The sequence below is a fragment of the Emticicia sp. MM genome, from assembly GCF_001649495.1.
Genome location: NZ_LXHX01000077.1, coordinates 1 through 43345 on the forward strand (window position 1 = coordinate 1; position 43345 = coordinate 43345).

Annotated in this window: 36 protein-coding genes; 18 read left to right on the top strand and 18 right to left on the bottom strand. The window is 36.9% G+C overall.

Annotated features, from left to right (window positions below; all coding sequences use genetic code 11):
- Positions 1 to 1494, top strand: a 1494-nt coding sequence (gene purH / locus A6M55_RS09325) for a bifunctional phosphoribosylaminoimidazolecarboxamide formyltransferase/IMP cyclohydrolase (RefSeq protein WP_064197365.1), incomplete at its 5' end; no start/stop codon positions are given.
- A gap of 82 nt (positions 1495 to 1576) precedes the next feature.
- Here purH and A6M55_RS09330 read toward each other — a convergent pair.
- The 3 genes from A6M55_RS09330 to deoC form a co-directional block, all read right to left on the bottom strand.
- A complete protein-coding gene (locus A6M55_RS09330) occupies positions 1577 to 2722 on the bottom strand; it encodes a Gfo/Idh/MocA family protein (RefSeq protein ID WP_015028173.1) in 1146 nt (381 codons plus the stop codon).
- Between the two features lie 105 nt (positions 2723 to 2827).
- Positions 2828 to 3538, bottom strand: a complete 711-nt coding sequence (locus A6M55_RS09335; RefSeq protein WP_015028174.1) for a GntR family transcriptional regulator — start codon at positions 3536 to 3538, stop codon at positions 2828 to 2830.
- Positions 3539 to 3981: 443 nt separating this feature from the next.
- Positions 3982 to 4734 (bottom strand): deoxyribose-phosphate aldolase, encoded by a 753-nt coding sequence (gene deoC, locus A6M55_RS09340; protein WP_064197366.1) that lies wholly within the window; start codon positions 4732 to 4734, stop codon positions 3982 to 3984.
- A gap of 284 nt (positions 4735 to 5018) precedes the next feature.
- On the opposite strand from deoC, the gene A6M55_RS09345 reads away from it, so the two are divergent.
- The 4 genes from A6M55_RS09345 (at position 5019) to A6M55_RS09360 (ending at position 10460) form a co-directional block, all read left to right on the top strand.
- The gene (locus A6M55_RS09345) at positions 5019 to 6674 is read left to right on the top strand and encodes an amino acid permease (RefSeq protein ID WP_064197367.1); all 1656 of its coding nucleotides are present in this window, start codon (positions 5019 to 5021) and stop codon (positions 6672 to 6674) included.
- A 41-nt stretch (positions 6675 to 6715) separates the two neighbouring features.
- Positions 6716 to 8161 (top strand): APC family permease, encoded by a 1446-nt coding sequence (locus tag A6M55_RS09350; RefSeq protein ID WP_015028178.1) that lies wholly within the window; start codon positions 6716 to 6718, stop codon positions 8159 to 8161.
- A 56-nt stretch (positions 8162 to 8217) separates the two neighbouring features.
- Positions 8218 to 8808 carry a 3'-5' exonuclease gene (locus A6M55_RS09355; protein WP_064197368.1) on the top strand — a complete coding sequence of 197 codons (591 nt, stop codon included), beginning with the start codon at positions 8218 to 8220 and terminating at the stop codon, positions 8806 to 8808.
- 275 nt (positions 8809 to 9083) lie between these two features.
- Positions 9084 to 10460, top strand: a complete 1377-nt coding sequence (locus A6M55_RS09360; RefSeq protein WP_064197369.1) for an MATE family efflux transporter — start codon at positions 9084 to 9086, stop codon at positions 10458 to 10460.
- 48 nt (positions 10461 to 10508) lie between these two features.
- Here A6M55_RS09360 and A6M55_RS09365 read toward each other — a convergent pair whose 3' ends face one another.
- Positions 10509 to 10940, bottom strand: coding sequence for a CHRD domain-containing protein (locus tag A6M55_RS09365; RefSeq protein ID WP_015028181.1), 432 nt, complete (start codon positions 10938 to 10940; stop codon positions 10509 to 10511).
- A gap of 176 nt (positions 10941 to 11116) precedes the next feature.
- Between A6M55_RS09365 and A6M55_RS09370 the strand changes: the two genes are divergently transcribed.
- Together A6M55_RS09370 and A6M55_RS09375 are read left to right on the top strand one after the other, a co-directional pair.
- Complete coding sequence (locus A6M55_RS09370) at positions 11117 to 12931, top strand: ABC transporter ATP-binding protein (RefSeq protein ID WP_015028182.1); 1815 nt, start codon at positions 11117 to 11119, stop codon at positions 12929 to 12931.
- Between the two features lie 147 nt (positions 12932 to 13078).
- On the top strand, positions 13079 to 13546 hold the full coding sequence (locus A6M55_RS09375; protein ID WP_015028183.1) for a regulatory protein RecX: 468 nt from the start codon (positions 13079 to 13081) through the stop codon (positions 13544 to 13546).
- A 44-nt stretch (positions 13547 to 13590) separates the two neighbouring features.
- Here the strand turns inward: A6M55_RS09375 and A6M55_RS09380 are convergent, their stop codons facing one another.
- A complete protein-coding gene (locus A6M55_RS09380; protein ID WP_015028184.1) occupies positions 13591 to 13998 on the bottom strand; it encodes a lipocalin family protein in 408 nt (135 codons plus the stop codon).
- Positions 13999 to 14290: 292 nt separating this feature from the next.
- On the opposite strand from A6M55_RS09380, the gene A6M55_RS09385 reads away from it, so the two are divergent.
- The 5 genes from A6M55_RS09385 to A6M55_RS09405 all read left to right on the top strand — a co-directional run bounded on the left by A6M55_RS09385 (position 14291) and on the right by A6M55_RS09405 (position 19311).
- Entirely contained in the window at positions 14291 to 15394 is a 1104-nt protein-coding gene (locus A6M55_RS09385) for an efflux RND transporter periplasmic adaptor subunit (RefSeq protein ID WP_041693419.1), read from the top strand.
- Between the two features lie 76 nt (positions 15395 to 15470).
- Entirely contained in the window at positions 15471 to 16721 is a 1251-nt protein-coding gene (locus A6M55_RS09390) for an ABC transporter permease (RefSeq protein WP_015028186.1), read from the top strand.
- A 34-nt stretch (positions 16722 to 16755) separates the two neighbouring features.
- Positions 16756 to 17478 (top strand): ABC transporter ATP-binding protein, encoded by a 723-nt coding sequence (locus A6M55_RS09395; RefSeq protein WP_015028187.1) that lies wholly within the window; start codon positions 16756 to 16758, stop codon positions 17476 to 17478.
- Positions 17475 to 18533, top strand: a complete 1059-nt coding sequence (locus A6M55_RS09400; protein ID WP_015028188.1) for a sensor histidine kinase — start codon at positions 17475 to 17477, stop codon at positions 18531 to 18533. Before A6M55_RS09395 ends, A6M55_RS09400 begins: the two co-directional genes overlap by 4 nt.
- Position 18534: 1 nt before the next feature.
- Positions 18535 to 19311 carry a LytTR family DNA-binding domain-containing protein gene (locus tag A6M55_RS09405; RefSeq protein WP_064197370.1) on the top strand — a complete coding sequence of 259 codons (777 nt, stop codon included), beginning with the start codon at positions 18535 to 18537 and terminating at the stop codon, positions 19309 to 19311.
- A gap of 19 nt (positions 19312 to 19330) precedes the next feature.
- Here A6M55_RS09405 and A6M55_RS09410 read toward each other — a convergent pair whose 3' ends face one another.
- Together A6M55_RS09410 and asnS are read right to left on the bottom strand one after the other, a co-directional pair.
- Entirely contained in the window at positions 19331 to 20416 is a 1086-nt protein-coding gene (locus A6M55_RS09410; protein WP_015028190.1) for a complex I subunit 1 family protein, read from the bottom strand.
- A gap of 103 nt (positions 20417 to 20519) precedes the next feature.
- Positions 20520 to 21947 (bottom strand): asparagine--tRNA ligase, encoded by a 1428-nt coding sequence (gene asnS / locus A6M55_RS09415; protein ID WP_015028191.1) that lies wholly within the window; start codon positions 21945 to 21947, stop codon positions 20520 to 20522.
- A 160-nt stretch (positions 21948 to 22107) separates the two neighbouring features.
- Between asnS and A6M55_RS09420 the strand changes: the two genes are divergently transcribed.
- Entirely contained in the window at positions 22108 to 22716 is a 609-nt protein-coding gene (locus tag A6M55_RS09420) for a hypothetical protein (RefSeq protein ID WP_064197371.1), read from the top strand.
- Between the two features lie 59 nt (positions 22717 to 22775).
- Here the strand turns inward: A6M55_RS09420 and A6M55_RS09425 are convergent, their stop codons facing one another.
- Positions 22776 to 23975, bottom strand: coding sequence for an acetyl-CoA C-acetyltransferase (locus tag A6M55_RS09425; RefSeq protein ID WP_064197372.1), 1200 nt, complete (start codon positions 23973 to 23975; stop codon positions 22776 to 22778).
- 198 nt (positions 23976 to 24173) lie between these two features.
- Between A6M55_RS09425 and A6M55_RS09430 the strand changes: the two genes are divergently transcribed.
- Entirely contained in the window at positions 24174 to 25361 is a 1188-nt protein-coding gene (locus A6M55_RS09430) for an MFS transporter (protein ID WP_064197373.1), read from the top strand.
- A 40-nt stretch (positions 25362 to 25401) separates the two neighbouring features.
- Here the strand turns inward: A6M55_RS09430 and A6M55_RS09435 are convergent, their stop codons facing one another.
- The 3 genes from A6M55_RS09435 to A6M55_RS09445 all read right to left on the bottom strand — a co-directional run bounded on the left by A6M55_RS09435 (position 25402) and on the right by A6M55_RS09445 (position 26886).
- The gene (locus tag A6M55_RS09435; RefSeq protein WP_015028195.1) at positions 25402 to 25815 is read right to left on the bottom strand and encodes an arsenate reductase ArsC; all 414 of its coding nucleotides are present in this window, start codon (positions 25813 to 25815) and stop codon (positions 25402 to 25404) included.
- Positions 25816 to 25966: 151 nt separating this feature from the next.
- A complete protein-coding gene (locus A6M55_RS09440) occupies positions 25967 to 26443 on the bottom strand; it encodes a DUF6428 family protein (protein WP_064197374.1) in 477 nt (158 codons plus the stop codon).
- Positions 26444 to 26553: 110 nt separating this feature from the next.
- Positions 26554 to 26886 carry a helix-turn-helix transcriptional regulator gene (locus tag A6M55_RS09445; RefSeq protein ID WP_015028197.1) on the bottom strand — a complete coding sequence of 111 codons (333 nt, stop codon included), beginning with the start codon at positions 26884 to 26886 and terminating at the stop codon, positions 26554 to 26556.
- 164 nt (positions 26887 to 27050) lie between these two features.
- Between A6M55_RS09445 and mnmD the strand changes: the two genes are divergently transcribed.
- A complete protein-coding gene (gene mnmD, locus A6M55_RS09450) occupies positions 27051 to 27701 on the top strand; it encodes a tRNA (5-methylaminomethyl-2-thiouridine)(34)-methyltransferase MnmD (RefSeq protein ID WP_064197375.1) in 651 nt (216 codons plus the stop codon).
- Positions 27702 to 27757: 56 nt separating this feature from the next.
- On the opposite strand, the gene A6M55_RS09455 is transcribed toward mnmD, so the two are convergent.
- The 3 genes from A6M55_RS09455 to A6M55_RS09465 all read right to left on the bottom strand — a co-directional run bounded on the left by A6M55_RS09455 (position 27758) and on the right by A6M55_RS09465 (position 32185).
- Entirely contained in the window at positions 27758 to 28588 is an 831-nt protein-coding gene (locus A6M55_RS09455) for a M48 family metallopeptidase (protein WP_082892972.1), read from the bottom strand.
- A 198-nt stretch (positions 28589 to 28786) separates the two neighbouring features.
- Positions 28787 to 30163: a DEAD/DEAH box helicase gene (locus A6M55_RS09460; RefSeq protein WP_015028200.1), complete on the bottom strand. Its 1377-nt coding sequence runs from the start codon at positions 30161 to 30163 to the stop codon at positions 28787 to 28789.
- Positions 30164 to 30205: 42 nt separating this feature from the next.
- The gene (locus tag A6M55_RS09465; protein WP_064197376.1) at positions 30206 to 32185 is read right to left on the bottom strand and encodes a hypothetical protein; all 1980 of its coding nucleotides are present in this window, start codon (positions 32183 to 32185) and stop codon (positions 30206 to 30208) included.
- A gap of 134 nt (positions 32186 to 32319) precedes the next feature.
- Between A6M55_RS09465 and A6M55_RS09470 the strand changes: the two genes are divergently transcribed.
- A complete protein-coding gene (locus tag A6M55_RS09470; protein ID WP_064197377.1) occupies positions 32320 to 33924 on the top strand; it encodes an amidohydrolase family protein in 1605 nt (534 codons plus the stop codon).
- Between the two features lie 36 nt (positions 33925 to 33960).
- Here A6M55_RS09470 and A6M55_RS09475 read toward each other — a convergent pair whose 3' ends face one another.
- From A6M55_RS09475 to A6M55_RS09490, 4 genes are all read right to left on the bottom strand, one after another.
- The gene (locus A6M55_RS09475; protein WP_015028203.1) at positions 33961 to 34521 is read right to left on the bottom strand and encodes a YqgE/AlgH family protein; all 561 of its coding nucleotides are present in this window, start codon (positions 34519 to 34521) and stop codon (positions 33961 to 33963) included.
- 416 nt (positions 34522 to 34937) lie between these two features.
- On the bottom strand, positions 34938 to 35996 hold the full coding sequence (locus A6M55_RS09480; protein ID WP_064197378.1) for a hypothetical protein: 1059 nt from the start codon (positions 35994 to 35996) through the stop codon (positions 34938 to 34940).
- Positions 35997 to 36336: 340 nt separating this feature from the next.
- Positions 36337 to 37515 (bottom strand): MFS transporter, encoded by a 1179-nt coding sequence (locus tag A6M55_RS09485; protein WP_064197379.1) that lies wholly within the window; start codon positions 37513 to 37515, stop codon positions 36337 to 36339.
- An 87-nt stretch (positions 37516 to 37602) separates the two neighbouring features.
- Complete coding sequence (locus A6M55_RS09490) at positions 37603 to 38274, bottom strand: HAD family phosphatase (protein WP_015028206.1); 672 nt, start codon at positions 38272 to 38274, stop codon at positions 37603 to 37605.
- A 153-nt stretch (positions 38275 to 38427) separates the two neighbouring features.
- On the opposite strand from A6M55_RS09490, the gene A6M55_RS09495 reads away from it, so the two are divergent.
- Both A6M55_RS09495 and uvrA read left to right on the top strand, forming a co-directional pair.
- Positions 38428 to 40776, top strand: coding sequence for a T9SS type A sorting domain-containing protein (locus A6M55_RS09495; RefSeq protein ID WP_064197380.1), 2349 nt, complete (start codon positions 38428 to 38430; stop codon positions 40774 to 40776).
- Positions 40777 to 40835: 59 nt separating this feature from the next.
- Positions 40836 to 43345: excinuclease ABC subunit UvrA (gene uvrA, locus A6M55_RS09500; protein WP_064197381.1), on the top strand; the 2510-nt coding region annotated here is incomplete at its 3' end.

Sequence of the window (43345 nt, forward strand, 5' to 3'; positions counted from 1 at the left end):
ATTTCGGTTTATTACAAAGACGGTTTAGATAAAATCGTACAGTTGCTTCACGAACATGACGTCCAAATCTTTTCGACTGGTGGAACCCAAAGCTTTATCGAAAATATGGGCATTCCTGTAACAGCTGTAGAAGACCTTACCAGTTACCCTTCTATTTTTGGAGGGCGTGTAAAGACCCTTCACCCAAAGGTTTTCGGAGGAATTCTTTACCGTCGTGACAACGAGGGCGATGTTCAAACTGCGGCTCAATTCGAAATTCCTTCGATTGACTTGGTAATTGTTGATTTATATCCATTTACAGAGACTGTTGCTTCGGGTGCGAGCGAAGAAGATATTATTGAGAAAATTGATATTGGCGGAATCTCATTGATTCGTGGGGCTGCAAAAAACTTCAACGATGTATTGATTGTTTCTTCGCGTGACCAGTACGATGATGTTTTCGAAATTTTAAAAGCAAAAGGTTGTGCAACTGACCTCGAAGATCGTCGTCGTTATGCCAAAGAAGGCTTCCAGATGAGTTCTAGCTACGATACAGCTATACACAATTATTTTGCTGATGATGTATATGCTTCAACACAAAGCTTTAATCTTTTACCTAAAAAGGTATTACGTTATGGCGAGAATCCTCATCAAGCAGCTACTTTCTATGGCGATTTAGACGCCATGTTTGAGCAAATTCATGGCAAAGAATTATCATATAATAATTTGATGGATGTTGAGGCTTGTGTACGCCTAATTGATGAGTTTAACGAAACATCTTTTGTTATCGTGAAGCACAACAACGCTTGTGGCGTAGCTTCGGCTGCTACAGCTAAAGATGCTTATGTAAACGCATTGGCTTGCGACCCAGTTTCAGCTTTTGGGGGTGTAATTATTTCAAATGCTAATATTGATTTAGCTACTGCCGAAGAACTACATAAATTATTCTTTGAGATTCTGATTGCTCCAAGCTTTGATGCAGATGCTTTAGAAATCTTGAAAAAGAAAAAAGACCGTCGATTACTTATCAGAAAACCAGTTGAAGTTAGTAAGAAGCAATTCCGTACTTTACTCAACGGCGTTTTAGAACAAGATAAAGATAATTCAATTGAAACTGCCGAAAACTTCACCGTTGCTACTGAAAAAGCTCCAACACAAGAAGATATTAAGGCTTTAGAATTTGCCTTAAAGATTTGTAAACACTTAAAATCAAACAATGTGGTGCTGGCAAAAGATGGACAAATGTTGGCTTGTGGTGTTGGTCAAACTTCACGTGTGGATGCCCTTAAACAAGCAATCGACAAAGCTGCTGCTTTTGGTTTCGACCTAAACGGAGCGGCAATGGCTTCTGAGGCGTTCTTCCCGTTTGCTGATTGTGTTGAGATTGCTCACAAAGCAGGTATCACAACAGTGGTTCAACCAGGTGGTTCGATTCGTGATAAAGATTCGATTGATTATTGCAATGCTAATGGCCTTTCAATGGTAATGACTGGTGTAAGACATTTCTTGCATTAAGATTTATATGATAATTATTAGTAAAAAGCGAACCATTCTTTCGAATGGTTCGCTTTTTTATATCAGTTTTTTTCTGAATCTATCAGATATTCACCCAAGCTTCTTTACGGTGACTTTCGATAATTCTTTCGCAAATAATCAACTCACGTAAACCATCAGCAAATGTTGGATACGTTGGATTTTCAGGTTGTTTTCCTGCTGCTACAGCGGCATAAACTTCTTTAAATAATTGCTTAGATGTATCTGGGAAACCTTCGTTATGACCACCAGGGAAGCTAATCAAGCTTTGAGCTTCACGATAGAACAACGATGGATCTTTCATCAATTGTTGGTTTGCACCATCACGTTTGCCAATCCACATTTCGTTTGGTTTTTCAGAGCACCATTCGAAATTAGAAACCGAACCAGAAATCTCAATATTCAAACGATTTTTACGTCCAGCCGAAACTTGGCTTACAGTTACGCTACCTTTAGCTCCGTTATCAAATCTTAAAAGTACACTTGCGTGGTCTTCTGTATTGATTGGCACTTCTTGGTAATCAGATGGTTCAAGCATTTTACCAGAATAGGTTTCAATTGCTTTGAGTGGCTTCAAACGAGTTTTGTGTACAGTATTAAAATCGGCCATTACAGCAGTGATTTTTAAACCTGTAATATACTCAGTAACATCTAAAAGGTGTGAACCAATATCAGCAATGGCTCTTGAATCGCCTGATTTATCTGGTTCTAAACGCCAGTTGTAATCAGTTTGATAGAAAAGCCAATCTTGTAAATAGCTACCCATAATTGAGTAGATTTCGCCTAAATCACCTTTCTCACGCATAGTTCTCATCTGACGAACCAACGGATAATATCTTAAATTAAAGTGAACTGCATTCACTAAACCAGTTTCAGCAGCTAACTTTACTAATTCTTCAGCTTCTTCAATTTTAGTGGCTAAAGGTTTTTCGCATACTACGTGTTTGCCAGCCAACAAAAGAGCCTTCGATTGTGAGTAGTGCAAGAAATTTGGCGTACATACGTGTACACATTCAATTTCCGAATCTTTCAATAAATCTTCGAAAATATACGCACGCTCGATACCCAAAGAAGCTGCTTTGTCTTTCGCTAAATCAATGTTTGCTTCACATAGCCCTAAGACTTCAACATTTGGTAAACGACGGAGGGCTTCAATATGAGCTGGCCCGATAAAACCTGTGCCTACAACGGCAACTTTGATTTTTTTCATGGTAAAACAAACACCCCCGCTCCTAAAAGGGGATAATTTTTTGTGAATAGATAAGATTAACAACCCCCTTTAGAGCAATCCGATGAGTTCGGCGGGGGGCTTATATCAGTTAAAACTACTTATGGCAAATTTTTCAGTATTACAATAGATTGAACTATACAAGAAAAAACCTTCAACTGAAGTTTTATACTTGCGTAACAGATGCAAAACTGGCGATTTTTGTTTAATTTTCAATAAACTAGCTGTTTCTTTATCGGCCGCAATCGCTCTTACTTCTTGGCTCATGCTTTGCACATCTACATGGTATCTGATAAGCAAAGTTCGGAAAAGAGAGCCTTCTAACAAAGGTTCTTCAATGAAATTTGGCAAATTTTTATTTGGAATATAAGTTTGCTCAAACATCACTGGTGAATCTTCAACCAAACGCAAACGTTTAAAAAAAATAAAATCATCTTTAGCCTCACCTTCGAGCAATGGCATAAAAATCATATCATCTAGTGGCTTAAGTACAGGGCCTTCTAAAACCAAAGTTTTTCCGTGCCTATCGCTTGCAACCACTACCTCTGTCCAACCTTTTAATGAAAGCAATCCAAGTGATTTTCTACTGGCCGAAACAATGCTTCCTTTGCCATGCTGACGGGTGATATATCCTTCACGCACGAGTTCGTTTAGGGCTTGTCGCACGGTCATGCGGGTAGCACTAAACTCGCTACAAAGGTCATTTTCAGAAGGCAATAACCCACCTTCCTCATAAATACCCGAAGTGATTTTTTCTTTTAAATTAGCTTGAATTTGTCGATAAAGTGGTGTTTTCATAAATAATGACCAATAAAGGCAGTATCAGAATTTAGAACTTTAATAGCTTGTAATATTCAAAAACTCATAAAAGACACCAAACTTTCATTGAATTTATTTTGAGAGTTCTTTATTAATATTACAAAAAATGAAAAAAGGCATTTAGGAACCCCAAATGCCTTTCCAAGACGAAAATACTTTAACCTATGATGAATAAACCCGATAATCGGGGTACTCAAATTCTTTAAGATTTCTAACGAAATCAATATATATTTTTATACAACTTGTATAGACAACATCAAAATTGTTTACAAAAGAAATTAAAAAACGCTATCTAGGCAAGCATTTTAAATGTTTTTTTTACAATTAACCTTTACGAAACATAAAATAGTCAAAAAAGTATTATTTTATTTCAAAAAATGTTAATTCTTGACACAATTCAAAGGGTCTAATTACTCCTTTCTTTAATAACCAATTGTTGAGTCTTTAACATTCTCTGAAACTAATCCCAAACGCTTTTTTGCATCTTCGATGATGGTTGCCGTAGCAGTTGCTCCAAGGCGAGTGACCCCTATATCCATTACTTTCAAAAGCCCATCAAGGGTTCGAACCCCTCCTGCCGCTTTAATTTGTACATTCTCTGAAGAATATTTACGCATCAACAATAAATCATGTTCGGTGGCTCCTTTATAGTTATAGTCGCCATTGGCTTGTTTGACATAGCCGTATCCAGTAGAGGTTTTTACGAACTCCACCCCTACAATGCTACATATTTTACATAGTTTTATTTTTAGTTTATCCTTTGGTAGAAAATCATTCTCGAAAATCACTTTTAATATTGCTCCATGTTTATGGCTTTCCTTTAAAATAGCATTGATTTCTTTCTTTACATATCGCCAATCTTCCGATAAAACTTTCCCAACATTTACAACCATGTCTATTTCAGTAGCTCCATCTTTACAAGCTTGACGTGTTTCGGACACTTTCTGTTGGATAGTACTGCTTCCATGCGGAAAACCTACTACTGTACACACTTTCACATCAGAATCTTTCAGAAGCTCGCTAGCTTGCTTCACAAAATATGGTTTAATACACACTGTGGCCACATCATAATGCTTGGCTAACTCACAACCTGCAATCAAATCAGCATCTGTCATGGTTGGATGAAGCAAGGAATGGTCAATCATTTTGGCAATTTGGTGGAGAGAATACTTCATGTTTCTAAGATAAGTTTATATAAATAAAAACAAAAGTAAAAAACTCAACTTGTCTATACAAGTTGAGTCGAAATATTTTTTATAATATCCAAAATTTACATTTATAGGAGGCTTTTCTAAAAACACACTTAATAAATAATTAGATGCGAAAACAACAGTATTAAGGTTTTTTTAATAGTTTTGGAAAGTATTCATCAAAAACTAAGTAGTCCACAGGCGATAATTAATTACTAAGATTGATTATTTTGCTTTCAACTGCAAACCTAAACTTACTAAAATCATATATGAATAATTCTCTTTTTAGAAGAAAAGACGTAAGTCAAGCCATCAAAGAAACCGAAGAACGTGAAAGCGAGCACTCTCTTGCCAAAATATTGGGGGTAAGAGATTTAACACTTCTCGGAATTGCCGCTATCATTGGAGCAGGAATTTTTAGTACAATCGGATTAGCCAGTTTCAACGGTGGTCCTGCTGTATCCTTATTATTTGTTTTTGTCGCAATTGCCTGTGTTTTCACCGCACTCAGCTATGCTCAATTTGCTTCGATGGTTCCTGTGAGTGGAAGTGCTTATACTTACGCATACGTTTCATTCGGAGAAGTTTTAGCATGGATAATTGGTTGGGCCTTGATTCTCGAATACGCCGTATCAAATATGGTAGTAGCAATTTCATGGTCAAGCTATTTTACTTCTATGCTTGAAGGTTTTGGCATCCATTTCCCTACTTGGTTAGCCGTAGATTACACCACAGCTAAAGAAGCATTCGAGGCCGTACAAGCGGGAGGTAGCGATATTAACCAAGGAACAAAAACCTTAGCCACTGCTTTTCAGGAAGCACCAAGCTTGGGATTCTTGAAAATTATCTTTAATCTTCCTGCGGGTTTAATTACTGTTCTAATTACTTCTCTTTGTTATATTGGCATCAAAGAATCACGCAATGCCAGCAATTTTTTGGTTGGTTTAAAATTACTCGTTATACTTTTGGTGATTGTGGCAGGTGTTTTTTATGTGAAACCCGCAAATTGGTCGCCGTTTGCCCCTAATGGTGTTCAAGGCGTTTTGAGTGGTGTGGCAGCCGTATTCTTTGCATTTATTGGTTTTGACTCCATTTCAACAACGGCCGAAGAAGCTAAGAATCCCCAAAGAGATTTACCACGTGCCATGATTCTGTGCTTAATTATTTGTACCATTCTCTACGTATTGATTTCATTAGTACTTACTGGAATGGTTAATTATACCGAATTAAACGTAGCTGACCCTTTGGCTTATGTTTTCTCAAAAGTTGGTTTCGATGCAGTAGCTGGTATTATCTCTGTAAGTGCCGTAGTGGCAATTACGAGTGCATTATTAGCCTATCAGATTGGTCAGCCACGTATTTGGATGACGATGAGTCGTGATGGACTTCTAGGAAAGAAATTTGGCGAAATTCACCCGAAATTTAAAACACCAAGTTTTGCCACAATTATCACTGGAATATTGGTGGCCGTTCCTTCTTTGTTTTTCAAAATGAGCTTCTTCGTTGATTTAACGAGCGTAGGTACATTTTTCGCCTTTATTTTGGTTTGTGCGGGGGTTTTATACCTTGATGTCAAAGGATTAAGTAAAGATGCTAAATTCAAGATTCCGTACATCAACGCCAAATATTTGTGCGGCATTTTGATGCTCGGAGCCTTGTATTTTACTTATTCACAAGGCAATGTCATACAGCATTTTGAAGAAAAGCCATTATTGATGGTATTTTGGTTGGTTTGGGGTGGCTTATCAGTGATGAGTTTTAAATATAATTTTTCTTTACTTCCGATTTTTGGTATCCTAACCAACCTTTACCTAATGACCGAACTTGGCTGGTCTAACTGGCGAATGTTTATCATTTGGATGGTTATTGGTTTAATAATTTACTTTGCCTACGGCTATAATAACAGTAAATTAGCAAAGAAATAAATACAAAATTTTCCATTAACAAACCCTAACCTTCTACAATTTTGGCAAATTTCAAAAAAGAAATCAAGCTATACGATGCCGTTATGCTGGTATCGGGCTCAATGATTGGCTCTGGTATTTTTATCGTTAGTGCCGATGTGGCACGTCAGGTTGGTTCTACTGGCTGGCTATTGGCTTCATGGCTATTGGCGGGTGTATTGACCATGCTCGGAGCATTGTGCTACGGCGAACTAACCGCCATGTTTCCTCAAGCAGGTGGACAGTACGTTTTTCTACAAAAAGCATACGGAAAACTTACAGGATTTCTCTATGGCTGGTCGTTTTTCGCAGTAATTCAAACAGGTACTATTGCAGCAGTTGCAGTTGCCTTTGCGAAGTACTCAGGAGTATTATTTCCAGAAATTATAAGTGACAAACACGAGTTTTTTGCCTTGGGAGATACCTCCTTTAAACTTACTTCGCAACGCCTCTTAGCTATTGTGAGTATCATCATTCTGACCTACGCCAATACCAGAGGTGTAAAAGAAGGCAAAATCATTCAAAATATATTTAGTACAACAAAGCTTGGAGCCATTGCGATGTTAATCATCTTAGGCTCTATTCTCGGAGCGAATAGTGATGTAATTGCTCAAAACTTTTCAAACCTTTTTGAGGCTACAAATACTGTCAAAATTGATGGGCAATGGGTAACTACCGCTATCGGAGGTTTTGGAATTATATTGGCTTTAGGTGTGACGCAAGTAGGAACATTATTTTCGAGCGATGCTTGGAATGGACTTACTTTTGCGGGAGATGAAGTAGTAAATCCACAAAAAACGATTCCAAGAGGATTGATGATTGGAACTATCTTAGTAACAGCTCTATACTTACTTATGAATATCACGTACCTGTGCATTTTGCCCATGAAAGGCAATCCTGAAGGAGCTGATGTAATGAGTCGAGGAATTCAGTTTGCCTCAGAAGATAGAGTTGCAGCAGCAGCAGCACAAGTAATTGGTGGACAAGGTTTTTCGGTAGTTGTGGCAATACTAATTATGATTTCAACTTTCGGCTGTAATAATGGGCTGATTCTTTCGGGAGCACGTGTATATTATACAATGGCGAAAGATGGTTTATTCTTCAAGAATTTTGGACAATTAAGCGAAGCAGGTGTGCCTAAAAATGCACTTTGGTGGCAATGTTTCTGGGCCAGCTTCCTTTGTTTAACTGGAAAATATGGCGATTTGCTCGATTATCTCATGGGTGTAGTTATTCTTTTCTATGCCTTTACTATTTACGGAATCTTTATTTTACGTAAAAAACTACCTGATGTCGAACGTCCAATTAAAGCACCTGGCTACCCAATTTTACCAATGCTTTATGTAATCGTGGCTTCAATCATCGTATTGATATTAGTGAAAGAAAAACCACAATTTACTTATCCGGGTCTTGGAATTGTGGCAATCGGAATTCCAGTATATTTCTGGTTCAATAGTAAGAAAGAATAAATGCTTAGCCCATAGCTTTTAGGATTTAATTCTAAAGGCTATGGGCTTATATTATTATGCGAAAAATCATTTTTTTTGATACTGAAACCACTGGCCTACCCAAGTATTACAACGCTCCAATTTCACAGCTCTACAACTGGCCTCGACTCGTTCAATTGGCATTTATAGAATACTACGAAGATGGCTCTTTAGCTGCCAAACATAATTATATCATTCGCCCCGAAGGTTTTACAATTCCACAAAGTGCTACGTTAATTCATCGAATTTCTCATGAAAAAGCACGTTCAGAAGGGCATCCGCTCAAAGAAGTTTTAAACATTTTTCAGCAAGCAAGCAACGAAGCCGCCATATTGATTGCTCATAATTTCGATTTCGATAAATCAATTATTGGGGCCGAATTTCTCCGTAATTCAATGGATTTACAAAGCTTTTTAAATAAACGAAGCTTTTGCACGATGAAAGACCGAAATATTATAAATTTCTGTCAAATTAGAGGAACAAATGGCCTCAAATGGCCGAAATTAGAAGATTTATATTGGAAGATTTTTCAAGAAAAAATGCCCGAAGCACACGATGCTTTCTTTGATACCCAAGCCACTGCACGTTGTTTTTGGGAATTATTGATTCGAGGCATTATTAAGGCGTGAAAAGCTTTCTTCAAAAAAATTTTGGCAAAAACAAAACATTCTTCTAACTTTGTAACACAAAATTATAAAAGCCGATGATTCTGCTCGATATTGTTTGCTAATGGCAAACTATCTTCCTTACATTCTTATTTCCTTTTGAAGCTTATTTTTATAAGCCCTATTTTATCATTTTTACAGATTAATGTTCGCTATTCTGCATTTGCTTGAATACTACAAATATTATTGTTTCTAAAATAAGTTTTGCTGCGAACTATTGATTCTTTATACTCTTTTTTATGCGTAAGATATTCGACCTATTTATTCAGGCTCTTCGAGGAGAGGAGCAAAACTATACAGACGTAAGCATTAATCGGGCAATATTTTTATTATCCGTTCCCATGATTTTTGAAATGGTTGGGGAATCACTCTTTGCGGTTGTTGATGCGTTTTTCGTGGCCCGCTATGTTGGAACTGAAGGTGTGGCAACAGTAGGACTCACCGAATCAGTGCTAACTTTAATATACTCAGTTGCCATTGGTTTAAGTTCCGCCGCTACGGCCATTGTAGCTCGAAGAGTGGGCGAAGGCAATAAAACTGAAGCAGGTTTGGCAGTTGCACAAGTAATTCTGATTTCGCTCTTATTGGGCTTAAGTGTTGGAATAACAGGCTTTATTTTTGCCGAAGATATTCTCCGACTAATGGGCGGCAATGAACACCTGATTGAAAAAGGCAGTAGTTTTACTCGAATTATTTTTGCAAGTAGTCCTTCAATTGTTTTACTCTATACACTTAGTGGTGCTCTACGTGGTGCAGGCGATGCCTCTACGGCCATGCGTTCGATTTTGTTGGCTAATTTTATCAATATTTTCATGGATTTCCTCTTGATTCCAATCATGGGATTAGGCGTAGAAGGAGCTGCCATTGCCACTAGTGTAGGCCGCACGATAGGCGTTTTATACCAGCTTTATGCTTTATTTGGTGGAAATGGAAACATTCAAATTTTGAAAAAACAGTTTATCCCCGATAAGGAGGTAATTAAAAACTTATTAAGCATTGCAGCGGGAGGAACTGGGCAATTCTTAATTCAATCAGCCAGTTGGATTTTCTTAACACGTATTCTTTCTTCATTTGGTAGTGAAGTTGTAGCGGGTTATACGATTGCTATTAGAATTATTATCTTCACGATTTTACCTTCATGGGGAATGTCAAATGCTGCGGCCACATTAGTTGGACAAAATCTGGGGGCAGGAAAGCCCGAACGAGCAGAACAGTCAGTTTGGCGAACGGCTTTTTATAACATGATTTTCTTGCTTACGGTAGGAATTATATTTGCATTTTTTGCCGAAAGTTTTGTTGGTATTTTCACCACCGAGGCCCATGTTATCGAAATCGGTGTTTTGTGTTTACAAATTATCTGTTTGGGATATATTTTCTTTGGTTATGGAATGGTCATTGGCCAATCATTAAATGGTGCGGGCGATACCCTCTCTCCTACCATTATGAATTTTGTTTGTTTTTGGCTAATCGAAATTCCATTGGCTTATTTCTTAGCAAAAACGCTCAATTGGGGACCAAATGGTGTATTTTGGTCAATCGCCATTAGCGAATCTATTTTAGCCATTGTAGCAATTTTTGTATTTCGCAGAGGTCGTTGGAAACGAATGAAAGTATAATAAAACAAAGGAGCTGCAAGACTTGCAGCTCCTTTGTTTTATTTCCATTTATTGTTTCATCAATTGACCACGTATTTCGCCAGATGCCGACTTTGCAGAATGTATATTTACATAATAATTACCAGCCATTAGGTCAGCTTCTTGGTCAGCAGTAAGAGCAACAGTTGCAGATTTAAAAGGCGAAGTAAATGTTGATCCGAAGTTAAAAACTACACCACCAGTTGTACCTTTTGCTCCTTTATGAATGTGCCATGCTGTTGGGCTTATACCCGAGTATGTAATTGTATAGGTTAGTATCTTAGTATCTTTATTATAAACACCATCTAACATACCAGAAGCTGTTGTTGAAACAGCCGGCACTTCTTCAGCCCCCGAAAGCATTGCCATAAACGCAACATCAGATGATACAACCTCATCTTTCTTGCACGAAGCAAGCATAATTCCTACCAATAGGATGGTAACTATTAAATTTTTTTTCATTGAATTATTAAAAGTTTATGTTTTAATAATTTACGTATTTTTTCGGTCATTGGTTGTATTTCTATTTTAACTTATTCCTTCTCTAATTAATAATTGGGAAGGTCTTGTAATTTAGTTTATAAAAATTAAGCGAAAATTCTCTTACTTTGCACCCAAACATTTCTTGAATTACTGAATTGAAAAATTACTTTCGACTACTCTCTTACGCCAAACCACTTGGAGGTTTTATTATACCATTTGTCATTACTTCTATTTTGGCAAGTCTTTTCGGTGTTTTAAACTTTACTTTGTTAATTCCGCTATTGAATGTCTTATTCGACCAAGAGATTATGCAAGTTGCCGAAAAACCAGCTTCTATATTTGCATTAAAAGACCAATTTAATTACCATTTTTCACAAGTTTTAACACAATACGGAAAGTTTGGGGCCTTGCAATTTGTTTGCGGCGTAATTGGTATTTCGGTTTTATTAGCCAATATCTTTAAATATTCAAGTATTCGATTATTGGAAGGGTTCAAAGCGAATATGGTATCTAATCTCCGACAAGCCGTGTTCGATAATTCAATTCATTTGCACCTCGGCTTTTTTAGTAACGAACGCAAAGGAAACCTTATTTCTCGAATCGTGACTGATGTACAAGAGGTTGAAAACTCCATCGCTAATACCTTCTCTGCAGCTACCAAAGAGTTATTTTTGTTTATCTTTTATATTGCTTCGTTATTTTATATTTCTTGGAATCTGACGCTTTTTGCTTTATTAGTAATTCCTATTTCGGGTATTTTTATTTCTACACTTGTGAAAAGAATGCGTCGTGATGCAGGTGAAGGTCAACAAAGACTCAGTAATCTAATCAGCCTTATGGACGAAGCCTTTGGGGGTATGAGAGTGGTGAAAGGTTTTGTGGCCGAAAAGTTTATCATCAATAAATTTAAAACCGAAAACGAAGGCTATAAAAATGCCATTTTTGGTTTGGCCGCTCGAAGAGAAATGTCTTCGCCATTTTCTGAAATCATGGGAGTTTTTGTAGTCATTGGCATTCTGCTTTATGGTGGCTCTTTAATTCTTGATGGAAAATCAGCCCTGACTGCCTCTGAATTTATTAGTTATATCGTAATATTCTCACAAGTAATGCGACCAGCCAAAGACATTTCAAATGCCTTTAGTTCTGCACAAAGGGGCTTAGCATCGGGTGAAAGAATCCTCGAACTAATTGATAATCAACCAGCTATACAAGATAAAACAAATCCTAAAACAATCTCAGCTTTTAATAATGCTATTGAAGCCAAACAAGTAAGTTTTGCCTATGAAAGTGGGCAAGATGTTTTACGAAATATCAATTTTATCATCAACAAAGGTCAGACCATTGCCTTAGTAGGTTCATCGGGCGGAGGAAAATCAACCATTGCCGATTTAATTCCAAGGTTCTATGACCCAAAATCTGGAGCAATTACCATTGATGGTGTAGATATTCGCGATGTTTCTCAACATTCACTTCGTAAAATCATGGGTATTGTTACGCAGGAAGCGGTTCTCTTCAATGATACCATTTTTAATAATATTGCTTTTGGTGAAAGCATTGGCTTAGAAGAAGTACAAGCTGCCGCCAAAATTGCTAATGCTCACGATTTCATTATGCAACAGCCTAACGGCTATGAAACCGTAATTGGCGATAGAGGTACAAAGCTTTCGGGAGGACAACGCCAACGTCTTTCTATTGCCCGAGCGATTTTACAAAATCCACCCATTTTGATTCTCGATGAAGCCACTTCCGCACTCGATACCGAATCGGAAAAATTAGTACAAGAAGCTCTTACTAATTTGATGAAAAACCGAACGACCCTCGTCATTGCCCATAGACTAAGTACGATTCAAAATGCCGACCAAATTTTGGTTGTGCATCAAGGTCAAATCATTGAGCGAGGCACGCACGACGAACTTTTAAAATTAGAAGATGGCTTCTACAAAAAGCTAAGTTCAATGCAATCGTTGTAATTGCAGAACTGCTTATTGGTGTATTGATTACTGGTAAACTGGTTATAAGTAAATTAACAATTAGAACACCTCCTACCAATACACTAATAACAAATTTTCCAATAACTAATAAACCAATACACCAATAACAAATAACCAGTAACAAAATTGATTACTCGCCGCGACATACTCGTAAAAGCTGCTAATTTCTGTGCGTACCAAGAGCGTACGCATGATGAAGTGCGTGAGCGTTTGCAAAAATGGGAAGTTTGGGGCGATGAAGCAGAAGAGATTATTGCCTATTTGATTGAGGAAAATTTCTTAAACGAAGAGCGTTTTGCAAAGATTTTTGCAGGAAGTAAATTTCGGGTAAAACAATGGGGAAGACTTAAAATTAAGTATGAACTAAAAGCACGAAAACTTTCAGAGTACTGTATCAAAGTAGGTATGGCCGAAATAGACGACGATGATTATGTCAATACCCTACAAGAAATTTTAGAAAAGAAAAAACACGAACTCCGCACCGAAAAACACCCCTTAATTCTGAAACAAAAGCTAGCCAGATATGCCATTGGTAAAGGATTTGAATCAGATTTAGTTTGGGAGATTATTGGAAAAATAACCTCAAAAAAATAGCCCATTACCTCAGCAATGGGCTATTTTTCTATATCATTTTTTACTTATTGCTTAGCAAAAACAAAACGAGTTGTTGTAGTTATGCCCGCTTTTGTTTCAGACGTTGACCAAGTCATTTGTGACTTGCCGCTAAAGCTTAAGTCAACTATTGTTTGGCTTCCATCAGTATCTGTGATAGTCAACTTCTCATCTTTTACTTCATATTTTGATGTCGCTGCTATTCCAACATAATCTTCTACTTCAGATTTACAAGCATCTGGAATTGAGCCTGTTAATTCACCATTACTCTTAAAAGTAAAAGAAATATCTTTAATACAAGGCAAAAACGTAGCCAATAACGGTAATTGGTCAATTTCTGCTTTTGTGCCTTCTTTCGCATAAAGATTTGAAATTTTCCAAGTGCCTACAATCTGTGCCGATGGAGAATCATCAGTTGATTTTGAACAATTCATTACCGTCAGAGATAATGATGAGACTATAAAGAGAACTAATAATTTTCTAAGATGAGACGAAATTTTCATATTCTTTGGATAGTAATTGTGAAACAGCGAATTTACTATGAAATGTTTCATTATAACGAATCTACTTTTATAAAATTGAGCACTTATTTAGTAAATGGCAAAATTTAGTCCTGCCTCGGTGTTTTTTTCTTCCGTTTCATTCAATATTTCTTGACGCTCTTATAAATAAAACACAACTTTGAGTAACGATTTGTTTATCAATCTTTTTGTTCAAATTACGAATATGAAACAAAGCTTTTTGGCGATTGTAGTAATGACAAGTTTGGTCATTGTTTCTTGTAAGAAATCGGCTACTACCAATACTAACCCACAGTATAAAGCACTGACGGAAGCTGTCTATGCTTCTGGGAATATTTTTCCAAAAAACGAATACAAACTCACAGCCAATGCTGATGGTTTTTTGCTCAAGCAAATAGCCTTTGAGGGAGATATCGTATCGAAAAACCAAATGCTATTTCAGTTGGAAAGTGCTACACAAGATGCACGTTTAGAGGCCGCCAATAATATTTTTCGTCAATCAGAAGCTAATTTTAGTGATAACTCCCCCATTCTTGATGAATTGGAATCTCAGCTTCGAAATGCTCGCACAAAGCTTGCCAATGATTCGATAAACTATCAACGCTACAAAGAACTTTATGAACGTAATGCTACAACCCGCATTGATTATGAACGAGCAGAGTTGGCCTACCAAACCTCCAAAAATGATGTTTCGGCTCGTAGGAAAGCTTGGCTTCGTACAAAAAATCAGCTATATGTAGATTTACAAAATTCTAAATCAAATTTCCGAGTAAATGCCCGCGAAGATGATAATTATCGAATCAAGAGTTTTATGGATGGCAAACTTTATGAAGTCTATAAAAAACAAGGCGAGCTTGTGCGAAGAGGCGAAGCCATAGCTCTTATTGGCGATGCCAACGAAGTATATGCTCAACTGGCCATTGATGAGTCAGACTTTGTGAAAGTAAAAGTTGGACAAGAAGTATTGATAAAAATTGATGTTTATAAAGATAAAGTTTTTAAGGCTCGGGTTAGCAAATTATATCCAAAACTTAATAAAGCTGACCAAACTTTTAGAATTGATGCCGAATTTACTGACGAACAACCCAATGCGTACTACGGCATGACCATAGAAGCTAATATCATTATTTCACAAAACCCAAGGGTACTCACGATTCCCAAAAATTATTTAGTTGGGAGTGATTCGGTTTGGATTGAAGAAAATGGAGATAAAAAGAAAATTAAAATCATAAAAGGTGTAGAAAACCTTGATATGGTAGAGGTGAAAACTGGGCTTACCGAAAAATCGGTTTTGGTGCTTGGGAATTAATTATGTGTTATTGCCACGTTGAGACAGGGCAATGCTCTGTCTCAACAATACACCAACAAACAAAAAAAATTAAATCATGAATCTCGGTATATCTTTCCAAATAGCCAAAACTCACCTACTTACTAAGAAGCGTCAAACGCTGATTGCCATGTTGGGGGTTACTTTCGGAATTGCGATGTTTATCGTTATGATTTCGATTATTAAAGGTGTTAATCAATTTCTTGAGGATTCTGCCCTCGATGCTACTCCTCATATCAGGATATATAAAGAAATCACGAGTAACCACCCCAGTATTATCGAAGAAACAAATCCCAAAAACTTCAATGTGGTCTATCATCAACTACCTAAAAATGAGCTAATTAATATCAAAAATGGGCTACAAATTGCAGCAAATATTGAAAAAAATCCAGCGGTCATTGGTGTTTCACCACAAATTAGTTCGCAGGTATTTTTCAATAAAGGCCCTGTTCCGCTCTCCGGGCAAATTGCAGGTGTAGATATTCTTAAAGAAGACAAACTTTATAATCTAAGAAAACGCATGAAGTCAGGCAGTCTTGATGCCCTGCTTTCGAACCCTAACAGTATTTTGATGGGAAAAATCCTCGCTCGCAATCTCAATGTGCGAGTAGGCGATAAAATCATGATTACTACGCCTACTGGTAATCTAAAATTGGTAAAAATAGTGGGTATTTATGGTTTTGGTATTCAGACCGTTGATGGCGTAAAATGCTATGCAAATATCTCAATGGTTCAGGAAATCTTGCAAAAAGATAAAAGCTTTGTCACTGATATTCATGTAAAAATGAAGGACTCTCAGTTGGCACTCAGCTACGCTAAAGATTTGAAAAATCAATACGGATACAAAACACAAGATTGGGCAGAGGCGAATTCGGCATTTTTAGCAGGCGATAAAATTCGTAATGGCATGGTAGTCATTGTATCTATTACCCTTTTAGTTGTAGCTGGTTTTGGTATTTATAATATCATGAATATGAATGTAATTAATAAAATGAAAGATATCGCCATTTTGAAAGCAACTGGTTTTGCAGGAGCAGATATCGTATCTATTTTCTTAATTCAATCAATTATTATTGGTGTATTAGGGGCTTTTTTGGGTATCATCATTGGTTATGGACTCAGCTATTTGGTTTCGGTAATGCCTTTTGATGCTGGCGATTTTCTGGATATAAAAACTTTTCCAGTATTATTCGAATTCAAATATTATGGTTTAGGGATGTTATTTGGTGTAGTCACAACCCTGTTAGCAGGTTTCCTCCCAGCACGAAAAGCATCAAAAATTGACCCCGTAGCTATCCTCAGAGGCTAAGTAAATCTCCTAACATACAAATTGAGATAATTTAATGACAACGAATAAAAATATTGTAGAAAAAGTAGCTCCTCAATCGGGGGCAGGGGCTGTACTCTCTGCTACTAATATCAACAAGTATTTCTATGAACCTGAAAAATTTCAGGTCTTAAAAAATATTTCTTTTGAAGCGAAAAAAGGCGAGTTTTTATCATTAATAGGCAAATCTGGTTGTGGAAAATCAACACTTTTATACATTTTATCAACCATGGACACCGAATATGAAGGTAGCCTAACAATGAACGGCCAATTACTTACTGGCCGAACGCAAGACCAGTTAGCTGCCTTTCGAAATGAGCATTTGGGGTTTGTTTTCCAGTTTCATTTTCTTTTACCTGAGTTTACAGTCTTACAAAATGTAATGCTTCCAGCCATGAAGCTGAGTAAATATTCATTAAAAGAAATTGAAGAGCGGGCTTATCAAAAACTCAAACTCGTTGATATGCACGAACATGCCCACAAACAATCGTCTAAGCTTTCGGGTGGACAGCAGCAAAGGGTGGCCATTGCACGTGCTTTAATCAATGACCCAACAATATTGATGGGCGATGAGCCGACAGGCAACCTTGATAAAAAGAATTCGGCTGTTGTTTTTGATATTTTTAAACAAATTGCCCACGAAAATAACCAAACAATTATTGCTGTAACCCACGACCCCGATTTTGCGAAAGGAAGTGATAGAATTATTGAAATGTCGGACGGACAAATTATAACATGACTTGTAAATCACATAAAAAAAAGGATTTTCTCGCAAAAATTTTTGCCAAACCCAACCAAACTGTAGCTACCATTATTCTATTAATGGCTGGTATAGCGGCCATTGCACGTTGGTATATTTTCCACATTGAGCTAAAATATAATTTAATACTAAGTCTTATTTCATTGATTGTATTAAGTTCAACTTGGTTCTTTTTTCGTTGGCTTTATTCTTATTTTGATAAAATAATGCCCTACGACCGTGGAATTGTGAGGCGTCTGGTTTTACAAATTTTGGTTAGCTTAGTATTTGTACTTATCGTCACCCGCGTTGTTTTCTTAATTGGTAGCAGCTTTATCGTATTTCAAACAACTATTGCCCGAGAGTCAACAAACTTAGCTCAATTGGCTGGGATTTCTTCTGAGATATTACTGGTATTTTTGCTCAATTTAGCTCATTTTTCCTATTATTCACTTCAGCAATGGCGAGAAAACGAACTCAGAGCTTCAAATCTTGAAAAAGAAAAATCGCAGGTGCAATTCGATAATCTGAAGAATCAGCTCAATCCACATTTCTTATTTAATAGCCTTACATCTCTTGATTCGCTTATTCACGAAAATCCAGCTTTAGCTAGCGATTTTCTACGACAACTTTCACGTGTCTTTCGTTATGTTTTACAGAGTAAAGAAAAAGGCTTGGTTAATCTTGAAACCGAACTTCATTTTATTAAAAATTATATTGCTTTGCTTCAAACCCGATTCGGTGATTCGCTAAAGATTGTATTCGGGATTAGCAAAGAGGCTCTCGATTTACAGATTGCTCCTGTAACTTTACAGATTTTAATCGAAAATGCTCTTAAACATAATATCGCCAACCAGCATACACCACTGATAATCAAGATTTTCAATGAAGATAATTGTTTGATTATTGAAAATCCCATTCAATTAAAAAAACAAGTCGAAACTTCAAACGGACAAGGTCTAACCAACTTAATATCATTGTATAGTTTTTTAAGCGATAAAGAAGTAATTATTGAACAAACCGAGGTATTTAGAGTAAAAATACCCTTGATATAAAATGAAAATCCTTTTAATTGAAGATGAGCCGCTCGTAGCAAAAAACCTTGAAAATTTGGTAAAACAGCTCGAAGCAACAGCCAATATCATTGCAACAATTGATAGTGTAGAAGAAGCTTTACGATGGTTTCGTAATAATGCTGAGCCTGACCTTATTCTATCGGATATTCAGCTTTCGGATGGTGTAAGTTTTGATATTTTTCAGGAAATCCAACCACTTTGTCCAATAATTTTCACAACTGCATACGATGAATATGCCATTCGAGCCTTCAAACTCAATAGCATTGATTATTTACTTAAACCTATTGATAGAGAAGAATTAAAGGTAGCTTTTGAGAAATTTAAGCGAATGAGTAGTTCAAATACGAGCAATAATCGCTTTCAAGAACAGCTTTCTCATCTATTAAATGATTTAGAAAATAAGTCAGCTATCACTAAGTTTAAAACTCGATTTACGGCTCATCATCAAAGAAATATTGTTGCAGTTGGCATTGAGAAAATAGCTTGTTTTTACAGAGATGAAGTGATTTGGATTCAAACCACTGATAATCAACGACTCATCACAGATTATAATTCTTTAGATGAAATTGAAGAACTCATTGACCCTGACTTTTTCATAAGAGCGAACCGCCAATTCATTGTCAATAAAAACACCATAGAGAGTTATCGCACGCATTTTACGGGTAAAATTGAAGTAAAATTGGTTGTTTCGACCAAAGATGATGTGGTTGTGAGTAAAGAAAAAGCCCATCAATTTAGGGCTTGGTTTGAGGAGTAATAAAGTTTTAGTAAATTGGTTAAATCATTAATAATCGCCAAATACCCGAAATTAATAACAAGACCAAACAAAAAGGCGTAAGTACTTTCCAAGAAAGATACATCAGTTGATCAACACGTAGGCGAGGGAGTGTCCAACGCACCCACATTTGAATCAAGATTAAGAAATAAGATTTTGATATTAGCCAAAAAGCTCCCCAAGCATCGGCACTCCAATGCCCAATCTCTCCGCTCGTCCAAGTTCCTAAAGTGAATGAACCTAAATTAGGGAAAGGGGTATTCCAACTACCTAAAAACAAAATTGCTCCTAAAATAGCTACCAAAAGCATCATACCGTATTCTGAGAGCATAACAATTGCCCATCGAAAGCCTGAGTATTCAGTATGAAAACCACTGATTAGCTCCGATTCTGCCTCGGGTAAATCGAATGGTGCACGGTTAGCCTCAGCTAAAGAGGCTATGAAATAGATTACAAAAACAATGATTAAAAACGGGTTACGCAGGATATTCCAAGTTAAAATTCCACCATATTGACCCACTTCCACACCTGTTGCTTTTATACCAAACAGGTAATTTTTTTCGGTAGAAAAAAGCCCTTGCTGAAAACTAATTTCTTGTAAATCAAGCGTTTGTGTAATCAAAACCACACATAAAACCGATAACCCTAGCGGCACTTCATAAGACACAATTTGAGCCACCGAACGCATCGCACCAAGCAAAGAGTATTTATTATTTGATGACCAGCCCGCCATCATGATTCCTAAAATATCGAGTGAAACGACCGACAGCAACATGAAAACACCTGTTTGGGTAGCCGAACCTCGTAGATTAGGCGAAAGCGGAAATAGTGCAAACCCCGCAAAAATAGCCATGAAAATCATCAAGGGAGCAAACTTAAATAATCGTCGGTCAACCGCTGAAGGGATAATGTCTTCTTTTTGAATTAGCTTTAATAAATCGGCAATTAGCTGAAGTAGTCCCCATTTACCAACTTCCATTGGCCCCGTACGGTCTTGAATAAAAGCCGAAACCTTACGTTCGACATATACTCCAACGACTACATTGGCAAAAATCACTGCGAGAAATATGAGTATGGTTATGAGCATGTTGGCTATTGGGAATCAAAACTCAATTGGCATTTGCTAAACGTGCCACACTTTCAGAGTGTGGCACGTCTGCTATATTTTATTCAAATTTAGTGCCTAAAAATTAAAACTCTGCATTCTTAGGTGTACGTGGGAATGGAATTACATCACGAATATTTGTCATACCCGTTACGAATAATACCAAACGCTCGAAACCAAGTCCGAAACCTGAGTGCGGAGCCGAACCAAATTTACGCGTTTCAAGATACCACCAAATGTTTTCTGGGTCGATACCTACTTCTTTCGTACGAGTTAATAATTTCTCATAATCATCTTCACGCTGCGAGCCTCCGATGATTTCACCAATACCTGGAAATAATACATCCATTGCACGAACTGTTTTTCCATCTTCATCTTGCTTCATGTAGAAAGCTTTAATTTCTTTCGGATAATTGGTCAAAATCACTGGTTTTTTAAAGTGTTTTTCTACCAAATAACGCTCATGCTCTGACTGCAAATCGATTCCCCACTCAACTGGGTATTGGAATTTTTTCTCTTTATGAGGTTTCGAGCGAAGTAAAATTTCAATCGCTTCGGTGTATGTCAAACGTTCAAATTTATTCTCAACTACAAACTTCAACTTCTCTATCAAACTTAATTCACTACGCTCGTTTTGTGGTTTATTTTTCTCTTCTTCTAATAAACGTTTTTCTAAGAAAGCTAAATCTTCAGCACAGTTTTCAAGTGCATAACGAATAACGTACTGAACGAAATCTTCGGCTAAAGCCATGTTATCTTCTAATTCATAGAAGGCAACTTCTGGCTCAATCATCCAAAACTCAGCCAAGTGACGAGTAGTATTTGAGTTTTCGGCACGGAAAGTAGGTCCGAAAGTATAAATTTTAGATAAAGCCAAAGCTCCTAGTTCTCCTTCTAACTGTCCAGAAACAGTCAAACTTGTTTGGCGACCAAAGAAGTCTTCGCTGTAATCAATGCTGCCATCTTCAGCTTTTGGAGGATTTGCCAAATCGAAGTTAGTTACATGAAACATCTCTCCTGCTCCTTCAGCATCAGAAGCCGTAATGATTGGCGTATGAAGATAGAAAAAGCCATTATCATTATAGAATTTATGAACCGCATAAGCCAATGCGTGACGAATACGAAAAACCGCTCCAAAAGTATTTGTACGGAAACGTAAGTGGGCTTTTTCACGCAAAAACTCCATAGAGTGTTTCTTAGGCTGCATCGGAAAAGTCTCATCCGCAGTGCCATAAACCACTACTTTTTCAGCCTTTACCTCAACGGCTTGTCCCGAACCCATCGAAGCAATTAGCTTACCTGTTACAGCTACACACGCACCTGTACTTACCAATTTAAGTGTTTCTTCATCAACGATTCCACCTTCTACAACCGCCTGAATATTATTTATGGTAGAGCCATCATTAATGGCGATAAAAGTTACGGCTGCTTGTCCACGTTTGGTTCGTACCCAACCTTTCACGGTTACCTCTTGTTCGTTGGGTGTCTGCTTCAGTAATTCCTTGATTTGCATAATTCTTTGTTATTCTTGAATTGAAGTGCAAAAATAGGAATAAAACTTTTCTTAAACGCTCATTGAATAGATTTATGTACTGAAGCAAAGCGTTTTTTCTGACTTTAATATGACAATTCGCTTATTTTTTGTAACTTAGTTTCATTAAAGTCGATTGTATATGGTACTTGAGAAAGATGTTGAAGTAATTCCTCGAAAAATTCCCGAAGAATTCATCTATGAAATTATGGATGGAAAACCAATCTATTATAAAGGATACAAAGAAGCGATAAAGAAACATTTAAGTGCCGAAGAAATTATGGGAAGCAGTTCATTGCAAGCAGAATTAATTAACTATATTTTAAAAATTCTTTATCGTTTTTTTGATGAAACAAAATATCGTATTCATACCAACGAGTCTGGCTTACAATTAGCTTATAAGGATACACTTGCAGGAGATATTTTAGTGTATGATAAAGCAGTATTAACCGCCGATAAAATCACAACAAAATATTCAAATGTACCGCCGAAATATGTGATTGAAGTTGATACAAATGCCGATTTAAGTGAAACCAATTTTATGGATTACCTAACTCGGAAAACTGAAAAACTCTTTGAATTTGGTACTGAAAAAGTCTTTTGGATAATTACAAGTTCTCAGAAAATTCTTATTGCTCAACCAGATGAAGATTGGTATATCAGAAGTTGGGATAAAGAAATTGAGCTTTTTGATGGAATAATCATCAACATTGGAAAATATCTGGATGAAGAAGGAATAAAAATTTCTTAAAATGCAAAAAAGCCTTGAAAATTACATTTCAAGGCTTTTTATATTATGAAATTACCATTTTAAACCCTTTCAAACACCGTAGCGATACCCATTCCACCACCAATACAAAGTGTTACGAGACCCGTTGATTTATTGGTACGCTCAAGTTCATCAATCAATGTACTTGATAGAATCGCTCCAGTAGCTCCGAGTGGATGCCCTAAAGCAATTGCTCCGCCATTGACATTTACTTTTGAATGGTCAACGCCAAAATGCTCCATAAAAAGCATCGGAACTGCCGCAAAAGCTTCATTTACTTCAAATAAATCAATATCACTAATATTCATTCCTGCTTTCTTCAACACTTTTTCGGTTGCAGGTACTGGCCCAGTCAACATGATGGTTGGCTCAGAACCCACTACGGTAAATGCCTTGACTTTGGCACGGGGCTTTAAACCTAACTTTTCACCCATGGCTTTATTACCTATCAATAAAGCTCCTGCTCCATCGGTCAATTGTGAAGAATTCCCTGCATGATGCACATGATTGATATTCACCAAATCATTGTATTTCAAAAGTGCCAAAGCATCCAGTCCCATTCCTCCCATCATTTCGAAAGCTGGTTTTAACTTTCCTAATGACTCAAGAGATGTTTCAGGGCGAATTCCTTCATCTTTATCGAGCACCGTAATACCCAAATTATCTTTTACCGCCACAATAGATTTATAACGATTTTCGGCTTGTGCTACTACTGCTCTTTTCACCGATTCTACCGCAAAGGTATCAACATCATTGCGTGAATAACCATATTTTGTAGCAATCAAATCAGCTGAAATTCCTTGCGGCACGATGCTGTGCTGTGCAATTATTTGTGGATTCATCATTAATGCTCCACCATCTGACCCCATAGGCACGCGTGACATTGACTCTACCCCACCAGCTACCATCAAATCTAATTGTCCTGACATCACATAAGCCGCAGCCATATTGATAGCTTCCAAACCAGATGAGCAAAAACGGTTTACTTGAACACCCGATACACTTTGGGCATAACCAGCCATTAAAACAGCAGTGCGTGCAATATCAGCTCCTTGTTCACCAATCGGTGAAACGCAACCCATTATTACATCATCAATAAGACTGGTATCAAGATTATTTCGGTCTTTTAAAGCTTTGAGGGCCGTTACTAGCAAGTCAACTGGTTGAATCTCGTGTAGTGAGCCATCAGATTTTCCACGACCACGAGGCGTTCGAACGGCGTCATAGATATATGCTTCCATTGTCAATGTTTAGTGAATGATGAATAGAAATAGTATGCTTGCATACTTTATTCGACAAAGCTAATCAATAGTTAGGTTTGATGCAAATCATGAAAATGCTAATTTTATGAAGTAATGATAGAACTATTTTTTTCGTTTAAATCTTTCATAATTATACGACACATCGAACCCGATATTTTTTAACTATCCATTTTACTTATGCTTTCACTGTACCGCAATGCCTTTGGTGGTTTATCTCGACAAGTCTGGCTATTAGCTTTGGTAATGCTCATTAACCGAAGTGGCACCATGGTAGTGGCATTCCTAACGCTTTATCTTACTCAAAAACTTCACTTTAGTATCACTGAAGCAGGTTTTGTGATGGGTATTTATGGCATTGGCTCCATTTGCGGAACTTTCATGGGAGGACGCCTGACCGATAAAGTTGGGTATTACCCTGTGCAGTTTTGGAGCCTGCTACTGGGTGGTATTGTATTTTTAATTCTGGTTCATGTTGAAAATTATTTTGTTTTTTGCGGGTCAGTATTTTTTTTAAGTGCATTGGGCGAAGCTTATCGACCTGCAAATACTGCTTCAATAGCCGATTTTAGCACACCAGAAACCTTTACCCGCTCAGTTTCCTTGATTCGTCTTGCCATTAACATTGGTTGGTCAATTGGCCCTGCCATTGGTGGTTTTTTAGCCTCAAGAGATTATACTTTACTATTCTGGGCCGATGGTATCACAAACGTTGGAGCAGCTATTTTGGTATTTTCTTTTCTTCGTACAACTCGTAGAAAAAAAGCAGCAAAAAAAGCAGATGCCCACGAAATTAGTCAAAAAGATTCCGTTTATAGCGACCGCCCCTACCTTATATTTTTGGTTCTTACTACACTTTACGCGATGGCTTTCTTTCAATTATTCACAATTGGGCCATTATTTTATAAGCAAGTGTGCAAATTAAGCGAAATGCAAATTGGCTATATTTTAGGAATCAATGGGCTCATAGTTGCCTTTGTTGAAATGATTTTGATTTATAAGATAGAAGGAAAGTTCGAAAAGCTTTATCTGATTAGTCTGGGAGCGGGTCTGGTTGTAATTAACTATGTAGTATTCCTACTTTCGCACGATTATATGTGGCTAATTGTAGGAATTATTTTTGCTACTTTCTCTGAGATTTTCGCCATGCCATTTATGAATGCGTTCAGCATCGAACGGTCAAAACCACATAATCGTGGCCAATATTCTGGTTTACATTCAATGACTTGGAGTATTGCACAAGTTTCTGCTCCTTTGATTGGGACACAAACGATTGCTTTTTTAGGCTTTGATACTCTTTGGTTTGTTTTAGGTTCGTTTGGACTTATTTCCTCACTTGGTTTTATTTGGATGAAACGTCTTTTATAAAAAAGCCATTCAGTAATTGTACTGAATGGCTGTATAACAACTATAAGTTTTCATTAACAAACTTTTCGGAGTAGTCTTTTATCATTTGCCTAACTACTCTGAATTGCTCCATTATTTCCTCTTCTGTACCTGTCGCTTTAGCTGGGTCAGGAAAGTTATAGTGAAACATGTTGGCATTGGTCGGAAAATAAGGACATCTTTCTTTAGCATTATCGCACACCGTAATCACGAAATCAAAATCAATATTGGTGTATTCGTTTACATTGTTTGAAGTATGCCCTGAAATATCAATCCCATCTTCTTTCATAGTAGCAATAGCACGTGGATTTACGCCGTGAGTTTCAACACCTGCACTGTAAATTTCTGCTTTATTACCAGCAAAATGTTTCAAATACCCTTCTGCAATTTGGCTTCTGCAACTATTGCCTGTACATAGAACTAATACTTTTTTCATTGATTTATTTTCAAATTTAAACAAGTAACCAAAGTAAATTAATCAGCGTAAATCTAGCATCAAAACCATAGATTAGATTCAAAATGATGATTCCAGCAATAATTACTATTGGCTTTTTATTTTTTAAAATCCAGTTTTTCATTTGTGTTTATTAACAGCAACCGCTACCGGGTGTGCAGCAAGACGATTGAGGTTGAGCTTTTAATTCTCCCAAATTGATTTTTTGCTTTTGAGGTGGAATTCCACATTGGTCTTCGGCCAAACAAGCAGTTTGTTTAGCCAAAAGTAGAAAATGGTTTCCTGTAAAGCCCAAATTATATTTTCCGATGGTTTCGCCTTGATATTCAACTTCAATTTCTGAATCTTCAATGCCCAAAACACGCTCCGAAAGTGAGATGATATTGAGAAGTTTTTGAGGTTTTAAGCGATGGTCATAATCGTTGGCATTCCAAAGCTGAAAGTTTACTACACGCTCATTTCTTACAGTTCCACCGCAATCAATAAAATATTTATTTACAACGCCCACTTCTGTAACGTGGAAACTTTCTGGCACAAAACTACCATCAGGTAATTGAAAATTTACTGCTTCAAGGCCTTCTAAGGCATTTTTTATTTCTGATAATTTCATCTTATACTAATATTTACTGTTACTGAATAAATTCAGCAACTAATTGAACAAAGGACTTATTTCATTCAAAGACTGAAACAATTCAGTCTCAATTTTTTATCATTTATAACTTAACAACAAGTTGATTTTTGTGAGGTAATGGTTTCAAACATTCCACCAAAATATTGTTGTAATTGCCCAATCACACGTTCATCTATGCAATAACAAATAGCTTTACCCTCAACATTACCTTTGATGATGCCTGCATTTTTTAGCTCTTTTAAATGCTGTGAAATAGTGGGTTGTGCCAAAGGCAACTCACTGACAATATCATTACAAATACACGCATTCACTTTAAGCAAATAATCAATAATAGCGATGCGTGCAGGGTGCCCCATTGCTTTTAACATAGTTGCTAATTCATTTTGGCGGTCGGTAAAATAATCTGTTTTAGTTACACCCATTTTTTAATATTATTATATTGCAATATTACGATATTAAAATCAAGAAATAAAAGAATTCCGTACTTTTTTTTAAAACTTGAAAACCTGCATCTCAAAAACTGCGTTTAATTCAAAAAATAAGACTGAATTAGAAATATCAATTTCTCAAACAACTCTTAGCTTTTATGAATAATATATATTTGACAGAAGATGGCTCACACTCTATTTTCAGCCAAAAATTTAATCAAACATACCACTCAAAATTTGGAGCAGTACAAGAATCACAGCGTGTTTTTATTGATTTAGGCTTGTGCTACGCCGCAGAAAAGTTCGAAGAAATTAGGATTTTTGAAATGGGTCTTGGAACTGGTCTGAATGCTCTCATGACTGCACAAGTAAGTCGAGAGAAGTTGCTTAAAGTTTCATACACAGCCATTGAAGCCTATCCGATTGAAATAGAAACAGCCAAAAGTCTTAATTATCAGGAGTTTTTTGGGGAAGATTTAGTAAAACTGCATGGACTTCCTTGGGGTGAAACTGCGAGTTTAAACGCCAATTTTAGTTTGCACAAAATCAAAGGAACTTTAGAAGATTTGGTAGTTGCCGAGCAAACTTATCATTTGATTTATTTTGATGCTTTTGCCCCTGAAACCCAACCTGAATTATGGACACAAGAAGTTTTTGAGAAAATTGCACAAATGACCGTCAAGGGTGGAGTTTTATGTACTTATTGCTCGAAAGGCTATGTGCAGCGAAATCTAAAAGCAGCTGGTTTTAGTATTGAAAAGCATGCTGGGCCCAAAGGTAAAAGAGAGGTTATACGTGCTATTTTATGAAATCTTTGAAGAAATTAGCTTCAAATAAGATGTTCAATACTTTCCTGTTTTTTCAATCAATTTTTCTTCTTAAACACTCCTCTTGGGTCTTCTTTTTTAGAAAGCAATGCTTCTAAAATTTCAACACTTGCATTATCAGGGTCGAGTTCGTAACCTTGATGGAAGCGTTCCCAAGCTTCATCAACTTCCTCGTTGAGAAGTTTTGCTAAAGACAACTGCATCAATCCGTTGGCATAATCTGGCTGCTTGGTTAATGCCTTGGTTAGAAGTTCAAAAGCAGATTGTAAATCTTTCTTTTCTGAATCAACTGTGAAGCATTTGATATAAACTGTTGCCAAATCAACGATTAGCGTTACGTTATCATCTTTCTCTAATTCGAGGCCACGATGCATTAATTCTATTGCTTGTCCATATTTTTCATTTTGGTAAGCAATTACACCCAATCCCCAATAAACATCTGCGTTTTTGTTATCGAGCAAATACGCCAAGTTGAAACGATACGTAGCCGTATCTTTTTGGCCTTCACTTAAATATTCCCAAGCACGGGTGGAGAAAAATTCACTTGCATCATTGCGAGTTTTAAAATGAGAATCACATGCTTTTAAAAACTCTTCATCTACTGATTTTTGGACATCTGTTTTTTCAAAATCACCAAAAAGTGGTAAGAGATGTATATTCACACCCTTTGGAGCTATCTTTTTCTTGACAACTTGCGTTTGGCTGTCTTGAGCAGGGACAAACGACTTTACATTTGTAGGAGCCGACTGAGTTTTACTTGGTGTTGAATAGCTATTAAGATTAATATTCTGCGAGCGAAAAACAGCTTGTTGAGCTACTAAATCGGCAGAAATCAGAACACACAAACTCGATAATAATAAAAATCTCATTAGCAAATTTTGACAAATACATCAGAGTTATAACGACATCTATTGTGAATTTATTAGCTTTTTTTGAAAAATTTAAGTGGATATTTCTTTAAACTTAAATTTTAGTAAAGTGTTAATAGAAACTACAAATTTGATGCCTAAAAAACAAATATAGCAAATTAAGGAAGACTTCGCTTAAAGCAAGGTCTTCCTTCGGCTTTAGCGTCTTTTCCCTTTCACAAACGTGCCTCCTTTCTTGCTACCCAATGACGTTTTTTTTGCTCCACTAGCACTACTCTTTGATGAAGCATTTGTTTTTTTCGTGTTTTGTGGTCTTGGTTTATGTTTTTTCTCATGAAAAGCTCCTTTGAAATTGGGGTCTTCTTTTTTGCGTTGTTCATCAACCTCCTTCAACATTGCTTGGTTTTCGGCAAAAGGTGTTGGAGCTATTTCTACATCAAGCGGAATTAATTCACGTGGAATTTCCATTCTAATAATTTTCTCAATTTTCTTGATGTGATATTCTTCCGCAATCGTTAGAAATGTAATGGCTTCGCCTACATTATTAGCTCGCCCCGTACGCCCAATTCTATGCACATAATCTTCGTAGATTAATGGCACATCGAAGTTAACTACATGACTTACATTCTGAATATCAATTCCTCTGGCAGCTACATCGGTAGAAATTAAGGCTTTTACATTTCCTTCTCTAAAAGCCTCCATTGAGTTGATACGTGTATTTTGCCCTTTATTCGCATGAATTACTCTCACCTCTCCTTTCGGAATCACTCTTCCCTTCAAGGATTCATAAACCATATCGGCCATTTCTTTCGAACGCGTAAAAATAATGGCTTTTTGTATTTCTCCTGATTTAAAAAGGAACTCCAAAATATTCAATTTGGTCTGAATATTAGGCACCGCAAACATTCTTTGTTTGATAGTTTCGGCGGTAGTTGCTTGAGGCGAAACCTCTATGCGAGTCGGGAATTCTAAAAATTCATAAGAAAGCTTTTCAACTTTTTCTGGAAATGTTGCCGAGAACAAAAGGTTTTGGCGTTTACGAGGAATAACCTCTAAAATGCTACGAATCTGTGGCATAAAGCCCATGTCCATCATCTTATCGGCCTCATCCAAAACCATTATTTTGATTTCTTTTACGCCAATTTCTCCCCTCAAATACAAATCCATGAATCGACCGGGCGTAGCCACGATAATATCAACGCCCGCTTGAACGGCCTCAATTTGCGTTTTAGGCCCAAGTCCACCATAAAGAGCCACGTGGCGAAGGTCAGTATACTTAGCTAGCTCGCCCACTGCTTTATCAATTTGCATAACCAACTCTCGCGTTGGAGCAAAAATTAAACAGCGTGGCAGCTTACCCTGTGCATATTTCACTTTCATCAGAATCGGCAATAAATAGGCAGCGGTTTTACCCGTTCCTGTTTGTGCAATTCCAAGTACATCGTGGCCTTTTAAAGTAAGTGGGATTGTCTTTTCTTGAATCGGTGTTGGAGTTGTATAACCCGCATCCGCTACGGCATTTAGCAGTTGGCGATTCAACTCAAACTGTTCGAATGTATTTTCTTGTTCTTCCATTTGTCAATTTCTAAGCTTCTTTTAGCAGAAGCGTAGGAGTTTTCACTCCATAATTTTTATTTCATTAAATTGTCCATCAAAGCTTTGTTCGAAGCCCGAAGCTTGATTCGACCAAAAACGAATCTTAGTAACGCGTTGATTATCAACACCTTTATTTACAAAAAAGTTGCTAAGCTCGGCATGGGTTATTACTTTTTGATTAATAAACACCCCGCCTTTCAATATTTTATCTATTACTCTAAAGTTTTCTTGCTTACCATTCTCATAAGTAACCGAACAATATAAATAGGGCGGCTGAAAAAGTAACCTTGATAATTTTCCTTTCACACTGTATTGAATATCTGCCGAGAAACGAATTGGGCTGCTTGATTGTGGAATTGGAATCTCCTCATTCAACTTCGCCTTGATTGTGCTTATTTTACTCGAAGTAATCTTTTTCAAAACCTTATTTTTTTGAAAAACTGCAAATGAATCTTGCTGAATTACACACGTATCGGTCAGTTGATAATTTCTTAGTAGAGACTCAGTTAAATCGGTTTCTACCCAAAATGGATTTTGCTCTCGAAATGGGTCTATTCTGAATAAAACAATTGCTGGAGCAGTTGTCGAAACATATTTTCCACCATTTTTCTTCATAAGCCAGTCGCTATTCGCTTGGTATGATTGAATTACGGGGCGAGGATTATAATTTAGTTGATTAAAGTAAATATGCGAAATCTGGTGCGGAACAATATCTACCGAAGCATTTCCAATCTTACTTTTCAAATCAACAGGCAATACCACGGGAGAATCTTTAAAATTGTCATCGTATTGATAAGATACCAATCTATTTAGATAGTTTACAGGATTTTTTCCTGCAATTATCTGCAAAATATGGTCAAACTCGAAGCCCTTCTCCTTAATATCATTTGCTATCGCATCGGGTGGATAAGTAAGAACATAGCCTTTAAAAGTCTTTTCTCCGACATAATACCTAATTATTTGTGTGGCTACTAATTGTAAACACAAGACAACAACAAACATTCTGCCCGCCCAAAGTTTTTCTTGATTTTCAGAAAATAGGTAAATCAACGTGGCCAATGGCGGCATCAACAAAAAGAAACCAAAAATATTATAAGCACCTACGGCAGTATGAGCTTGTTTGAAACCCAAAAACCAAGCTAATGCAATAAGAACATATAGGTATAGACCAAAGAAATGGTTTTTAAATAACCAACTAAAGGTACGAAGGGCAAAAAGTAGCACAACCAATACGATTAGACCTTCAAAAACCAATAAAACTGCCAAATCTTTGCTGGAAAGTAGCATAGTAGCCATGGCATCTTGGTAAGCATCAATAATCTTTAGGCTTGCCCCTAAATAGGCTGGAACATCTACGTGTAACAATATAGAAAAAACGTAGGTCAATAATATCTGGCAAAACAAGCAGAAAATAAGTGTACGTAATGTGAAGGCTTTTGCCCACCAAAAATAACATAGCGAAAGCCAAAATAAACCATATACAATGATACTTAGGTTTACTTTTATATAAAATATGAGTACTGATAGCACAATAGCTAAAATCAACGCTCCTGAATTATGGGTTTGCTTGGCATAAAGTAGCCAAAAGATAAAGAAATAAAAAAACGTAAACGAAGTATCAGAAATAAAACCCCAAGGCATGAAAATCACCAAAGCAGCAATAGCAACCAACCAAAAGTTTTTTGGAGATTTCTGAAAACATAATTTAATGATTATCAAATAGTTAACCAATGTCAGTATTTCGGCAGCTACTAAAACCCAAATCGAAACACTTTTGGGCAAAAGTCCAGTATTCAAATAACCCAATGGCCCGTAATTAAATATAAAATCACGCCCAAAAACAAAGCCTTTATCAATAGCCATCACGAGTGCTTCATGCCACGAAGCATCAATATTGAAGCCTGCATAACCCGCAGGAAGTGATAGTGAAAAGTAAATAAGACTAAAGAAAACTAGAAATAAAGTCTGACGATTTAAGAAGTATGAATTTTCTAACTGCATTAGCTATCGAGGAATTTTCTAACAATTTCCACAAAAATAGCTTAATTCGACGCTAAAACACGCTTTTAGGGCATAATTATTTCGTTTCAAACAATTATTTAGTACTTTAGTTGAAACAAAAACTACCTAAACACATGAAACACTTCAACAAATCTAAGGCTTCGAGTATATTATTATCTCTCATTATTATCACTATTTTTCCACTAAATATTATAGCCCAACAATATGATATTGTTATCAAAAATGGACGAGTGATTGATGGCTCGGGGAACCCTTGGTTCTTGGCTGATGTGGGTATTAAGGGTGGAAAAATAACGGCTATCGGTTCGCTAAAAACAAGCGAAGCAGTCAAAACAATTGATGCTAAAAACCAGATTGTTTGTCCTGGTTTTATTGATGTACATACGCACGTAGAAGATGCGATTCAGAAGCTACCAACCGCCGAAAACTTCATTTACGATGGCGTAACGAGTATTATTACAGGTAATTGCGGAAGTTCGGAAGTAAATCTTGCCAAATTTTTCGATGAGCTCAATAGCATCAAACTTAGTGTAAATTTAGGCTCACTAATTGGTCATAATGCTGTGCGTAGATACATCATGAAAAACGTATTCCGTGACCCTACCCCAAAAGAACAAATCCAGATGGAAGCCCTTGTAGAACAAGCCATGAAAGATGGGGCCGTAGGCTTGGCCACTGGTTTAATTTACATTCCAGGCACCTATTCTAAAACACCTGAAGTAGTTGGTTTGGCCAAAGTGGCATCAGCTTATGGCGGGGGATATGCTTCACATATTCGAGATGAAGCCTCCAAAGTTAAGGATGCAATTAACGAGGCAATCAATATTGGCCGTGAAGCCCATATTCCAGTTGAAATTTCTCATTTTAAGATTTCGAGTAAACCTCTTTGGGGCCAAAGTAATATGACTATTGATTTAGTAGAAAAAGCTCGTTTAGAAGGAATTGATGTAAATGTTGACCAGTATCCGTATACTGCCAGCAGTACTAATATGGGCACGATGATTCCTTCATGGGCATTGGCTGATGGCGATTCGCTGGTGCATGTTCGACTAACCGACCCTGAAACTCGTAAAAAAATTAAGGAAGAAATGTTGAAAGGCTTAAAGGCCGATAATCGCAAAAACTTTGACTATGCTTTTGTGGCACGCTACAAAGCAGATTCAAGCCTCAACGGCAAGAATATTACTGAAATCAATAAGCTTTTGGGCAGAAAACAAAATGCAGCTACCGAAGCCGAACTAATCATGGACATGGTTGATAAAGGTGGAGCTCAGATGATTTTTCATAAAATGAGCGAAGAAGATGTAGTGAAAATCTTACAATATCCCTATACTATGATTGCTTCTGATGCTGGTGTAATTCAGTTTAATAAAAATGTACCTCATCCACGTGGTTATGGCTCAAATGCAAGAGTATTAGGACGTTATGTGCGAGAAAAAAACGTTTTACGCCTTGAAGATGCTATTCGACGAATGACCTCATTGCCTGCCCAACGTTTCAAGATTGACAATCGTGGACTTATTCGCACTGGTTATGCCGCCGATATTTTGATTTTTGATGAAAATAGAATTACCGATAAAGCTACTTTTGAGCAGCCACATGCCTATTCAGAAGGCATTGAGGTAGTTTTAGTCAATGGAGTGCCTGTGGTAGAAAACGGCAAACACACTGGTCAGAAATCTGGTCAGATTATTTACGGGCAAGGAAAAACAAAATAAATCAATATTGAGGAAGCATTTTCTTGCTTCCTCTTTTTAGTTCAAGCGTGGGTCTGTTGGGTAGTTTGATAACACTTTATACTGTCCACCCATACGTTTAAGTACTTCTCGCCAAAAATTATTGCTAGGAGTTTCAAAAATCAAACCAGCATCAATATCAGAAACTATCCAAGAATCTTGCATTAACTCTCCTTCCAATTGGCCAGCTCCCCAACCTGAATATCCTACGAAAAGCCTAATATCATTTTCTGATATTTTGCTGATATTTATTAAAGTTTTTACTTGTTCGAAATCACCTGACCAATAAATTCCATTACCAAGCTCAACCGAACCTTCAATTTCATCACCTAAACGATGAATAAAATGCAAAGTATTTTGCTCTACTGGCCCCCCCAAATAGAGAGGTAATTCGGCATAAATATTTTCTATTACATCATCAAGTTTCAGATTAGTAAGTTGATTAAGCACTAAACCAAAAGCTCCCAAATTATTATATTCGCAAAGCAAAACCACACTTCTCTCGAAATTCTTATCTCCTAAAAACGGCTCTGCAATCAAAACCTTTCCCTTCGTAGGTCTTATCCTTTCTTCTTTCATAATTTTCTATCGTATATACTTCTCTAATGTATCTAAATTCTACTTTATTTTACTAAGAAAAAAATATTTTAAAATTTTTAAGTTTATAGAAATCCATATTCTGCTCAATCTCGTATATACGACTAATATTGTGTGAACCATTTATATTTATTTAACAAGGGTTTCAATCAATTTACTATATATCCATATAAATCTTATTAAGCGTTTCTAGTATTTTAACCCACTACTTTTATCTGTATTTTGATTAAGCTACGTGGCTTGTCAAAAATTAATTAAAGTTACTTTTAACAATAGTGAAAGTTAGGTAACCCAAAAGGAAAAGGCTCTTCAGTAGAAGAGCCTTTTTTGATGTACAAATAAATAAAGAAGGGCATTCCGTTTGAAATGCCCTTCTTATCAAATATATTTTTAAAAGATTATCTTTTCAAGATCATTTTTTGTACTAATGGTTTTCCATCAACCCTTAATACGCGAATGGTAAGTTCAGTTGCAGGAAGATTATTTGGTAATTGATATGCCGTACGCAAATCTTTCACTAAACCTTCTTTGTGCATAACCGTAGAACCATCTTGGTTTGTTACATCAACCGTAACTTGCTCATTTTCATTCATACCACCCAATTTCAAGAAATACTCGCCTTCGGTTGGATTTGGATAAACTCCAATTTCTGCTTTAATATTACGACTTTTCGCTAAAGTAAATAATGTGCCATTTTTCAGATCTGTTGAAGCCGAAAGTTTTGAATCTTCCAAAACATCCCAAGTACCTCTTTTCAAATATGCTACTTCTTCTAAACCAGCTTGGCTATTTACCGAAACCTGTGCCGAGCCTTTAACTGATTCAGATTTTAAACTCCAATATTCATTTTCATTGATAGCTGCTACATTTTCAGAAACCTGACCAGAGATATTCAACGGACTTTTATACAGATAAGTAGCGGTGAGTATTTGGCTATCTGAATTACGAGCTACACTAAATGCACGTAGGTTTGTTCCATCTCCTAATGGGAATTCAAAACTTTCGCTTCCTTCCTTCTTGATTACGCCACTGACATGTGAGAAATCAGACGCCCCAGTATGTTTAGCATTTGTAGAAAATACCAATGGATTTGCTGATGAAGAGGTAATTACGCCACGACGAAAAGCTATAGACTCATTTACACGTAGTGGTGTTTCAAGTTTTATATCATTATCTAACATCAATTGGCTAAATGCTAGCTCATTCTTACTTCTAAGAAGTTGTGCCCCGTTTCCATCAAAAATGGCTACGCCCACTGATTGTAATGAATTAAGATTTTCTAAGTTTTTCTGAAAATGAACTTTTCCATTATTAGTAATCTTACCCTCATTAATTACATCAGTATTAAAGCTAACAACTGCTCCCTCGCCTACGTAGAAGTCTGTACCATTCACAAACTGTGCATTTACATGGCCAGCTAATAAGCATACACCAAGTGAGTAGATAAATCTTTTCATATATTAATGCTTTTCTTGTTTTCTTAATATAAAGGTAGAGACTTGGTTTAAGAAGAAAAAACTTTCATATTAAATTTTATTTAATGGTAAGGAAAATTTTTGTTTTCTTCACTATACCGCTAATATACTTGAGCAATTATCATTCCACAAGAAATTAATTGGCAAAAATTTCTATTGAAAGGTATCATTTACCATAAAAACCTCTAATAATTTCATAAAGTTAAAATTTGGCACGAAGATTTTAACAAAAAATGAGCGAAAATCTATTTCATAAACTCTTTTTGAAAGTATCCTAAGTAGATAGGATATAAAATTAGCCGAGAAATATTAGATATATGACTCAATATAATTTCACCCGACTCACCAAAAATGCCCATACTAAACCTAAAATAGCCACAACAGAAAGAGCGAAGGGTAAATTAATGCTTTTGGAAATAAAACCAATAAAAACGGGCCCAGCTAAAAAACCTGCCATACTAAATGTATTCATGGTAGCCAAACCAGCCCCTTTAGCCATACCCGGTACACGTGCCGCACTTCCATAAAGAATTGGAGCTCCACAAGAAACGCCTGCTCCTACCAAAGCAAAGCCAACAATAGCGGTGAAAGTATAAGGAAAAGCAACAGCCAAAGCAATTCCGAGTGTTGAGATAACTCCTCCTCCACGAAGCACGGCATTCGCCCCAAAACGAGGAATCAGGGCATCACCAAGAAAACGCCCTAAAGCCATAAACATTGAATATCCAGCCAAACCCCAACCAATAAAATAATCATCGGTCTGAACTACTTCACGCATATACACCGCCGTCCAATCGGCCATTGTTCCTTCTGTTACATTTGTGCATAAGCTTATGAGTATCATTAATAACAAAGCTCCTTTCGGAAGTATAAATTTTGCTCCAGGAGCAGACCCTCCACCGCTTTCGTTTTCTTGTATTTTTTCTTCGTGAATCCCCAAAATAGTTGGTCGAAGAAATAATACCATTGCCGTAATTACCAAAGCGATTGCTGCCATTTGATAAGCAGGCACTATTTTCATTCCTTGTAGGATACTTGCAGCTATAGAACCAAACATCAAGCCTGCACTAAACATTCCGTGACAAGTGGACATGATATTAATTTTGTACTGATGCTCAAGACTTGTTACACAAGTATTCATCGCAACATTCGTTACCGAAAGACACATACCAACAATCGCAAGACCAAGAGAAGTGAGTGGCAGCCAATCAGCTCCTACCGGAACAATATAAGTTGTAGCTAATAAAATTAAACCCAAAATAGTTGTATTAAGCATTCCGAATCGATTAATAAAAAAGGTCGAAAACGGATTCATCAAAGTTGCTCCAATCGGGAAACTCAGTAATAATAAACCTAATTGAGCATCATTCAGATCAAATTTTTGCTTAACAAAGGGAATAAGCGTTGCCCAATTACCGAATAAAAAGCCAACCGAAATAAAAACCATTCCGATAGCTAAACTCTGACGATGTGTAAAAAAAGTGCGTAAATGTATAAGCATTATCAATAAAATGTAGGACAGGTTTGCAACCTGTCAATGGTGCCCATTGGGCAGTTTCACTGGGTTCGTTAATCATGTTTGGATAGGTTATAAACCTGTCTTACTCACAATATCTTTGATTTTCTGATAAGTAAGTCCTTCATAATTAACAATATAATCATCACAAATAGGCAATTCTTCTTTCTTATACGTAGAAAGCACACCTACAACCTTAGCTCCAGCCGATTTTCCAGCCGTAACACCCGAAAATGAATCTTCAAAAACCACACATTTAGCGGGGTCAATACCTAAATTTTGGGCTGATTTCAAATACACTTCGGGGTTTGGTTTATGAGCAGTTACATCTTCACTTGAAAGCAATGATTCCATTTTTTCACGAAGGGGAAGTTTACTCAAAATCAATTCCATATTCAAATAAGGAGCCGAAGTAGCAATACCCGTTTTAACACCATTGGCCTTTAGGTCTTCAATGAATGTTAATAAACCTGAAATTGGCTTTACTTCTTCATCGTAGATTTCACGAAATAATGCTTCTTTCTCAAACTCCATACGGGCAAATTCTTCTCCAACAATTTCTCTTTTAAAGAAATGTTTTAAAATATAGCTATTGCTTTTTCCATACATATGGGCAATGAATTCTTCTTCACTTGAAGCGATTCCATGCTTATCAAGGTAAGCTTTCCAAGCTAATGAATGATAGGGATTAGTATCACAAATGACCCCATCCATGTCGAAAATTACGGCGAACGGTGTTTCCAATGGTTTAAGATTTTTTGCAAAAATACAGTTTTTAGTGGCTTTTTTTTTCAATTTGATTTGCTAAAAATAGTACTGGATTGACAATTGTTGTGTTAAAGTCCTTATTTTTGCTTCTTAAAGCCGTCATTTTCAATCTATTAAACATTCAATTCGATGTCCCCAAAGTCTTCATTTTTGTTTAATAAAGCCTTTTTTTTAACACTACTACTTTTATGCAAAACATTTATTTCTTACGCTCAAATCAGTATTAGCTTCCCAGTAAATAGAATCGTCTTCCAAAGAAATAACGATAATACTGGTTTTGTCAATATCGTAGGTTCCTATACAGAAGCCATTGACAAAGTAGAAGCAAAACTTACGCCTATCGCCAAAGACCAAGGTACTGAAACCGACTGGATACTTATCCAAGACCAACCAAAAGCTGGTTATTTTACTGGAAAAATAGAAGGAAAAGGTGGTTGGTATAAGCTTGAAGTAAGAGCAACCAAAAATGGAAATGTAATAAAAACCATTTCGGTAGAAAAGGTTGGTATTGGAGAAGTCTTTATCGCTTTAGGTCAATCTAACGCACAAGGAATTCCTAATTATGGAGCCAAAGGAGCAACCGACGACAGGGTAAATACCATTAATTTCCAGAATAGTCAAGTTTTAGACCCATTACCCGAAAATCTTAATTTTGTACAATTGGGCGAAGGTGTGAATATTGCCCCTCAAGGCGATGGCCCGTGGTGTTATGGAGAATTGGGTGATAGGCTGGCCAAACGTTTAAATGTACCAATTGCATTTTTCAATGAAGGTCTTTTGCTAGTTTCTGTCATTAATTGGCGAGAAAGTGCGGAAGGTCAACCAACTTTCAATTTTGTTTTGGATGTCGGTGGGCGTTTTCAACTTCCAGGTGGCCTCCCCTACGTAAACCTTAAAAATACACTACAATATTATGGTGCATTGATGGGGGTTCGTTCGTTGCTTTGGATTCAAGGTGAAACCGACAATCTCCCCAATCGACTTTCAGCCGATACTTATGCCTCTAATCTTCAAAAAGTGATTGATATTTCAAGACGAGATTTTGATGATAAACTTACATGGATGGTTTCTCGTACCTCTATTACTTATCAAGCCCCCTCAAACCCAGAAATTATCGAAGGTCAAAATCGGATTATCAAAAAAACTGGCAATAATGTTTTTGCTGGTCCTTTCACCGATAACCTACAAAACCCAAGGCCAGATAATGTGCATTTTCAGAATATTCCGGGAAATATGGGAATATCACTTTTAGCAGAAAATTGGGACAAAGCCATGGATGATAATTTTTTCAAAAATTCAACGCCTGTCATTGCCAAAGCAATTCTTGAACCCGAAATTTCATGTGATTCCAGCAATCGTGTTAATTTAAAATTACCCGAAGGTATGCAAAGCTACGAATGGTCAAATAAGGCAAAAACTAAGCAAATTACTGTTGATAAAGGTATTTTTACAGCTATCGTAAAAGACAAGAATGGCAATAAACGATTAGTGCCAACGATTAATACCAATTGGGTTTATTTTGCACAAAAACCGAGTATAACAGCTGATAAAAACTTCGAATTTTGTACCGATGGAATTACCAAAATCGAACTCACAGCCAACCTTTTAGATGCGAAATCTTTTATTTGGAGTTCGGGAGAAACTACTCAAAAAATATCTTTAAGCACTTCTGGTGAATTTTCAGTAAGAGGAAAAACAGCACTAGGGTGTATTTCTGAAACTTCTGATAAAATTGTTATTAAAGCAAATCTAACCCCTGCACAACCTAAAATAGTAGTTTCTCCAGCTAATAATGTTTGTGAGGGTCAAAACATTACAATTACTACCGATAGTAAAGAAAAACTCATTTGGAGTAGTTCTGCCACTTCTAATTCGCTCACTTATAGCAATATAGGCAACTATGAAATTGCTGTTAGAGCCATTTCTTCGGCAGGATGTGTTTCAGCATCTTCTAATCTGGAAAAATTAAGCATCAACCCTACACCCAAACAGCCAACCCTTTCTCAAATTGGCCTTTATACTTTGAAAACCTTGAGCACAGATTTGACACCAAACGACCAATTCGAATGGCTAAAAGATAATACTGCTTTTTCAAAAACAAGTTTACAAAATATCAAAGTCACGCAAACAGGAAATTATCAAGTTTCAGTAAATAGAACTTACCAAACACCCAATAATCAAGCCATTAGCTGTCTATCTAAGCCTTCCAATTTAGTCAGTTATAAAAGCGGTACGCATATATTCTCGTTGTATCCAAACCCCGCGAAAGATATAATGTATATAGACACTCAAGAATTACTGCAAAACGTTGAAGTAAGGTTTTATACCATATTGGGAGAAGAAGTTTTTAGATACCATGCCGATAACACCAACGAACCAATAGAAATGAATATTCGTAACTTAGAAAAGGGCTTTTACGTTGTCAAAATCATTAGCTATGATTTCGAAGATTCAGCCAATATAATAATCCAAAAATAACGAAACTATATCAGCTCAAAATTGGTTGAAGAAGTTTGAGCTATTCTTTTTAAAACTGGATGAACAATACCCCCAATACTCAATATACTAACGTTGAATCGCTTGACCCTAAACAACACATCATTATCAAGGGAGCGAAAGTAAACAATCTAAAAAACATTGATGTTGCTATTCCACGCAATAAATTGGTTGTCGTAACGGGCCTTTCCGGAAGTGGAAAATCTTCTTTGGCTTTTGATACACTTTTTGCCGAGGGGCAAAGAATGTACGTTGAGAGTTTAAGCTCGTATGCTCGTCAGTTTTTGGGGAGAATGGAAAAACCCGAAGTAGATTATATCAAAGGCGTTTCGCCAGCGATTGCTATCGAACAAAAAGTTGCCACCAAAAACCCTCGCTCAACTGTTGGCACAACCACCGAAATTTATGATTACCTCAAACTTCTTTTTGCCCGTGCGGGTATCACCTACTCGCCTGTTTCGGGGCAAGAAGTACGAAAAGATACCGTAACTGATGTAGTCAACTTTATTCTCTCGCATGAAGAAGGTACAAGGGTAATGGTTCTAACGCCTTTAAAAGTAAAAGAAGGAAGAAAAATTGAGAAAGAATTAGAACTCCTGTTACAAAAAGGCTATACGCGTATTGTTGTAGATGGCGAAATAAAACAAATTGAAGAACTCCAAGAAACCAAAACAAAGCTTTCTACTGAACAAGATTTAGAAATTCTAATTGATAGAGGTATTGTTAAACTCGACGATGAAGATACACAGTTTCGTTTCTCTGATTCTGTTCAAACAGCTTTTTTTGAAGGGGAAGGTGAATGTATTGTGGAGATTGTGCCCTCGACTTCGCTCGGGCAACAATCGACTTCGCTCGGGCAACAATCAACTTCACTTGGACAACAATCAACTTCGATAGAGCAACAAATGCCCAAACAATCGATACCTGAGCGTAGCCGAGGGCCGAAAAGAAGTAAATTCTCAGATAAGTTTGAACTCGACGGAATAGCATTTGAAGAGCCAAGCGTAAATCTTTTCACATTCAATAATCCTTATGGAGCCTGCAAACGCTGCGAAGGCTACGGAAAAGTTTTGGGCATTGACCCAGAATTGGTGATTCCTGATAAAAACCTTTCAGTCTTTGAAGGAGCCATTGCTCCTTGGCGTACCGAACGCATGAGCGAATGGCTTAGCCCTCTACTCAGAAATGGCATTCGTTTCGATTTTCCGATACATCGCTCCTACAAAGACTTAACGCCAGAAGAACAAAAATTACTTTGGACGGGCAATGAGTATTTTCAAGGACTCGATGCTTTCTTTGCTGATATTGAAAGCCAAGTGCATAAAGTGCAATATCGGGTCATGCTTTCTCGCTACCGTGGCCGTACAGATTGCCCTGACTGTCGAGGTTCACGCCTGAGAAAAGATGCCAGTTATGTAAAAATTGGTGGCAAATCAATCGTCGATTTAGTATTAATGTCAATATCTGAAGTGGCAGAGTTTTTCAAGAACTTAGAGCTTCCAGAATATCAAAAAGCAGTTTCTAAAAGAATTTTAATCGAAATCAACAGTCGTTTAGAGTTCATGGAACGTGTAGGCTTAGGTTATCTTACGCTCAATCGCTTGGCTTCAACTTTATCGGGTGGTGAATTTCAACGTATCAAATTGGCTACTTCATTGGGGAGTTCGTTGGTTGGTTCGATGTATATTCTCGATGAACCAAGCATTGGTCTTCACCCACGTGATACCAAGCGTTTGGTAAGTGTACTTGAATCATTGCGTGATATGGGCAATACCGTTGTAGTGGTTGAACACGAGGAAGAAGTCATGCGTGCCGCTGACCAAATCATTGATATTGGCCCTAATGCTGGTACTTTGGGTGGTGAGTTAGTTTTTCAAGGTAGTTGGGAAGAAATTAACCAAACAGCAACAAATCAAGCCAGTATTTCGCATACCATCAATTTTTTGACAGGAATTGACCAAATTTCTACCCCAACTCAACGACGCCGTCCAACCGATTTTATTGAGTTAAAGGGAGCGAGAGAAAATAATTTAAAAGAAGTAGATGTGAAGTTTCCATTGGGCGTACTTACGGTCGTAACGGGCGTGAGTGGTTCAGGAAAATCGACATTAGTTCGTAAAATCTTATTCCCTGCAATTGCTCGTCTGAAAGGTGAATATAGTGAAGAAGCTGGAAAATATGCTGGTTTAGTAGGTTCACTCGACAGAATCACGCAGGTTGAAATGATTGACCAAAACCCAATTGGAAAATCTTCTCGTTCGAATCCTGTTACCTATATCAAAGCATACGATTATATTCGTCAGATGATGGCCGAACAACAGCTTTCAAAAGCACGAGATTATAAGCCTGCGTTTTTCTCTTTCAACGTTGATGGTGGACGTTGTGAAGCTTGCCAAGGTGAAGGAGAGCAAACCATCGAAATGCAATTTATGGCCGATGTACGCCTAAAATGTGAAAGTTGTGGCGGAAAGCGTTTCAAGCAGGAAATTCTGGAGGTAAAATATAATGAAAAAGATATTGCCGATATTTTGGCAATGACCGTTGACGAAGC

Bases quoted from the DNA above. Each gene is read 5' to 3' on its own strand.
- A6M55_RS09355 (WP_064197368.1), top strand. From the start codon at position 8,218: ATGCGAAAAATCATTTTTTTTGATACTGAAACCACTGGCCTACCCAAG.
- mnmD (WP_064197375.1), top strand. From the start codon at position 27,051: ATGAATAATATATATTTGACAGAAGATGGCTCACACTCTATTTTCAGC.
- A6M55_RS09430 (WP_064197373.1), top strand. From the start codon at position 24,174: ATGCTTTCACTGTACCGCAATGCCTTTGGTGGTTTATCTCGACAAGTC.
- A6M55_RS09485 (WP_064197379.1), bottom strand. From the start codon at position 37,515: ATGCTTATACATTTACGCACTTTTTTTACACATCGTCAGAGTTTAGCT.
- A6M55_RS09405 (WP_064197370.1), top strand. From the start codon at position 18,535: ATGAAAATCCTTTTAATTGAAGATGAGCCGCTCGTAGCAAAAAACCTT.
- A6M55_RS09335 (WP_015028174.1), bottom strand. From the start codon at position 3,538: ATGAAAACACCACTTTATCGACAAATTCAAGCTAATTTAAAAGAAAAA.
- A6M55_RS09360 (WP_064197369.1), top strand. From the start codon at position 9,084: ATGCGTAAGATATTCGACCTATTTATTCAGGCTCTTCGAGGAGAGGAG.
- asnS (WP_015028191.1), bottom strand. From the start codon at position 21,947: ATGCAAATCAAGGAATTACTGAAGCAGACACCCAACGAACAAGAGGTA.
- A6M55_RS09480 (WP_064197378.1), bottom strand. From the start codon at position 35,996: ATGAAAAGATTTATCTACTCACTTGGTGTATGCTTATTAGCTGGCCAT.
- A6M55_RS09475 (WP_015028203.1), bottom strand. From the start codon at position 34,521: ATGAAAGAAGAAAGGATAAGACCTACGAAGGGAAAGGTTTTGATTGCA.
- A6M55_RS09495 (WP_064197380.1), top strand. From the start codon at position 38,428: ATGTCCCCAAAGTCTTCATTTTTGTTTAATAAAGCCTTTTTTTTAACA.
- A6M55_RS09380 (WP_015028184.1), bottom strand. From the start codon at position 13,998: ATGAATTGTTCAAAATCAACTGATGATTCTCCATCGGCACAGATTGTA.
- deoC (WP_064197366.1), bottom strand. From the start codon at position 4,734: ATGAAGTATTCTCTCCACCAAATTGCCAAAATGATTGACCATTCCTTG.
- A6M55_RS09390 (WP_015028186.1), top strand. From the start codon at position 15,471: ATGAATCTCGGTATATCTTTCCAAATAGCCAAAACTCACCTACTTACT.
- A6M55_RS09365 (WP_015028181.1), bottom strand. From the start codon at position 10,940: ATGAAAAAAAATTTAATAGTTACCATCCTATTGGTAGGAATTATGCTT.
- A6M55_RS09455 (WP_082892972.1), bottom strand. From the start codon at position 28,588: ATGAGATTTTTATTATTATCGAGTTTGTGTGTTCTGATTTCTGCCGAT.
- A6M55_RS09395 (WP_015028187.1), top strand. From the start codon at position 16,756: ATGACAACGAATAAAAATATTGTAGAAAAAGTAGCTCCTCAATCGGGG.
- A6M55_RS09425 (WP_064197372.1), bottom strand. From the start codon at position 23,975: ATGGAAGCATATATCTATGACGCCGTTCGAACGCCTCGTGGTCGTGGA.
- A6M55_RS09465 (WP_064197376.1), bottom strand. From the start codon at position 32,185: ATGCAGTTAGAAAATTCATACTTCTTAAATCGTCAGACTTTATTTCTA.
- A6M55_RS09440 (WP_064197374.1), bottom strand. From the start codon at position 26,443: ATGAAATTATCAGAAATAAAAAATGCCTTAGAAGGCCTTGAAGCAGTA.
- A6M55_RS09435 (WP_015028195.1), bottom strand. From the start codon at position 25,815: ATGAAAAAAGTATTAGTTCTATGTACAGGCAATAGTTGCAGAAGCCAA.
- A6M55_RS09410 (WP_015028190.1), bottom strand. From the start codon at position 20,416: ATGCTCATAACCATACTCATATTTCTCGCAGTGATTTTTGCCAATGTA.
- A6M55_RS09445 (WP_015028197.1), bottom strand. From the start codon at position 26,886: ATGGGTGTAACTAAAACAGATTATTTTACCGACCGCCAAAATGAATTA.
- A6M55_RS09470 (WP_064197377.1), top strand. From the start codon at position 32,320: ATGAAACACTTCAACAAATCTAAGGCTTCGAGTATATTATTATCTCTC.
- A6M55_RS09330 (WP_015028173.1), bottom strand. From the start codon at position 2,722: ATGAAAAAAATCAAAGTTGCCGTTGTAGGCACAGGTTTTATCGGGCCA.
- A6M55_RS09460 (WP_015028200.1), bottom strand. From the start codon at position 30,163: ATGGAAGAACAAGAAAATACATTCGAACAGTTTGAGTTGAATCGCCAA.
- A6M55_RS09400 (WP_015028188.1), top strand. From the start codon at position 17,475: ATGACTTGTAAATCACATAAAAAAAAGGATTTTCTCGCAAAAATTTTT.
- A6M55_RS09385 (WP_041693419.1), top strand. From the start codon at position 14,291: ATGAAACAAAGCTTTTTGGCGATTGTAGTAATGACAAGTTTGGTCATT.
- A6M55_RS09345 (WP_064197367.1), top strand. From the start codon at position 5,019: ATGAATAATTCTCTTTTTAGAAGAAAAGACGTAAGTCAAGCCATCAAA.
- A6M55_RS09420 (WP_064197371.1), top strand. From the start codon at position 22,108: ATGGTACTTGAGAAAGATGTTGAAGTAATTCCTCGAAAAATTCCCGAA.